This window comes from Schaalia turicensis (assembly GCF_019380255.1).
GTDB lineage: Bacteria > Actinomycetota > Actinomycetes > Actinomycetales > Actinomycetaceae > Pauljensenia > Pauljensenia turicensis_A.
The window spans coordinates 1,095,759-1,153,429 of sequence record NZ_CP048928.1; the positions used below are offsets into that span (position 1 = coordinate 1,095,759).

The 57,671-nt window shown below is 57.6% G+C and carries 50 protein-coding genes, 4 tRNA genes and 1 pseudogene (1 of these 55 only partly in view); 22 read left to right on the forward strand and 33 right to left on the reverse strand.

The genetic code is table 11. The annotated features are described in order from the left end of the window. On the reverse strand, positions 1-984 hold the 5' portion of the coding sequence (gene glf / locus G5S47_RS04720; protein ID WP_219585194.1) for a UDP-galactopyranose mutase. 159 nt of this gene lie to the left of the window's left edge; 984 of the gene's 1,143 nt are visible here — the first part of the coding sequence; it begins with the start codon at positions 982-984; the stop codon falls past the left edge of the window. 150 nt (positions 985-1,134) lie between these two features. After that, positions 1,135-2,151 (reverse strand): glycosyltransferase, encoded by a 1,017-nt coding sequence (locus tag G5S47_RS04725; RefSeq protein ID WP_219585195.1) that lies wholly within the window; start codon positions 2,149-2,151, stop codon positions 1,135-1,137. Positions 2,152-2,351: 200 nt separating this feature from the next. Here G5S47_RS04725 and G5S47_RS04730 point away from each other — a divergent pair, with 200 nt between their 5' ends. The 4 genes from G5S47_RS04730 (at position 2,352) to G5S47_RS04745 (ending at position 5,264) form a co-directional block, all read left to right on the forward strand. Then, entirely contained in the window at positions 2,352-3,296 is a 945-nt protein-coding gene (locus G5S47_RS04730; RefSeq protein ID WP_006681211.1) for a ketopantoate reductase family protein, read from the forward strand. A gap of 69 nt (positions 3,297-3,365) precedes the next feature. Continuing rightward, positions 3,366-4,196: an HAD family hydrolase gene (locus tag G5S47_RS04735; protein WP_219585196.1), complete on the forward strand. Its 831-nt coding sequence runs from the start codon at positions 3,366-3,368 to the stop codon at positions 4,194-4,196. 169 nt (positions 4,197-4,365) lie between these two features. Then, entirely contained in the window at positions 4,366-4,596 is a 231-nt protein-coding gene (locus G5S47_RS04740; RefSeq protein ID WP_006681213.1) for a PTS sugar transporter subunit IIB, read from the forward strand. Between the two features lie 137 nt (positions 4,597-4,733). After that, positions 4,734-5,264, forward strand: a complete 531-nt coding sequence (locus G5S47_RS04745) for a PTS sugar transporter subunit IIA (RefSeq protein WP_219585197.1) — start codon at positions 4,734-4,736, stop codon at positions 5,262-5,264. A 137-nt stretch (positions 5,265-5,401) separates the two neighbouring features. On the opposite strand, the gene malQ is transcribed toward G5S47_RS04745, so the two are convergent. Together malQ and G5S47_RS04755 are read right to left on the reverse strand one after the other, a co-directional pair. Further along, on the reverse strand, positions 5,402-7,558 hold the full coding sequence (malQ, locus tag G5S47_RS04750) for a 4-alpha-glucanotransferase (protein ID WP_219585198.1): 2,157 nt from the start codon (positions 7,556-7,558) through the stop codon (positions 5,402-5,404). A 92-nt stretch (positions 7,559-7,650) separates the two neighbouring features. Next, complete coding sequence (locus tag G5S47_RS04755; RefSeq protein ID WP_006681216.1) at positions 7,651-7,905, reverse strand: PTS sugar transporter subunit IIB; 255 nt, start codon at positions 7,903-7,905, stop codon at positions 7,651-7,653. A 220-nt stretch (positions 7,906-8,125) separates the two neighbouring features. Between G5S47_RS04755 and G5S47_RS04760 the strand changes: the two genes are divergently transcribed. From G5S47_RS04760 to G5S47_RS04775, 3 genes are all read left to right on the forward strand, one after another. After that, a complete protein-coding gene (locus G5S47_RS04760) occupies positions 8,126-9,085 on the forward strand; it encodes an acyl-CoA thioesterase (protein ID WP_219585199.1) in 960 nt (319 codons plus the stop codon). Positions 9,086-10,211: 1,126 nt separating this feature from the next. Continuing rightward, positions 10,212-10,712 (forward strand): integrase core domain-containing protein, encoded by a 501-nt coding sequence (locus tag G5S47_RS04770; protein ID WP_179369731.1) that lies wholly within the window; start codon positions 10,212-10,214, stop codon positions 10,710-10,712. 248 nt (positions 10,713-10,960) lie between these two features. Beyond that, positions 10,961-11,482, forward strand: a complete 522-nt coding sequence (locus G5S47_RS04775) for a methyltransferase family protein (RefSeq protein ID WP_006681220.1) — start codon at positions 10,961-10,963, stop codon at positions 11,480-11,482. Here G5S47_RS04775 and G5S47_RS04780 read toward each other — a convergent pair. The 5 genes and pseudogenes from G5S47_RS04780 to orn all read right to left on the reverse strand — a co-directional run. Then, positions 11,452-11,775, reverse strand: a pseudogene (locus tag G5S47_RS04780) (terminase TerL endonuclease subunit); the annotation flags it as partial. The gene G5S47_RS04775 and the pseudogene G5S47_RS04780 sit on opposite strands and share 31 nt — an antisense overlap. Then, on the reverse strand, positions 11,775-12,710 hold the full coding sequence (locus tag G5S47_RS04785) for a nucleoside hydrolase (RefSeq protein ID WP_006681222.1): 936 nt from the start codon (positions 12,708-12,710) through the stop codon (positions 11,775-11,777). The gene G5S47_RS04785 and the pseudogene G5S47_RS04780, both read right to left, overlap by 1 nt. A 111-nt stretch (positions 12,711-12,821) precedes the next feature. Then, entirely contained in the window at positions 12,822-14,504 is a 1,683-nt protein-coding gene (ettA, locus tag G5S47_RS04790; RefSeq protein ID WP_006681223.1) for an energy-dependent translational throttle protein EttA, read from the reverse strand. Positions 14,505-14,645: 141 nt separating this feature from the next. Further along, entirely contained in the window at positions 14,646-15,374 is a 729-nt protein-coding gene (locus tag G5S47_RS04795; protein WP_219585200.1) for a single-stranded DNA-binding protein, read from the reverse strand. A gap of 193 nt (positions 15,375-15,567) precedes the next feature. Further along, on the reverse strand, positions 15,568-16,194 hold the full coding sequence (gene orn / locus G5S47_RS04800; RefSeq protein WP_257878405.1) for an oligoribonuclease: 627 nt from the start codon (positions 16,192-16,194) through the stop codon (positions 15,568-15,570). A 299-nt stretch (positions 16,195-16,493) separates the two neighbouring features. Here orn and ilvA point away from each other — a divergent pair, with 299 nt between their 5' ends. Next, positions 16,494-17,795 (forward strand): threonine ammonia-lyase IlvA, encoded by a 1,302-nt coding sequence (gene ilvA, locus G5S47_RS04805; protein ID WP_006681226.1) that lies wholly within the window; start codon positions 16,494-16,496, stop codon positions 17,793-17,795. 97 nt (positions 17,796-17,892) lie between these two features. Here the strand turns inward: ilvA and G5S47_RS04810 are convergent, their stop codons facing one another. The 5 genes from G5S47_RS04810 to rpmF form a co-directional block, all read right to left on the reverse strand. Beyond that, positions 17,893-18,324 carry a winged helix-turn-helix domain-containing protein gene (locus G5S47_RS04810; protein ID WP_103631905.1) on the reverse strand — a complete coding sequence of 144 codons (432 nt, stop codon included), beginning with the start codon at positions 18,322-18,324 and terminating at the stop codon, positions 17,893-17,895. Positions 18,325-18,637: 313 nt separating this feature from the next. Beyond that, positions 18,638-18,710: transfer RNA gene (locus tag G5S47_RS04815), tRNA-Arg, on the reverse strand. A 240-nt stretch (positions 18,711-18,950) separates the two neighbouring features. Continuing rightward, positions 18,951-19,241 (reverse strand): putative quinol monooxygenase, encoded by a 291-nt coding sequence (locus G5S47_RS04820; RefSeq protein WP_006681228.1) that lies wholly within the window; start codon positions 19,239-19,241, stop codon positions 18,951-18,953. 84 nt (positions 19,242-19,325) lie between these two features. Continuing rightward, on the reverse strand, positions 19,326-20,534 hold the full coding sequence (locus G5S47_RS04825) for a cation:proton antiporter (RefSeq protein WP_006681229.1): 1,209 nt from the start codon (positions 20,532-20,534) through the stop codon (positions 19,326-19,328). A gap of 343 nt (positions 20,535-20,877) precedes the next feature. Further along, positions 20,878-21,048, reverse strand: coding sequence for a 50S ribosomal protein L32 (rpmF, locus tag G5S47_RS04830; RefSeq protein WP_006681230.1), 171 nt, complete (start codon positions 21,046-21,048; stop codon positions 20,878-20,880). 276 nt (positions 21,049-21,324) lie between these two features. Here rpmF and G5S47_RS04835 point away from each other — a divergent pair, with 276 nt between their 5' ends. From G5S47_RS04835 to G5S47_RS04850, 4 genes are all read left to right on the forward strand, one after another. Then, positions 21,325-21,966: an IMPACT family protein gene (locus G5S47_RS04835; protein WP_219585201.1), complete on the forward strand. Its 642-nt coding sequence runs from the start codon at positions 21,325-21,327 to the stop codon at positions 21,964-21,966. Positions 21,967-22,217: 251 nt separating this feature from the next. Beyond that, positions 22,218-23,150 (forward strand): cysteine synthase A, encoded by a 933-nt coding sequence (gene cysK, locus G5S47_RS04840; protein WP_006681232.1) that lies wholly within the window; start codon positions 22,218-22,220, stop codon positions 23,148-23,150. 181 nt (positions 23,151-23,331) lie between these two features. Beyond that, entirely contained in the window at positions 23,332-23,940 is a 609-nt protein-coding gene (gene cysE / locus G5S47_RS04845) for a serine O-acetyltransferase (RefSeq protein WP_006681233.1), read from the forward strand. A gap of 177 nt (positions 23,941-24,117) precedes the next feature. Beyond that, on the forward strand, positions 24,118-24,609 hold the full coding sequence (locus G5S47_RS04850) for a GNAT family N-acetyltransferase (protein ID WP_006681234.1): 492 nt from the start codon (positions 24,118-24,120) through the stop codon (positions 24,607-24,609). 122 nt (positions 24,610-24,731) lie between these two features. On the opposite strand, the gene G5S47_RS04855 is transcribed toward G5S47_RS04850, so the two are convergent. Together G5S47_RS04855 and G5S47_RS04860 are read right to left on the reverse strand one after the other, a co-directional pair. Continuing rightward, positions 24,732-25,694, reverse strand: coding sequence for an Fpg/Nei family DNA glycosylase (locus G5S47_RS04855; RefSeq protein ID WP_006681235.1), 963 nt, complete (start codon positions 25,692-25,694; stop codon positions 24,732-24,734). A gap of 224 nt (positions 25,695-25,918) precedes the next feature. Then, the gene (locus G5S47_RS04860) at positions 25,919-28,849 is read right to left on the reverse strand and encodes a leucine--tRNA ligase (protein ID WP_219585202.1); all 2,931 of its coding nucleotides are present in this window, start codon (positions 28,847-28,849) and stop codon (positions 25,919-25,921) included. 117 nt (positions 28,850-28,966) lie between these two features. Here G5S47_RS04860 and G5S47_RS04865 point away from each other — a divergent pair, with 117 nt between their 5' ends. After that, the gene (locus G5S47_RS04865) at positions 28,967-29,407 is read left to right on the forward strand and encodes an HIT family protein (protein ID WP_103631909.1); all 441 of its coding nucleotides are present in this window, start codon (positions 28,967-28,969) and stop codon (positions 29,405-29,407) included. Between the two features lie 30 nt (positions 29,408-29,437). On the opposite strand, the gene G5S47_RS04870 is transcribed toward G5S47_RS04865, so the two are convergent. Further along, positions 29,438-30,217: a metal-dependent transcriptional regulator gene (locus G5S47_RS04870; protein WP_006681238.1), complete on the reverse strand. Its 780-nt coding sequence runs from the start codon at positions 30,215-30,217 to the stop codon at positions 29,438-29,440. A gap of 97 nt (positions 30,218-30,314) precedes the next feature. On the opposite strand from G5S47_RS04870, the gene G5S47_RS04875 reads away from it, so the two are divergent. Continuing rightward, positions 30,315-30,387, forward strand: a tRNA-Lys gene (locus tag G5S47_RS04875). A gap of 35 nt (positions 30,388-30,422) precedes the next feature. Next, a tRNA-Lys gene (locus G5S47_RS04880) sits at positions 30,423-30,495 on the forward strand. Between the two features lie 187 nt (positions 30,496-30,682). Here G5S47_RS04880 and G5S47_RS04885 read toward each other — a convergent pair. Further along, complete coding sequence (locus G5S47_RS04885) at positions 30,683-31,159, reverse strand: peroxiredoxin (protein WP_006681240.1); 477 nt, start codon at positions 31,157-31,159, stop codon at positions 30,683-30,685. 149 nt (positions 31,160-31,308) lie between these two features. Here G5S47_RS04885 and G5S47_RS04890 point away from each other — a divergent pair, with 149 nt between their 5' ends. After that, the gene (locus G5S47_RS04890) at positions 31,309-32,877 is read left to right on the forward strand and encodes a Na+/H+ antiporter NhaC family protein (RefSeq protein WP_219585203.1); all 1,569 of its coding nucleotides are present in this window, start codon (positions 31,309-31,311) and stop codon (positions 32,875-32,877) included. Positions 32,878-32,987: 110 nt separating this feature from the next. Here G5S47_RS04890 and G5S47_RS04895 read toward each other — a convergent pair. From G5S47_RS04895 to G5S47_RS04915, 5 genes are all read right to left on the reverse strand, one after another. Beyond that, positions 32,988-33,068 (reverse strand) — tRNA-Leu (locus tag G5S47_RS04895). Between the two features lie 128 nt (positions 33,069-33,196). Further along, positions 33,197-34,327, reverse strand: a complete 1,131-nt coding sequence (mnmA, locus tag G5S47_RS04900; RefSeq protein ID WP_103631911.1) for a tRNA 2-thiouridine(34) synthase MnmA — start codon at positions 34,325-34,327, stop codon at positions 33,197-33,199. Between the two features lie 12 nt (positions 34,328-34,339). Next, a complete protein-coding gene (locus G5S47_RS04905; protein ID WP_219585204.1) occupies positions 34,340-35,548 on the reverse strand; it encodes a cysteine desulfurase family protein in 1,209 nt (402 codons plus the stop codon). Further along, positions 35,545-36,534, reverse strand: a complete 990-nt coding sequence (locus G5S47_RS04910; RefSeq protein ID WP_219585205.1) for an electron transfer flavoprotein subunit alpha/FixB family protein — start codon at positions 36,532-36,534, stop codon at positions 35,545-35,547. The genes G5S47_RS04905 and G5S47_RS04910 overlap by 4 nt, the downstream gene beginning before the upstream one ends. 1 nt (position 36,535) lies before the next feature. Continuing rightward, on the reverse strand, positions 36,536-37,327 hold the full coding sequence (locus G5S47_RS04915) for an electron transfer flavoprotein subunit beta/FixA family protein (protein ID WP_219585206.1): 792 nt from the start codon (positions 37,325-37,327) through the stop codon (positions 36,536-36,538). A gap of 237 nt (positions 37,328-37,564) precedes the next feature. Between G5S47_RS04915 and glgX the strand changes: the two genes are divergently transcribed. From glgX to G5S47_RS04945, 6 genes are all read left to right on the forward strand, one after another. Further along, a complete protein-coding gene (gene glgX / locus G5S47_RS04920) occupies positions 37,565-39,859 on the forward strand; it encodes a glycogen debranching protein GlgX (RefSeq protein WP_219585207.1) in 2,295 nt (764 codons plus the stop codon). Between the two features lie 53 nt (positions 39,860-39,912). Beyond that, on the forward strand, positions 39,913-41,013 hold the full coding sequence (gene trpS, locus G5S47_RS04925; protein ID WP_101627388.1) for a tryptophan--tRNA ligase: 1,101 nt from the start codon (positions 39,913-39,915) through the stop codon (positions 41,011-41,013). Between the two features lie 141 nt (positions 41,014-41,154). Next, complete coding sequence (locus G5S47_RS04930) at positions 41,155-41,916, forward strand: VIT1/CCC1 transporter family protein (RefSeq protein WP_103631916.1); 762 nt, start codon at positions 41,155-41,157, stop codon at positions 41,914-41,916. A 131-nt stretch (positions 41,917-42,047) separates the two neighbouring features. Further along, positions 42,048-44,096: an alpha-1,4-glucan--maltose-1-phosphate maltosyltransferase gene (locus G5S47_RS04935; RefSeq protein ID WP_103631917.1), complete on the forward strand. Its 2,049-nt coding sequence runs from the start codon at positions 42,048-42,050 to the stop codon at positions 44,094-44,096. Positions 44,097-44,187: 91 nt separating this feature from the next. Continuing rightward, positions 44,188-46,389, forward strand: coding sequence for a 1,4-alpha-glucan branching protein GlgB (gene glgB, locus G5S47_RS04940; RefSeq protein ID WP_103632059.1), 2,202 nt, complete (start codon positions 44,188-44,190; stop codon positions 46,387-46,389). A 137-nt stretch (positions 46,390-46,526) separates the two neighbouring features. Further along, the gene (locus G5S47_RS04945) at positions 46,527-47,984 is read left to right on the forward strand and encodes a phosphotransferase (RefSeq protein ID WP_103631918.1); all 1,458 of its coding nucleotides are present in this window, start codon (positions 46,527-46,529) and stop codon (positions 47,982-47,984) included. A 90-nt stretch (positions 47,985-48,074) separates the two neighbouring features. Here G5S47_RS04945 and G5S47_RS04950 read toward each other — a convergent pair whose 3' ends face one another. The 10 genes from G5S47_RS04950 to atpA form a co-directional block, all read right to left on the reverse strand. Next, positions 48,075-48,962: a tetratricopeptide repeat protein gene (locus G5S47_RS04950; RefSeq protein ID WP_006681252.1), complete on the reverse strand. Its 888-nt coding sequence runs from the start codon at positions 48,960-48,962 to the stop codon at positions 48,075-48,077. A gap of 71 nt (positions 48,963-49,033) precedes the next feature. Then, positions 49,034-50,089 carry a hypothetical protein gene (locus G5S47_RS04955; protein ID WP_257878406.1) on the reverse strand — a complete coding sequence of 352 codons (1,056 nt, stop codon included), beginning with the start codon at positions 50,087-50,089 and terminating at the stop codon, positions 49,034-49,036. Next, on the reverse strand, positions 50,050-51,567 hold the full coding sequence (locus G5S47_RS04960) for a hypothetical protein (RefSeq protein ID WP_219585208.1): 1,518 nt from the start codon (positions 51,565-51,567) through the stop codon (positions 50,050-50,052). Before G5S47_RS04960 ends, G5S47_RS04955 begins: the two co-directional genes overlap by 40 nt. A gap of 139 nt (positions 51,568-51,706) precedes the next feature. Next, positions 51,707-52,003 (reverse strand): Rv1322 family protein, encoded by a 297-nt coding sequence (locus G5S47_RS08515; protein WP_502929451.1) that lies wholly within the window; start codon positions 52,001-52,003, stop codon positions 51,707-51,709. 62 nt (positions 52,004-52,065) lie between these two features. Continuing rightward, the gene (gene nucS / locus G5S47_RS04970; RefSeq protein WP_103631921.1) at positions 52,066-52,764 is read right to left on the reverse strand and encodes an endonuclease NucS; all 699 of its coding nucleotides are present in this window, start codon (positions 52,762-52,764) and stop codon (positions 52,066-52,068) included. A gap of 126 nt (positions 52,765-52,890) precedes the next feature. Then, complete coding sequence (locus G5S47_RS04975; RefSeq protein ID WP_103631922.1) at positions 52,891-53,295, reverse strand: DUF2550 family protein; 405 nt, start codon at positions 53,293-53,295, stop codon at positions 52,891-52,893. A 65-nt stretch (positions 53,296-53,360) separates the two neighbouring features. Next, positions 53,361-53,624 carry a F0F1 ATP synthase subunit delta/epsilon gene (locus G5S47_RS04980; protein WP_103631923.1) on the reverse strand — a complete coding sequence of 88 codons (264 nt, stop codon included), beginning with the start codon at positions 53,622-53,624 and terminating at the stop codon, positions 53,361-53,363. After that, positions 53,624-55,072, reverse strand: coding sequence for a F0F1 ATP synthase subunit beta (atpD, locus tag G5S47_RS04985; RefSeq protein WP_103631924.1), 1,449 nt, complete (start codon positions 55,070-55,072; stop codon positions 53,624-53,626). Before atpD ends, G5S47_RS04980 begins: the two co-directional genes overlap by 1 nt. A gap of 23 nt (positions 55,073-55,095) precedes the next feature. After that, positions 55,096-56,025, reverse strand: a complete 930-nt coding sequence (locus tag G5S47_RS04990; protein ID WP_103631925.1) for a F0F1 ATP synthase subunit gamma — start codon at positions 56,023-56,025, stop codon at positions 55,096-55,098. A gap of 3 nt (positions 56,026-56,028) precedes the next feature. Then, positions 56,029-57,669, reverse strand: a complete 1,641-nt coding sequence (gene atpA / locus G5S47_RS04995; protein WP_103631926.1) for a F0F1 ATP synthase subunit alpha — start codon at positions 57,667-57,669, stop codon at positions 56,029-56,031. Positions 57,670-57,671: the final 2 nt, after the last annotated feature.

Here is a 57,671-nt window from a genome sequence, read left to right on the forward strand (position 1 = left end):
CGCTGAAACCGGGTAGTACGGCTCGTCATCAATAGTGGCGAAGCGCGAGAACTCGCGCATAATCACTGTATTCGTCGCACCCGTCCGGTCACGTTCAGGATGCAGGTGAGCAAACTCGTGGATGCGCGTGTAGGCAACGGTTTCATCGGCGTAATTCATCACCGAACACCCCTGGTAGTCAGCGGTATTGACGACTTCGGTCTCAAAATCCAGGGTTCGCCACTTCAGCTCGCCTGCCTGGTAATTGAAGTAGCGATCAATTGCACCCGTGTACACAACACCGGTTTGACCAACCGTGCGATCTTTGGAGAATTCGTGTGAATCATCGAAGAAATCGGTGTTTGTCTTCACTGTGATGCGTGGATGATCAGCCAGCCGGGCCAGCCATGCTCCGTAGCCGTCGACGGGAAGTCCCTCGTAGGTGTCGCGGAAATAGTGGTTGTCGTAGGTAAAACGAACGGGAAGACGCGAAATGATTGCAGGATCCAGATCCTTCGGATCCATCTGCCACTGCTTCGCGGTGTATCCCTTAATAAAGGCCTCGTAGAGCGGGCGACCGATCAGGCTGATCGCCTTTTCTTCCAGATTCTCAGGAGTTTTACCACCGAGCTCTGACGCCTGCTCTTCCACAAGCGCTCGAGCAGCGTCTGGCCCGTAGGCCGCATTGAAGAACTGATTGATCGTCCCTAGGTTGATCGGCATCGGGTAAACAACGCCCTGATGGTTTGTGTAGACGCGATGCTGGTAATCGTTGAACGCCGTAAAGCGATTGACGTAGTCCCAGACGCGTTCATTTGACGTGTGAAACAGGTGCGTCCCGTATCGGTGCACTTCAACACCTGTTTCAGGATCAACTGATGACCATGCGTTGCCACCGATGTGCTCACGGCGTTCGATGACAGTCACGTTCATACCGCGAAGTTCGGCTGCCTGACGCGCAAGCGTGAGTCCGAAGAACCCGGAGCCAACAACGACAAGATCCATACAACCGGTCCTTTCACACAGGCAAGAGCACGTGTGTCAACCGCGCACGCCCACAATGCAGATTCCCCCCAGTTTAGTGGCAAGAACGCAGTCTTCCGGCCAACAGCACGTTGTCAGAGCACAAAGAACGACCAGAACGGGTAAGCCCGGTCAGTTAAAGCCAATGAGCGCTCGGACAATCCCATAGCCTTTTCGCAGAACCCATTCATTCTTCATGCGAATCACTCGCCCCAGAAGATCGGACTCAACACGTTTGGCCGCGACGGGATTTACTTCTTCAAGGTCCTTCCACAGCTGGTCTTTCATCGCCAGGTGCTCGTCAGTTCCCGACAGAACAGCCATGATTGTGCAGACCACGCAGTTAATGCGCAGGTAGTGGATCATGTAGTTATAGAGGTTGGCCGGAACCGTGTCCGGGTCCGGAATAGCCTTCACCATCTCACGATTGACGCGCATCAGTTGATCCAAGCGCGAAATCATCACGGGCTCGTTGACCGACTGGTCGTCGCGACCAATGAAGTAGCGGTACAGGTCGACGTCAAGGTAGCGGATCGTGCGAATCAGCGGGAACGGTGTGTGGGAGTAAATGAAGTCAACGTAAAACGTGTGCTCGGGCATGACCAGACCGGACTGACGGACAAGTTCGGTGCGCATGGTCAGCGAGTGCATCATCAGGTACTGCGTGTAACGGCACTTGCGAACCTCTTCCCAGCCGATTGTGCGTCCCTGTGGCAGGACGTTGCGGTAGCGGACAACCAGCTTGTGCGCTTTGCCCTGCTTTTCGTAGACGTAGTTAGTGACCAGAAGATCCAGTTCACGCCCGTTCGCACGTTCTTCACGAAGAACGTCAAGCACCTTGTTCATTGCCGCGCGATCAACCCAGTCGTCAGAATCGACGACACGAACGTGTGTGCCCGTGGCAGCTTTCAAACCGGCATTGACTGCGCCACCATGGCCTTTATTTTCCTGGTGGATAGCCCGCACGCAGGTCGGATACTTTGAAGCCCACTGATCAGCAAGCGCACCGGTGTTGTCTTTTGAGCCGTCGTTGACGATCAATACTTCCACTTCATCGTTGTAGTCAACGAGGGTCGCAAGCGCCCGATCCAGATAGTCCTGCGAGTTGTACGAGGGAACGATGACAGACAGCAACGGCTGGGCGGACATGAGCTTTCCTTGATCGATGTCAGGCGGGTATGCATTAAGCATAGTCGTTGAAGCGTTACGCATATCGCGCCCCCTATCAGACGCAGGCGCCTGGGAAGAGATGCGTGGCCTCGTGCATAAATCACCATTGCCGAGTGTTAACAGTTGAGAATTTTTCGCAAACCGGTGACGCGCACCCGCAAACGTGCCACTATCGAAGCATGAAGATCGCAATTATTGGTTCCGGCGGCGTGGGCGGCTACCACGCAGGTGCTCTCATGGATGCGGGCGCCGAGGTTCATATCGTCACCACTCCCCGTCACGTCGCAGCAATCAGCGACAGGGGCTTGATCGTGCACACCGAATCCAGTTCGCGCACCTACCACCCCGCATCGGTGACCACCGACGGCACGGGCGTAGGCGTCTGCGACCTGGTGATGATCACCGTCAAGCTCACTCACTTCGAAGAACCGCTGGAAAACTGCCAGCAGATGATCGGCCCGGACACGCTGGTCCTGACCTTCCAGAACGGTGTCGTTGCGCCCGACATGGTGGCAAAACGCTTCGGAGCAGAGCACGCACTACCGTGCGTCACCTTCATCGTTGCCTTCATCGACGGCCCGGGCGAGGTCCGTCAGATCGGCGCCCGACCAAAGATGCTCATCGGCAGTGCACCAATTGGCTTGGACGGAACGTACCCGATCCTCGAAGAATTCAAGGACGCACTGCTTGCCAACGGCGTTGATGCGCACATGTCCCCCACGATCGCACACGACCTCTGGTACAAGTACGCGGTCATCTGCACCATGGGTGGCGTGAACGTTCTGGCAAACGCGACCGTCGGCGAAATACGCTCCTTCGACGAAACCCACGCTCTCTGGACAAAGTCCGTGAAAGAGGTCCAGTCGGTCGCGCGCGCCAGCGGCGTTGATTTGACCAACGAGGACTGCGAAAAGATCGTCGGCGAGCTGGATAGCTACCCGGAAGCCTCGACCTCGTCGATGCAACGCGACCTGATTGCAGGAAAACTGTCAGAACTGGAGTACCTGAACGGAGCTCTTGTGGCGAAAGCTGACGCTGCCGGAATTGATGTTCCGTTACAGCGCCTGATTGTGACCATCGCGCGCTTGCATGCCAAGCGTGGTCGCGTTGGTCTAGCTTCCTAGCCCTCCTGCACTCTTACTTCACACGGTCGTTCGAGCATCGCGTCTGAGCGACCGGATATCCTAAGGACCATGACGTCTGCTTCCTCTTCAGCCCAGTTAATCTTCCTTGACCTTGACGGAACCCTGATCGGCAAAGACCAAACGGTCCCCGAATCCGCCCGTCAAGCGTGCGAGCAAGCCGTCGAAGGCGGCCACACCCTGTTCATGTGCACGGGTCGTTCGATCCCGGAAATCTACCCCTACCTGTGGGATTTCGGTTTTTCAGGGTGCGTTGCGGGAGCGGGAAGCTACGTGCGCGTCGGCCAGGAAGTCCTGCTGGACGAACGCGTTGACCCCGCGCTGATCGAACCGATCACCGATGTGTGGCGTCAGCTTGACGGAATGTGGATCTGGCAGGGGTCGGACGCCATGCACCCCTCCGAGGGATTCATGGAGATGTTCCTTGAAACCGCCGGAATGAAGCCCCAGGATTGGGCTCCCTACGCCGAGTCCATCGCCCCCTATCTTGGCGAGGGTCTTCCGAAGTCATCAGCGAAGTGCACGGCGTACATCCCAGCAGGTAACACGACCTACCAGCAGGTTCGCTCCCTTATCCCCGACTCGATGGACGTCACCCCCGGCTCCGTTCCCGCAGGTAATACTCTGGTTTTTGAGGTGACTCCGAAGGGAATCTCGAAGGGCACTGGCATTCAGCTGGCTGCTCGCCATCTTGGTTTCGACATCGCTCACACCATCGCCATCGGCGATTCCATGAATGACCTTGAAGCACTGCAGGTGGCTGGAAGGTCAGTCGCAATGGGCGGAGCCGACCCCGTAATCGTCGCAGCCGCAACGTTCGAAACCGCCACCTTGGAAGAAGACGGTTTGGCCCGCGCCTTCGAAAAGTTGGCGCTGATCTAGTGGTCGCAGCCTCGTCCTTTCTGCATTTCACCCAAGGGACGAAGCCGCGCTCACCACGTGAGCATTTTCCCCACTTAATGCGCAATGAACAGAGCACATTCATCCAAAGCACGCTAAACTAAACTAAATGTGACATAGACCCTATTTGCGACGTTTTGAGGAGGCCCACATGAGTCAGGCAGCAGACATCCTTTCAGCCCTCGGTGGCTGGGACAACATTAAGACGATCGAAGCGTGCATCACTCGTATCCGCGCAGAGGTCACGGATGAAGACAAGATCGACGAAAAAGCCCTCTCTGACGCGGGCGCATTCGGTGTTGTCACCGTCGCAAACTCGGTGCAGGTCGTCATGGGCCCCGAAACCGAAACCATCGTCGAGGAAATCGAAAAGCTCAAGTGACCCACGCGATTATCGAAGCTGGCATCATCGCAACAATGATTGCGGTTCACTGCGCACAGTTCGTTCCTTCTTTGGCGCGAACCCGCACCACGCGGTGACCGCGCACCTCATTCGTTGAAGATCACGCATCTACTTCCATGACGTTCACGATCTACGCACCACTTTCCGGCACGGTCGAAGCTCTTTCCGCCGTGCCGGATCCTGTGTTTTCTCAAGAGATTATTGGGCCTGGTTTCGCTATTGTGCCCGAGAGCGAAGGCGCGGGTGCAACCATTGATGTTGCTGACGTGGGTGCGAGCACGAGCGATGCTGGCGCGAGTGCTGACTCGCTCTCTATCGCGAACGCTCCAATTTCGGGGACAGTTCATTCGCTTCACCCGCACGCTTTTGCGATCAAGCATCGGTCGGGCACAGGAATCTTGGTTCACCTTGGTATCGATACAGTGAACTTGAAGGGTGAAGGGTTCACCGTCCACGCTTCTAAGGGCGATGCGGTGAAAGCCGGCTCACCTTTAATCACGTGGGACCGTAGCATTGCGCGCCGTGCTGGCCTTGCCGTGATTGTTCCCGTCATCGCTCTGCGCCCCGATGTGTCCATGAAATTGCTGGTCAAGCCGGGGACTTTCGTTCGAGCCGGGGTTGCAATCGCCGACTGCTGGGAGCTCTAGCACTTTTCCGGTGGCACCACCTACACCTCACGCGACACAACCACGCCCTCAGACACTAAACCGTCGCATCAGGTGTAGCCCGTGCACGCAAACCGGTCACTCTCTCAAAACCAGCCAGCGAAAACCCAACCAGTCCCCTACTTTCGAGCGCGCACCGATGCCGTAAGAACGGTGAACAGGGAGTTCAAACGCTCATTGGCCGGAAGGTCGTCAATGTAAACCTCAACACCGTCAGCATCACAGAGCGGAACACGCCAGTTCGGATATTCCTTGTCAGTGCCGGGAAGATTCTGCGGGCGCCTGTCCCCCACCGCATCCACCAACGATGCCACGACCAGCTGAGATGAGGTCTGCGCAACATACGCATGCAAGGCTTCAACGATCTCACGCTCTGACGGGGATGCGGATTCAAGCAACCCGTATTCACGAAGTCGAGCCAACACCTGTTCACGTTCAAGACGATCAGCGGCTCGCACGGATTCGACATCCTCGACCAGCAGACCAAGCTCGTCACGCAAAGTGGTCTGCACACCAGCCAAGTATCCGGCAGTCGGTGGCAGGTCGTGCGTGTTCACTGCGGCAAGGCACGCGGTGCGATACGAGCCGGGGTGAAGTGGCCATCCGCCACCATCCTTCTCGAACCAGAGGATCGAGGTCCCTAGGATGCCTCGCGAACTCAGGTAGTCGCGGACCCACGGTTCAACGGTTCCGAGGTCTTCACCAATGACAACTGCTCCGGCGCGTTGCGCTTCTAGGAGCACGGTTCCGACCATGGCCTCGTGATCGTAGTACACGTAGGTGCCGTTTCCGGCACCCATGCCCGCTGGGATCCACCAGAGGCGGAAGAGGCCGAGGATGTGGTCGATACGGATGGCTCCCGCGTTGGCGAGGGCTGCGCGGACCATGTCGCGGATCGGCTTGTAGCCGGCCTGTGCCAGGGCTCGTGGCGACCATGGCGGTTCCGACCAGTCCTGTCCCTGCTGGGAGTACATGTCTGGCGGAGCACCAACAGTCATACCTTGGGCGAACACGTGGCGGTTGGACCAGGTTTCGGATCCGTGTGAGTGAACACCGACGGCAAGGTCAGCCATGATGCCGATGTCCATACCGACGTCGGTTGCGACGCGTTGCGCGTCTTGCATCTGCTGGGAGACGATCCACTGGCACCATTCCCAGAATTCGATGCGGTCTGCCAGTTCAAGGCGGGCGCGGTCAGCGGACGGTGATGTTGAGGATGCGATCTCGTCGGGCAGGATGCAGGATTCGTTTGCTTCTGTCAGGGCACTCCAGAGTGCGAAGTTCGCCAGATCGCGTCCACCTTCTTCGACGAAGTGGGTGAATTGCGAGGTTCGGTGGTACGAGCGTGGAATCTGGTAGATCAGTTCGAGAGCTTTACGTTTGGCTTCCCACGTGCGATCTCGGTCGACCAGCGCATCCGCGGTATCGGTAGCGTTCGTGGCTAGGCGGAGTTCTTCGATGGATCGACGAACGTCAGGTGATGCGTCGGCGAATTCGTCGATTGCTTCGGGGCGGATGTAGATGGGGTTCAGCCAACGGCGCGAAACCGGTAGGTACGGTGAGTTTTCCATCGGCGTGATCGGGCTGGACGCATGGATGGGGTTGATGAGCAGGAAGTCTGCTCCCCTGTCGGCGCATACTGACGCGAGATCGGCGAGGTCTTCAGCGTCACCCAATCCCCACGAGCGTGCCGAACGCGTTGAGTACAGCTGTGCAGATACGCCCCAGCGTCGCTTGGAGTCAGCGAGCGGGCCGTTGTCAATGTGGTTGGGCGCTACAAGCAAGGTTGCGGAGTGGACTTCTCCGCCTTCAAGCGTTGCGACGATCCGGTGCCAGCCCGGTGCCAGGTGGTCGGGTGTTTCAAAAGTTGCGCGGCCGATCAGCGCGTCACCGATTTGGCGCGGGGCGATGTAGCGGTCGAGTTGCGTGCAGTCGCCGGATGTTCCGTCTTCGCTGATCCAGGTGACGTGCACCCAGTTGCCGTGGGGGACGTGGACGGGGAAATCACGGTGTTGTCCTTGGCGTGCCACGATCGTTGGTGGCAGTGTGGCAAGCCAGAATCGGTCTTCTGTTTCCGTCAGCGCGTGGTGGATATCTCCGACCGTTGAGTCGGCGTCAACGTTGACGCCGAGTGCTTTGAGGACAGCGAGCAGAGAGTCAGCTGAAACGAATTTTTGTTGTCCGTACCAGTCCCAGAAGAAGGTTGCGACACCGTTTTTGTCGGCGAGGGCTCGTAGCGTGTCAATATCGGACGCTGCTGGCGCACTCCAGTCCACGTGTGACTCCTTTGGTTGCGGGCGTACAGCCAAGTCTATGCGTCAGTCTTGCCCTTGGAAACCGTTGGCCGGCAAAGTGGACGCGACTCTGGTTACGCTTCGTTGGCAGTGTCCCTTTTGACAACGGTTGCCATTTTTTCGGCGATGTCGTCAGATTCTGTGCCTGCGATGATTTGGACGATGTTACCGGATCGGACGACTGCTAGGACGAACGGCATGCGGAGTGCGTCTTCGTTGACGTTTGCTTGGTTGCCTACTTCGACTCGGATGCGGAGGGAGCATGGTTCGATGTCGATGATGTTGGAAGATCCGCCGAGGGCATCAACCAACGCGAGAGCCGATTCCATCCCGCTCCTTCCTTCCAAGGCATAGTCCTGTTGCGATCCGCGTCACATGGTAGCCCTTTAAACGTACGATCGCAATCACTCAACACGATCGGGCTAGTGTTTTTTGGCTGTTTTTTGCAGTTTTTCTACGTTGTCTAGTGTTGACAGTAGGCGGCTTTCTGCGCCTAGGGTGGGTGGATTGTGCGGTGGCGTGCGCGAGGTTTCAGGTGAAAATAGATACATGACTCGTCCCATTGATGTTCCGCTGATTTCTACTGAGCCTGTTGCTTCTGTATTAAGGATTTTGACTTTGGAGGAGTCTGGTCACGATCGTTTTGTTGGCCATTCGTTGCCTCAGGTGAGGCGTGTTTATGGTGGCCAGGTTGTGGCGCAGGCGTTGGTTGCTGCCGCTGCGACGATGGATGAGGGGCGTCTTCCTCATTCATTCCACACGTATTTCATGCGTGGTGGCGACCCGTCGATACCGTTTGAACTTGAGGTTCAACGTCTTCGCGATGGGCGTTCGTTTTCTTCGCGTCGGGTTGTGTGTCGCCAGGGTGAGAAAGAGATTCTGGCGTTGCAGGCGTCGTACGAAAAGAACGAGGCCGGCTTGGCTTTCACGTCTGACTCCCCTGCCGTGACGCCGCCGGAAGAGCTTTCGAGTGCTTTGGAGATTTTTCGGGCGATGGATCATCCGGTTGGGCGTTTTTTGGGGAAAACAACGGCATTTGATGTGCGCCATGTTCAGCAGTCGCTGTATACGAAGTCGGATGAGTCGTTGGCCAGTCGCCAGCAGTTATGGATGAAGCCTCGTGCCGAGGTACCTGCTGAGGCGAGCCAGCATGTTCATCGCGCTTTGTTGGCGTATGTGATTGATCAGGTGATGTTGGAGCCTGCGATGCGTGCGTTGGGGTTGTCTTGGATGACTCCTGGCATGTCGGCTGCGTCGTTGGATCATGCGATGTGGTTCCACCGCGATGTGGATATTAATGAATGGTTGTTGTTCGATGGGACGTGTTCAAATGTGAATTCGTCGCGTACGTTGGTTCGTTATCAGGTGTTTACGCGTAATGGGACGCTGGTCGCTGAGGCTGAACAGCAGGGGATGTTGCGCGTTCCTGGGAATGGGCAGGCTGGTTCTGGGCGCTGGGGTTTCGGTGTGGATCCAAAGACCGGTCAGTTGCGTGCTGGTATGGCGTAGTTGTGTTGGCGTAGGTGCGGGACGGTTTGGCGTTGTGGAACGCAAACAACCTCAGTTGCCGCAGCTATAGGTAGTGCGGAGTCACCGCTGGCAACTCTGCACTACCTATTGGGGATCGAGTGAGGCTCAGTCTTCGTAGCAACGCTTGCCTCCACGGGCGAGTACTTCATGCCCTCCTCCAACACGGCGATCTTGTTGCCGTTTCTCGAAACCCGAAGCTCGTCATCTCGGGGTTAGTTTCATCATGCAACAGCCGGTATAAGGGGTGTTCGAGAGCTTTTCCTTGTCGCCACCGTCCTTGTAACGGTATACGTGCAGTGGTAGTGGAGTGTCCTTGGTTTTTGGGTCCAGGTGACTTGAGTGTTGTCCATTGATGTCCCGCCACTAGGTGGGGAGAATGGAGCAATGGTGAAAAAGTTCAGTAAGCACACGCCCGAACAAATTGTTCGTAAGCTCAACAAATCACGGGAGTTGAGGGAATCAGGATTGGCGACGGCTCAGATCCTCACAGATCCCAGCACTCACTAAGAACTACTCGATTCAATTGTGCTGAGAGGGTGGTGAAAGACTCATCGAAGTGAGTGCGTCCGGCGTTGACCCGGATCTCGTTCTCGAACGAGTAGCCCCACAGAGTGCAGACTAGGGTATCAAGAGACCTCCGAGAAGAACTCTCGTGTCCGAACCCAAAGTTCATGCGTTGGGCGCCCTATCGTGACTACCGAATACTCACACAGACGGATCAACTAATTTGGCTGCCGCAGGTCTCTGGTTAGCGCGATCCTGGCCAAGCCCAGTCATCAGACATTCCTTGTAGACGAGTCGCAGTCTACGGTACCTAGAAGAAGAATCCCTGGCGCGCCGCCTTGCCACGATCAATATCTCGTTGAACTTTCATCAAAGCTTCACGCTCTTCGGGCGGAGCTTCATGCATTCTCTTGTCAATTCTCCTTCGCAGAGAGAAATGCCACCAAATGGCAAATCCAACTAGCACGAGAACCGCGAGCACAATCCATTCAGCGATAGTCATATTTTAGTATCTCACAAGGTTCCCCCTCCCCCGCACAGCAAGGATTCGGCGTTGAAGCATCCCGGGTTTTGTTCCGAGGTTTTTGTGAGAGGATTTCGCATGCCAAGGAACTATATAAAAGTTTTTGGGGAGCGGGATGTCAGGCTTGTTGAGGATCGTCTGCGGGATAATCTGGGAGTGTCTGAAACCCGCGAACACGTCGCTTTCATAGTTGCTAGGAAGCTTGATGCTGCTTCGGTGATTGAACTGCTCGACCTTGCCTGCCTCGAGCATGGTGGACGTCCCAGGGTGATCCGGATGGATAACGGCCCCGAATTCATCTCTCACGCACTGCAAGAGTGGGCAACTGAGGATGGGACATTCCAAGCGTTTATCCCGCCCGGTCAGCCATGGCATAACGGGTTCGTTGAATCGTTCCACAACCGGATGAGAGACGAGCTGTTAGAGGACAACAGTATCGAGAACCTGGAGCACGCTCGCCTGCTCGTAAATCTGTGGTCACGGCGTTACAATGACTTCCATCCGCATTCCTCGCTGGGCTACCTCAGCCCACGACAATATGCGGAACAATGGAGACAAGAAAACACGGTCAACGCTTAAACCACGTGGACCTAAGCCTTAGGCCACTCCAGTAGCCCGGCTATCGCCTCAGCCAAGATCCGTACGTAGCCATAGACAGCAGTCATCTGCATCGCGAAACGTTCTGTCACCAGACGCCCAGCAGATGTCGGCCCAAATAGAAACGAATAGAACGGCGTTATATGGTGGTTTTTAGCTTCGCACGCTTTGGGACGTAGCCAGTTTTTAGACCCATATAAGTTCCTTCCTGGATATGCGAAAATATCTCTATGAACACGGCCGGCACTTCGCATCTTCCCGTGCTAGGGGTAGGGCCTATCTATGTATCGGCTATTTTCGCGCTCACGGTCACGGCGAGCATTCTCAGCTATTTAGGTCTCGCATCAAACGGCGCTATCGCTAACGCGTGGATACGAATACTCATGATTGCAGCAGGCCTGCTCGTGATTGCGGAGGCCGTAATTGTGTGGTGTGCGGCGGTCTTTGGCTCTCACATGGTCCAAAGTGTCAAGACCGGCAAGCTCATGACCAGTGGGATTTACGCATGGGTGCGCCACCCCGTTTACGCAGCCTTTTTGCTGTTGAACTGCGGTCTCTTGCTCGTGCAAGCAAACTGGTGGCTGCTAGCCCTACCAGTGATTTATTGGGTAGGCCTGAGCGTCTTGATGAAACACACCGAAGAGCGCTGGCTAGAAAACAAATTCGGTGACGAATACACCCGCTATGCCACCCGCGTTAACCGCATCCTTCCCTGGCCACCTCATAGCACCAAAAGTCCCCGCAAATCATAAACTGAGCTCGCCTCTGGGGTGTTGCCGCATCTTATTGCCCGATTTAAGGCCATGATGGTAGCGACGACTCCATCGATCTTCTCGGCGGATTTTTGTTTGTCGGGTTTGATGTTTCCTGCTGGGTCAGTACGCACATGAATGTTATCGACCATCCAAGCCAGCACTGGGTGCCCGCCATGGGTTAGCTTGCCCTCTAAGGCAAGTTTCATGAGTTCCTTCGACGGTGGGGACATGTCTTTGAAGCCTTGCCCAAACGGCACCACCGTGAAACCAGCATCCTCAAGGCGGGCACTCAGTAAAACCTCACCAGCTGTTGAACCAAGCGCCCTGCAAGCTCGTCTTCAAGTTCGAATACGGCGCGGACGTTGCCCGACGGGTCGAGGCGTTCGATTGTTTGGCCTCGTCCTTCACCATCGGTGGTATCGACGCTGACTCGCATCTGTTCGCTCCGCTTGGCACTCGACATTCTGCTGGCGAGCGCCACTGTCATCGGATCGTGGAGCGCGCATGAACGCCGACCGAAGACGTCCGTGTAGAAGTCGAAGTACAGGTTGAGGATCTCGCCGAGCGCGCTGACGAAGGGGTGCGAGTGTTCCAGTAGCGCTCGTCGATGTTCTTCGAACATCGGGTATTGCATCGTCACATCAAGAGGAACCAAGGTAATCGGCCATTTGGCATCAAAGACCCGCTGCGCCGCTTCGGGATCGTTCGCGATATTGGCCTCTGCGACAGGCGAAACATTTCCGGGCACGCGTAGTGCGCCACCCATGATGACAAGCTCTTTCACGAGCTGTGGCAACGCCGGCTCCAATTCAATCGCGTGCGCAAGGTTCGTCAGCGGTCCGACAGCAATAACAACGAGGCTACCCGTATACTCGCTCGCGAGATCGATCAGAAGCTCGGCCGCACTCCTCGTATCAGCGGCTTGGGTCGACGCGGGAAGTTCGACGTTGCCAACGCCATTTTCCCCATGGATATGGGGCACTCCCCCGTCATAAGGGTGGGTAAGGAAGTCGTGTGCACCAGTCGCGACTGGTATCCCCGATCGTCCCGCTAAAGCAAGAAGATCAAGCGTGTTTCGCGTTGCCTGTTCGGCATCAGTATTCCCAGAAACGCACCCAACGCCGACAAGCTTCAGGCTGGGGTTGGCAAGACAGAGGGCCAATGCCAGCGCATCATCGATTCCCGTATCGCAGTCCAAGAACACTGGTGTTTGAGTTGGGATCATTTGTCTTTCCTTGCCTCTTACGTTCCCCTAACGGGCCCCTGATGTGACCACGATATAACGAAGTGGAGCGTAGCCAATCGGCTACGCTCCACTTCCTGGGCTCTACGATTCTCAGTCGCGCGTCAGCTTACGGTGCGTGACGCGATGCGGGTTCGCCGCATCCTGACCAAGGCGTTCGATCTTGTTCTTCTCATAGGACTCGAAGTTTCCCTCGTACCAGTACCACTGAGCCGGATCCTCTTCGGTACCTTCCCACGCAAGAATGTGAGTGGCCACGCGGTCGAGGAACCAACGGTCGTGGGTGACGACCACGGCGCAACCGGGGAACTGCAGAAGAGCATTTTCCAGTGAGCCGAGGGTTTCGACGTCCAAGTCGTTGGTCGGCTCGTCAAGGAGCAACAGGTTACCGCCCTGCTTGAGCGTCAGTGCCAGGTTCAGGCGGTTGCGCTCACCACCGGACAGAACACCAGCAGGCTTCTGCTGATCCGGCCCTTTGAAGCCAAACGCGGACACGTAGGCGCGTGACGGCATTTCAACGTTTCCGACCTGGATGTAGTCGAGTCCGTCAGAGACGACCTCCCAGAGGGTCTTATCCGGATCGATGCCTGCGCGAGTCTGGTCAACGTAAGAGATCTTGACGGTTTCACCGATATTCAGTTCGCCACCGTCAAGAGGCTCCAGGCCAACGATGGTCTTGAACAGGGTCGTCTTACCAACACCATTCGGGCCAATGACGCCGACAATGCCGTTACGCGGCAGGGAGAACGACAGTCCATCGATCAGCGTGCGATCGCCGAAGCCCTTTTGTAGGTTGGTTGCTTCGATGACGATTGAGCCCAAGCGCGGGCCTGGCGGAATCTGAATTTCTTCGAAGTCGAGCTTACGAGTGCGCTCCGCTTCGGCAGCCATTTCCTCGTAGCGTTCCAGACGAGCCTTCGACTTCGCCTGACGGCCCTTCGGGTTCGAACGAACCCATTCAAGTTCCTCCTTCAGGCGCTTGGCAAGCTTCGCGTCCTTCTGTCCTTGAACCTGCAGACGCTTTTCCTTCGTCTCCAGGTAGGTCGAGTAGTTGCCCTCGTACGGGTAGAGGTGCCCACGGTCAACTTCAGCGATCCAGCCTGCAACGTGGTCAAGGAAGTAACGGTCGTGGGTAACCGCGATAACGGCACCAGCGTAGGTGGACAGGTGCTTTTCCAGCCAGAGCACGGACTCGGCATCCAGGTGGTTCGTCGGTTCGTCAAGCAGTAGCAGATCGGGAGCCTCGATCAGCAGGCGACACAGTGCTACGCGACGACGCTCGCCACCGGACAGGACGTTGACGGGCTGGTCTGCCGGCGGGCAACGCAACGCGTCCATTGCCTGCTCAAGTTGGGAATCAATATCCCAAGCGTTCGTAGCATCGAGTGCGTCCTGGAGCTTGCCCATTTCTTCCATCAGAGCATCGAAATCCGCATCCGGATTCGCCATCTCTTCAGAAATCTTGTTGAAACGATCGAGCTTCGCAAACGTATCTGCCGCACCCATACGAACGTTCTCAATCACGGTCTTCGTATCATCAAGCTTCGGTTCCTGCTCAAGGATGCCGACGCTGTAACCCGGGGTCAGGCGAGCTTCGCCATTACTCGGTTCGTCAAGGCCTGCCATAATCTTCAAGATCGAGGACTTACCGGCACCGTTCGGACCGACCATACCGATCTTCGCGCCCGGGAAGAACGACATAGACACGTCATCGAGGATTACCTTATCCCCGTGCGCCTTACGCGCTTTAATCATCTGGTAGATGTACTCAGCCACTGGTCTCCATCCAACATGTGGGTGTGCATGACAGTAAAACTGTCCGTTTATCCCCTCCATGCTAAGCCACACCCACGCTGAACCCCACACGACTGCTGAGAATTACAGCGTGGGCGTGACCACGTCCACGACCTCGCGAGCTTATTTATCCTCTGGGCACTTGTCCTTGGGATAAGTGAAGTTCCCTTTCGTCTTCACCTTCGCCTGATCAACACGTCGATTCTTCCCCACCGTTGTCTTCAGAGTCGACGATTGCTCTTGTCCGCACGACCCATCGCAGGCTTCATCGCCACATTCTGGGCCTGTCAATGGTGCGGTATCACCTTCGCTTTCCTCACCAATAGCGTTCAACGCAGTTAAAGGAGAGTCTTCAAAACTTGCTCCCAAAGGGTCAGAGACCCCACCCCCGGAGCGCATCCTCACGTTGGCCCCAGAAACGTCAGACGTTGAAGTAAGCGTGGCCACGGCCTCGTCCCTCGAAGAAAGAACAGAACCGCCCTCTGAAGGCGAAGGCATATTCTTGGTCCATGTACTCCTTCCGCTGGTCAAGTCATGCCCGATCGCTTGAGCGTTAATGACCACTTCAGAGCGAATATTTCCGTCAGAATCCTTCCACGCATTCGCGCGAGGGCGCCCCGTCACAATCACGGGCTCGCCCTTCGCCAATGAATGCAGGGCATTATCGGCAAGCCGATCCCACGCATGAACCGAATACCACTGAGTACGCCCCTGCGTCAGAACCCCGTCAGCAGACGCGAACCAGTGTGTGACCGCCAAGCGGAAACGGATCGTCACGTGGTTGTTCGCAGTCTTCGATACACGCAAGTCTGTGCCAATACGGCCTCGCAAAGTAATCGTCGTGTCGCTCATCAGTGTCTCCTTCATCCTCGCTATTGAGCTGACACGATGAGCTTGAAACTCAATTGGCGAGGGCGCTCATACATCCCTCGCCAATTGTGGATAAGTGGCACATGAGCGAAATTGTGGATAACTCCTATCCGCAACCGTCCCTGCTTTGCAATAACGCGACCGCAATGCTGGCGCGAAACCGAGTTAACGCAGATCAGGCACCAATACGTGGAATCTCAAGAGCCAGAGTTTCCTTCAGCGCTTGAGCCGCAGCCTCGGAAGAAACACGGTGAGACGGGAACAAAACGCGACGGAAATACTCAAGTTCCTGGATAGATTCCAGAATGTCCGCGAGCGCACGGTGACCACCGTGCTTGGTCGGTGCGCCGTAGAACGCGTTCGGGTACCAGCGCTTCGCCAGTTCCTTCAGGGAAGAAACGTCGATGATGCGGTAGTGAAGGTGGTCGATAACACTGGGCATATATTCCTCGAGGAACATCTTGTCCGTGCCGACCGAGTTACCGGCAAGAAGAGCTTTTCCGGGGGTAGGAACGAACTGCTTGACGTACGACAGAACCTGGTCTGTTGCTTCTTGGAGCGTCAGCCCGTTTTCAAGTTCTTTAAGCAACCCGGAGGTCGTGTGCATGTTGCGCACGAAGTCGTTCATGTGCTCCAGTGCAGCTGCTGGGGGCTTGATCAGAACGTCGATGCCTGGGTCAACTATGTTCAGGTCGCCGTCAGTGATAACGACGGCGACCTCGACCAGCGCGTCGGCTTTCACGTTGAGGCCGGTCATTTCGCAGTCGATCCATACCAATGGATCCTTCAGTTTCTTCGTCACTCGCTTATTTTACCGCGGGGTTTTGAGCCCTCTTGCGTGGGACGTGCCACCTTCGTCGCGCCCGCGCGGGGGCTCCCTCTCCCCTTTCGCACACATTGACGAGGCTCCCCTGAAGATCATTCCAATTTCGCCGTCCTCACGGGGGAGCAGAATATATCCCCACTGATGTATTTTCTCTGACCGCCACGTGATCGCCATCGAACGCAGGTAGGCAAGCGGTTTTAGACTGTATCCGTTCGCCGTACGCACCCGCGCCGGCTTGCGACCGATTCCTGGTTCCCGATCGATTGAAGGACCTGATGCGCGACACAACCGCTTCCACGTTCCACACAAATGCGACTCCTGCGGATATTGAATCCGCATCAAAGGTGTTGCGTGGCGTTGTTCACCGCACTGCGTTGGCGCGTTCTGAACGGTTGACGGACGCGATTGGTGCCCCGGTGCTGCTCAAGCGTGAAGATACGCAGAAGTGCCGTTCCTTCAAGGTTCGAGGCGCCTACGCACGTATGTCGCTATTATCTGCAGCTGAACGCGAACGTGGCGTCGTCTGCGCCTCGGCAGGTAACCATGCGCAGGGCATCGCCTATTCGTGCGCTCACCTGAAGGTTCACGGCACGATTTATCTGCCGTCGAATACTCCTCGTCAGAAGCGCAATCGTATTGCTGCGATCGGTGGTGATTGGGTGGAGCAGGTCATCGTTGATGGCACCTTCGACAAGGCAAACGCACTGGCGCAGGAAGCTGCGCGCGCGACTGGGCGCACCTACGTTCACCCCTACGATGATCCGATGACGATCGCGGGCCAGGGCACGATCGGCGTTGAGTTGCTTGAACAGATGCCTGAAAACACGGCGGCAGTCCTCGTTCCCGTCGGTGGCGGTGGATTGCTTGCTGGCATCGCGACGTGGATCCGCGCTAAGCGCCCCGAAATCAAGATCATCGGCGTCGAGCCCGAAGGGGCGGCCTCGATGCACGCTGCCCTGCATGCTGGCGAGCCAATTACGTTGGCATCGGTTGACCCGTTCGTTGACGGCACCGCTGTTGGTCGTGCGGGAGCTCTCGCCTACGACGCTACCCGCCTGTACGTCGACGATGTATTCGTTGTTCCCGAGGGCGCAGTGTGCACGGAAATGCTCGACCTCTACCAGTCCGATGGCGTCATTGCTGAGCCGGCTGGCGCCCTGGCATCGACCGCGATCCGTTCCTACCTGTCAACCCCTGAAGAGCGCGAACGCTACCTGGGTGACTCTGATGGTGCAATCATCGCGATCGTGTCCGGTGGCAATAACGACCTGACACGTTACGCCGAGGTTATGGAGCGTTCGCTTCGTCACGAGGGCTTGCGCCACTACTTCCTGGTCACGTTCCCCCAGCAACCGGGGGCTCTGCGCCTCTTCCTGCAGGATGTCCTTGGCCCGCACGACGACATCGTTCACTTCGAGTACACAAAGAAGAACAATCGAGAATCTGGGCCCGCCGTTGTTGGCATCGACATTGCGGCGAAGGATGACATCGACGGGTTGCGCCGACGCATGGCAGATTCGCCCCTGCACGTCGAAGAGCTGCATGCGGATTCGGAGATTTTCCGCCTGATCATCTGAGGCGTCACGCTAGTTCCACTTGCGAGCGCTTTCGGTAAGCATGTGGCTTTCTCTTATTCACGAGGCTGGCCACGTGTTTGCCCGGCCTCGTGGCATGTTATGCGGCCAGAGTGTGCGTGAGCGTTGCTTGGACGCGCACGCCTTCACCCGTGTTGAAGCGGTAGCCCTGGCCTCGAACAGTCGAGATCAGTCCGGGGGCCTTAGCGAGCTTCTTACGCAGGCGACGAATGTGTGCGTCAACTGTACGCGAGTCGGAGCCAAGGCCAGCGCCGTTCCAGACGGTCGAAAAAAGTTCTTCGCGTGAAACTGCGCGATCAGCGTTCAAGGCAAGGTGAGTGAGTAGCTCGCGTTCCTTTGCACAGAGGGCAATGCGGGCGCCTCGGATGGTCAGTTCCCCGCGGTCAGCGTTGAACTCAATGCGAGCGGGAGCAAGGCGAAGGTGCGCGAGGATCTCAAGGAAATCGTCGAAAGACGTTTCGGGGGTTTCATCGACGACGGCAGAGTTTGCGGGGGTGTTGACCAGAGTCATGGTGTATCCAGGTTTCTTTGGTGCCGCTACCCAGCTTTGTTCACAAAGGGGCTTTTAAGTCACAGCGGCAGTGATTGACAGAGGTTCGAGGGCGTCAATCACATACACATTCGCTCACGCACAGTGGTGCCCTGAAGGCAGCACATTTCGTAAGCGAAGGTCGTCATGGTTGTAGTGTGCCGTATGAGTGTCGCACTTTTCCAGAAAGTGACCACATTGTGAGACTTTGTAACACGCGCTGATTCGCTCTTGACGGTGCGCCATGATAAACAAAACCGGCCTGATCGCAGAAAAACTACGATCAGGCCGGTTGCGCCCCTGACAGGACTCGAACCTGCAACCTCGGGATTAGAAGGCCCTTGCTCTATCCATTGAGCTACAGAGGCATTGCCGGGAGCGCCCACCTCGAGCGGGCTTCGACGCGAACCAAGTTTACCGGCACCGGGCGTCAACGCCCAAAGATGTCACCACCGTGCATTCTTCGACGCAGACACAACGCATGTGTGCCCGGCCTCGTTCATCATCCATCACCGAACGCGCACGATGCACCCAACCCCAAAAGTCACCAAAGAAGAGCGCCGGAGCGGCCACCCACCCCGGCACTTTCCTCACACTCCAGTGCGCGTTCACTCCACTGCGTCAAGGAACGTTAGCTGTGACTCCGGCTCCTCGATGATCTGGTTCAAGCGATCGTTGAAGACCTTGCCGTAAGGCATATTGATGTGTGCCTCGAACGCCGCGTCATCGGCGTACTTCTCAAAGACAACGAACTTGCGTGGATTGTCAACCTCACGATGAGGCTCAAACGTCACATTCCCCGGCTCCGTGTGCACGTTGCGCGCCAGGCCGGCGATCATTTCCGCAACCTCGTCTTCGAAGCCTTCCTTGGCAGTAAAGCGAGCAATCAGAATCTTCATCGTTTCTCCTTCGATCAAGTCCACTTGGCGACCACTTCTCCGCTGGGTTTCATCCAATCGACGAGGCCGCGCTCACCTGTCATTCTATTCCGCTTCTACTAGGGCGCGGGAAGGAAAAACCTTATTTTCAAGGGAGGCAAGCAAGGGGAAGAAGAGGACCGACGCGGCGCCGGAAGCCACCAGGATTGATCCGATATCTTCGGCCATCACGCCAGCATTCACAGCCACACCCGTCACGGCAACGATGATCGGCAGACCCGTCGCACCGTAGAGACCAATCCTCGTGGCATCGCGCCATGTAGTTTTCTCGACCGTGCCAACGAAGCGTTCAATCAGCACAATGGGCAGGCCTCGAACCACCAGGATGACAGTCACGAATGCCACCAGCAACCAAGGGCGCTCAATGACGGCGCTCAGCGAAATATTCATACCCGAGGTCACGAAGAAAACCGGGATCAGGAACGAGAAGCCAATCGTCCGCAGTTCCCCTTCAATCGCACTGAAGTTCACCGGAGACAGCGCGTGGACGACGACGCCGGCGGCGAACGCGCCGAGGACAATGTCGAGGTTCAAGACAGCGGAAAGCGCCATCAGACCGGTCAGGATTGCCATGACCACGCGCATCAGCGTCTTCGACGAAGTCTGTGCACCGCGCAAGATCACGCGACCAATTTCGGGGTGGCGCAGAATGAAACGCGTCGGAATCGCAACGGAGATCAACGTTGCAACGACGAAGAATACAAGGATGACAGCAGCCCAACCTGGCGAACGCGTGCCAAGCAGAAGCGACATGGCGATAACAGGAGCGAGTTCACCAATCGCACCGTGGATCAGCACCGCTTCACCAGCAGGCTTACCCATCATTCCCGCTTCCATCAGAATCGGAAGCAACGTGCCCAGAGCTGTGGACGTAAACGCAATGGCAAGTGCGATCGCGGAGCTGTAATCACCGTTACGCAATGTGACAACAGCCAGTGCAAATGCGGCGAGGAAACAGATCAGCCACGTAATCGCAGCAACGCGACCAGGCTTGGCACGCACTTGCGAAATATTGATTTCAGTACCTGCGATCAAGAACAGAATTCCCATACCGATCTCACGTAGCAGGTGTACGGAATCCGAGACCTGAGCGATCCCCAGAACTGAGGGTCCAATGATGACACCAAGAATCAACAGCCAGACTACATCCGGAACGCGCTTACGAGTCGCAGAAGACAAGAGCGGAGCCAAGAGAGCTGCCAAAGCAATAACAAAAAGGGACACGAAATCTTGGCTGAGGTTCTCCGAGCTCATCGGGTGAAGGCTCTGCCCCGAAAGAGCTGAAACTAACGCATTATTGTGCACGTGCTTACTCTAAAAACCCTTGTGCCTTTTCCACCACTAAAAAGGCGTATCCCACATTCTTTGCGGCATCTCACTCCCGACGGTCGGGCATGTCATGCGAGGCGACAAAACCCGCCACACAGCACCTCGTACATGCCCACCCACGTCATACGAGGCGACACTTCCCTCCTCCCAGAACCCAAAACGTCGCCTCAGACGACACAAACGACAATCACACTCAGTCAGGCTCGAGAAATCGGGTACGGAAAAGGCCCGGCGCATAAGCACCGGGCCTCAACTGCAGGATCGAGGGTCAGGCCTCGACGTCCAGCAGACCGTTCTTGTATGCCTTTGCCAAACGACGCGGGATACGAACCTCACGGCCAGCAACCTTGACGGTGTTGAGCTCGGTGAGATCTGCCTTCCACGCGGAGCGGCGCGTGCGGGTGTTCGCACGGGACATCTTTCGCTTCGGAACTGCCATTGAATCGTGCCTCCCCTCTCTTCTCGGTAGTCGTATGGTCGGTTGGTGGCTCAAAAACGAGCCGCCGTCCGACGCCAGAACGTCGCGAGAAGGACCCGACCGGCCCATTCCCACCGACGGCAACCCGAAAATCGTACCATGAACGCCCGTTTTGCCCCTAGTTCGATACTCTGCCTGAGATGCGATCCTCATTACATGTTCCGCACCTCTCATGTCATCAGCTAGGTTAGAGGGCGACATCGATGGTGTAGAGGTACATGAGGAAGAGGGGTGAAAATGGGAGTCATTCATACCGTGCGGTCGGGTACTCGGATTGAAAACGAGATCGAGATTAAGCGCTCCCGTTTCATTACGACTCTCGCTCGCACCGATTCCTCCGACGAGGCACGCGCCCTGATTAATGAGGTCAAGGCCGACAATCCGCAGGCTCGCCACAATTGCTCCGCATTCCTTATTCAGGTTGATGGACGCGATCCTCATCAGCATTCGAGTGATGACGGGGAGCCCTCGGGCACTGCCGGTACGCCGATGATTGATGCGCTCCGTCTGGCTGGAGTGTGGAATGTGACCGCCGTTGTCACCAGGTATTTCGGAGGAATCCTCTTGGGTGGGGGCGGCCTCGTGCGCGCGTATTCATCGTCTGTATCCAAAGCGCTCGCCCTGGCACCGAAGGCGAAACTAGTTTCGCTAGACGTGCTGGAAACTCGGGTTTCACTTGCCCAGGCTGGCAGGATTGAAGCTGAGTTAAGGAATGCGGGTGCGCAGATTCTTGGCATCGATTGGGAGAGCGAGGCCGCGATCCGAATCGGCACACTTCCTGATTCTCGCGCGTTTTTTGAGGCGCAGATCCTTGCTCTGACCTCGGGTGTTTCAAAGTTTCAGATGATGGGCACCACGAGAGTCGAAGTAGACGAATAACCCCCATTGTTTTAAGATTCAATTATGACATGCGCTGACATGACACTCACCCCGTGCGGAACTCACCGTCCGGTCACACCGCGTCACCTTCTTTCGTGTTAATTGGGCGAATGACTTTTCTGGCGCTCAGCGTCGTCATTCGCCCTGGCGCATGAACACATGCGTTGCATACCACGAAATTTTTTTCTGACTTCGCACGTTGTACTTACCGTGCACTGAATGATCAGTAGTCAAGCTTTTAGGAGACTCTCATGTCGAACATTGCTTCCAACGTTGCAGAACTCATTGGCAACACTCCCCTGGTTCGTATTAATAAGCTCGCCGGTAAAGGCGTGGACGTCGTCGCCAAAGTTGAAGCATTCAACCCTGCCTCCTCCGTCAAGGACCGCATCGCAGCATCAATCATCGACGCAGCAGAAGAATCTGGCGCCTTAAAGCCCGGTGGCACCATCATCGAAGCAACCTCCGGCAACACCGGCATAGCACTGTCAATGGTCGGCGCAGCCCGTGGCTACAAGGTCGTCATCGTCATGCCGGCCTCCATGTCCATTGAGCGCCGCATCATCGTCCGCGCATTCGGCGCAGAACTCGTTCTGACCGACCCAAAGGGCGGCGTTTCCGCAGCCGTCGCCGAAGCAGAGCGCATCCGCGACGAGCGCCCCGGCTCAATCATCGCCTCGCAGTTCACCAACCCCGCAAACCCGGCAATCCACGTTGCCACAACGGGCGAAGAAATCTGGGAAGACACCGACGGCGAAATTGACGTTTTCGTCGCAGGCGTCGGCACCGGAGGCACCATCTCCGGTGTCGCAAAGACCCTGAAGGCCAAGAACCCGAACATCAAGGTCATCGCAATTCAGCCCGCAGAATCTCCGCTTCTCACCGGTGGCTCTGCTGGCCCGCACGCAATCCAGGGTCTGATGCCGAACTTCATTCCGGACAACTACGACACTGAGATCATCGACGAGGTCATCTCTGTTGAGAGCGCCGAAGCACTGAAGTTTGCTCGCCTGGCAGCCGCTGAAGAAGGCCTGCTGGTTGGCATTTCCTCCGGCGCAGCCCTAGCCGGTGCAACCGCTGTTGCAGCTCGCCCTGAATTTGCTGGCAAGAAAATCGTGACCCTACTTCCTGACACCGGCGAGCGTTACCTCTCGACCGCTCTGTTCGAGGAATACAAGGACTGATGTGCTTCAAGCCGACAGGACGTCGACAAAGCGAGAAGCTGAAGAGAATGCGGGGCGCGGATCATCCCTCGCCCCGCATTTTCCTTAGCCCACATTGCGATTGAGCGCTGAACACGCGCGCTCAATCGTCCAACCTCGATAGGATCACTTCTGTTCACCGTTACCCCCCAAAGGAACACCCATGGCGATCAACCCGCGCCGCGCGTTCAAGCTTCTCAGGGAAGATTTACAGACAGCTCGTCATCGCGACCCAGCCGCCCAGTCAAGCGTTGAAGTTGCACTCACATATCCGGGCGTTCACGCACTGTGGGCACACCGCGTTTCGCATTCCTTGTGGATTCGAGGCGTCAAATTGCCCGCTCGCATGTTGCAGTCGGCAACGCGCGTCATGACAGGTGTTGACATTCACCCCGGCGCCCAGATTGGTCGTCGCGTCTTCATCGACCACGCGACGGGCGTTGTTATTGGCGAAACCGCCGAGGTCGGCGAAGATGTCGTCATCTTCCACGGCGTCACCCTGGGTGGCGTCGCCATGACGCCCGGTAAGCGCCACCCTACCGTCGGCAATCACGTGATGATCGGCGCCGGCGCGAAAGTTCTGGGTCCCATCGAGGTCCACGACGGCGCTAAGATCGGCGCGAACGCGGTCGTGGTCAAGGACGTTCCGTGCGGGAACGTTGCGATTGGCGTGCCCGCACGCCTTATCCCGAAGTCCTGCAACGACACGAAGGATGACGATCTGATCATCGATCCCGCTTACTTCTTAGAAGAGCCGGAACTCTACATCTGATCCCAGAGGGCGCCCTCCCGGCGTCTCATTCTGGTTCAGGGCACCGGCGCTACGCAGGTCCCCCGCCTTGTGTGTTTAGCCGGCCTCGTACCCTTATTTGCCCAGCTCAAGCACACAAGGGGCACGCCGCCCCCCAAAGTCCCACATAGTGTGACCCACACCACGTACACTTGGTTTATGGAACAGCGCACACTTCAAGCACCAGTTGATGCGTTGGCCGATGTCGAACGCCCCGAGGGTATCGAGATCGCAACGCTCACCCGTTACGACATTCCGATGCTCGCAGCCCTGACCCTGGACGCGTACGGCGAAGAAAACACACCCGAGGCCATGCTCGAGATTTCGGAAGAACTCCGCATGACCTTCGAAGGGGCATTCGGTGCGACGACCGAAGATTCTTTCGTTGGCGCATGGGATGGTGGCGCACTGATCGGCGCCATCGAAGTCGTCAGAGAATCCCCGTGGGATGACGCTCCCGACGGCCCGTTCGTCGTCGATCTTGTCGTCGCCCCGGAATACCGTCGTAAAGGCATCGCAACCGCCCTCATCGCAGAGGTCGCACGTCGTTGCCAGGATTGGGGATTCGACGGCCTGTCCTTGACGATCGATTCGCGCCACATGGGGGCCGCCAGCCTCTACGACGCGCTCGGCTTCACCGACGTCAAATAATAGGTTCGCCTACTGTGGCTTCCGCGACCGTTTCTGCCCGCCAGTTTCATGGCAGGCTGGGCGGTTATTTCACCTTGGTCATTTTCTCCGATTGACCAGGTTCAGCCCGCTTAACCAGCGCCTTATCGCTGACAGCTGGGGCACCAGAACAGACGACGGTTCTGCATGAGCGCTTCGCGGATCGGCGTGCCACAGCGCAGGCAGGGACGCCCGGTTCGGTGGTAGACATACCAGCGTGACGCTTCCTCGTCACCTTCGATCGGTGGGTTGGGTGCTTCGTCGGGATCCATCGTTTCGAGGCGCCCCGCAGCGAGCCCCCGATTCATGAGGTCGCAGATCAGAACCCAGAGGTCCTTCAGTCGCTTTTCGGAAATGTTCGCCCCCTTGCGATAGGGCGAAATTCCGGCGAGGAACAGGGCATCCGCACGGTAGATGTTGCCGACGCCGGCGATGATGGACTGGTCCATAACGATCTCGCCGATATTGCGCTTCTTGGAGTGAGCAACCGACGCGAATCGCTTCGCCGATTCCTTATCGTCGCGCGCTCCATCTTCCAGCGGGTCAGGACCGAGCTTGGCCTCGGCAACCTGACGTTCTTCGTCGTCGATCAGCTCGCAACGGTTCGGACCGACCAAATCGGCAACCGCGTGGTCGTTGAACATGCGGAAACGCACCTGACCAACAGGGGCCGGAGGCTCCCAACTTCCAGCTTCAGCCTGACCGTAGCCTTCGCCCCAGCGGGTTTCTGAGTGCCCGTCCCACTCCCCCTTCGGAACGGGAGCAACGCGATGCGCGACACCGTAGCCTTCATCAACGACAGTCTCATCACCATTGAAGCGCCACCATCCGTACAGGCCCAGGTGAATATGCATCCAATCCTGGGGCCACGCATCGGGCACTTCGGGCGAAACAAAACCGATAAACATGTGCTTGCCGTGGACACGCACGCACTGAATCAGCTTGCCGTCGAGTTGCTTAGCTGAAGCGCTGAAACGCCCCTGCGGGGATGAAGCAGACACAGTTCCCCCGACAAAGAGCTCATTGAGCGTCGAAGCAAGACGACGGATGGCATCACCTTCAGGCATGAATGACCTTTCATCTGGGATCAAACGATAACTAGGCGGTTGCGGCTGGTAGCAACCCGCTTCATGGTATTACGAAGAGGTAAAGCTCCAGACTTTTTCGCACGCTACCGTCGCAGGCTATCGGTTCTTGGTAAGCCTCACAGAAGATGCCACTGCTTGATAAAAAAACACCTGCGGCGCGAAGCTCACCGCTTCGCGCCGCAGGGTTGCCATCACAATCGTGATCAGCGCGGGAGCACCACGTTGACCAGGCTCGGCTTGCGCACGATCACCTTCAGAGGTTCACGGCCTTCAAGAGCCTTGACGATCGGTGCCTGAGCCAGAGCCTCGGAACGCAGATCCTCTTCACTGATCGACGGCGAGACCTCGAGGCGCGCACGAACCTTACCGTTCACCTGAACAATCGCGGTGACACTCTCTTCGACCAGTAGCGATTCGTCAGTGACAACCGGGAAGGGCTCGCGAGCCAGTGACTCACCGTGTCCCAGACGCATCCAGAGTTCTTCTGCGATGTGCGGAGCAACAGGGGAAATCATCAGAACCAGGGGTTCGATGGCTTCACGCGGAACCGACTTCAGGCCGGTCAGGTGGTTGTTGAGGACAATCAGCTTCGAGACCGCAGTGTTCACGCGCATGTTCTCGTATTCGGCGGTGACATCGGCAATCGTACGAGCAACCAGACGCTTCGTCTCAAGATCTGCTTCTTCGTCGGTAACGGTCACTTCACCGGTTTCCTCGTCCAGCGTGTTACGCCAGAGTCGCTGCAAGAAGCGCTGCGAGCCGACGACTGCACGGGTTTCCCACGGACGCGAGACATCCAGCGGCCCCATGGACATTTCGTACACGCGGAACACGTCGGCACCATAGGCGTCATACATTTCGTCCGGGGTGACGATGTTCTTCAGCGACTTGCCCATCTTGCCGTATTCGCGGGTCACCGGCTGGCCCTGATAGGTGAAACCTGTTGCCTCGTCGCCTTCGATTTCGTCGGCGGGCACATACTGTCCACGCTCGTCCTTGAAGGCGTAGGCCTGAACGTACCCCTGGTTGAACAGCGTGTGGTACGGCTCTGCGTCCGGCACGTGACCCAGGTCGAAGAGAACTTTCTGCCAGAAGCGCGAGTACAGCAGGTGAAGAACCGCGTGCTCAACGCCACCGACGTACAGGTCGGTGCCACCGGATTTTTTGCCTTCGCGCGGGCCCATCCAGTAGTCGAGGTTCTCAGCCGAAGCCAGCGCCTTGGAGTTCTTCGGATCGGTGTAGCGCATTTCGTACCAGCATGAACCTGCCCACTGTGGCATCGTGTTGGTTTCGCGACGGTAGTTCTTCGGGCCATCGCCGAGATCCATGGTGACGTTCACCCATTCTTCGCTTCGGCCAAGTGGCGCTTCCGGCGCGGTGTTCGCGTCGTCAGGGCCGAAAGTGCGCGGCGAGTAATCGGATACCTCGGGAAGCTCAACGGGAAGCTGATCTTCGGGCAGAGCATGTGGCAGGCCGTCCTCATCCCAGACGATCGGGAAAGGCTCACCCCAGTAGCGCTGGCGAGAGAACAGCCAGTCACGCAGGCGGTAGGTGACGGTTCCACGGCCGAGGCCCTTGGATTCCAGCCATTCGATCATCGCAGCCTTGGCTTCATCCTTTGCCAGGCCGTTCAGACTGATCTCGTCATTCGCCGAATCAACAGCAACGCCATCGCCGGTGTACGCCGACTCGGTCAAATCGTGGCCGTACGGATCATCAGCTGCGCCGATAGTGCGAACAATGTCGAGCTCGTACTTGTTCGCGAATTCCCAGTCACGATCGTCATGCGCGGGAACAGCCATGATCGCGCCGGTGCCGTAGCCCCAGAGGACGTAGTCGGCGACGAACACGGGCACCTTGTGGCCGTTGACGGGGTCAATGCCGTACAGGCCGGTGAAGACGCCTGTCTTCGTGCGTTCTTCGTCGGCACGTTCGGTTTCCGACTTGCCTGCAGCCTGGGCGCGGTAGCGGGCAACCGCCTCGCGCGGGGAAGCTGCGCCATCCGTCCATGCGTCCTTCGTGCCTTCAGGCCACAAGGCCGGAACCGTGAGCGCAGCTTCGTCATCGTCGTTGCCGGCAACCGTGCCACCAAGAATCGGGTGTTCGGGCGCAACAACCATGAAGGTGGCACCGAACAGAGTATCGGGGCGAGTCGTGTAGACCTCGAGGTTGTCGACGCTTGCGCCGACTTCGCTTGCAGCGGGAACGTCAAAGCGGACCGTCGCACCTTCGGAGCGACCGATCCAGTTGCGCTGCATCGTACGGACCTTGTCGGGCCAGTCGATCGTGTCAAGGTCGTCTGCCAGGCGCTTGCCGTAAGCGGTAATGCGCATCATCCACTGGCGCAGATTGCGCTTGAAAACCGGGTAGTTTCCTCGCTCGGAGCGACCTTCGGAGGTGACCTCTTCGTTCGCGAGAACGGTACCCAGGCCCGGGCACCAGTTCACGGGAGCCTCGGACACATACACCAAACGGAAGTCGTTGACGACCTTCGCCTTTTCGACGGCGTCAAGGTCTGCCCAATTGCGGCCGTCCGGAACTGCAACCTGGCCGTTGGCAAGCTTCTCTTCGAGCTCAGCGATCGGACGCGCGGCACCGATGGAGCCATCGGGAGCGGTTGCTTCCGGGTCGAACCAGGAGTTGAAGATCTGCAGGAAGATCCACTGGGTCCAGTGCACGTACTCGGTGTCGGTCGTGGCCAGCGAACGGCGACGATCGTGGGACAAGCCAAGACGACGAAGCTGGCGACGCATATTCGCGATGTTTTCCTCGGTCGTAATGCGCGGGTGCTGACCGGTCTGCACGGCGTACTGTTCTGCCGGCAGGCCGAAGGCGTCGTAGCCCATTGTGTAGAGGACGTTTTCGCCCTGCATACGGCGGAAACGAGCGACCGTGTCGGTGGCGATGTAGCCCAGCGGGTGACCAACATGCAGACCCTTGCCTGACGGGTAGGGGAACATGTCAAGAAGGAAGAAGGGCTTCTTTTCCGCTAGAGGCCCTGCGAACTCACCCACCGGGTTGTCTGCGTTAAAGGTTCCTCGTTCGTCCCACCGATCCTGCCATGCGGTTTCAATCTGACCGGCAAGTTCAGCGGTATAGCGCTGTGCGGGTTCCATGTTGGAAGCCTGGCTCATCAGGGCCCTCCCCTTGATATTTCGACATTCTTCGCCGTATCAAGGGTAGACCATTCGCGCGAAAACTCGCCTCCTCATCTCTAGCCACGAGGGCCCTTCTGGGGTGAGAATGGCCTCATGGCTACAGTCTTTGAAAACATCATTTCCGGTGTCTGGGCAGGTCGCTTCGTGTGGACCGACGACGAATGCGTTGCATTCGCGACCATCGAGCCCACCTCTCCCGGCCATGTTCTAGTCGTACCACGTACCCCGTATGAGAAATGGACGGATGCGCCCAGTAACGTCGCCACGCACCTTATGAAAGTCGCGCGAATCATCGGAATCGCCCAGGAAAAAGCATTTGGAGTCCCCCGCGCCGGCTTGGTCATCGCAGGTTTCGAGGTCCCTCACACGCACCTTCACGTGATCCCGCTACGCACAGAAGCTGATGTCCTTCTGTCGCACGCAGTGAAGGCAACGGATGAGGAACTGGACCAGGCAATGACAAAACTCCGCGACGCCCTCTTGTCGCAGGGGCACGGCTCTCACGTTCCTGAAAGCATGACTTCGCTGGGTTGATCTCCCAGCTCAAACAACGCTCGATCGTGTTTAGTCCTCGAGCGGCGACACCATCACGATCGACGCAACATCGCCAGCCAAGCGGACGCTTCGACCAGCACCCACGGTGGGAGCGGTCGCTTGGCGTATTTCAAGCGAAACCTGACCGGCCTGGTCAATATCGACGATACGGACCAACGCGTCTAGGCCGATGCCCTCACTATCGAGAATACGCAAGAATGCAGAGTCTTCGTCGGACAGGCGGGTGACGCGATACCACTTCCCCACCTCAGCGCCAGCAGTTTTCTTCGATGTCGCAATCAACGGGTAAATCACGCGTTCAACCACCGACCCATCCTCGCGCGGGATCAGGTCACCGTGCGGATCACGCTCAGGCTTGCCCAGCGCTTCATCGATATGCGCAAGAAGACGATCTGAGATCGCATGTTCCAGAATCTCAGCTTCCTCGTGGACCTCGTCCCACTCGAAGTTCAGGCGATCATGCAGGTAGGTTTCCAGCAGACGGTGACGACGCACCATTGAGATAGCAAGCGCGCGCCCCGCATCCGTGAAGTGGACTTTCCGATAGGGCTCATGCGTGACCAAACCATTCGCCACCAGACGCGATACATTCTCTGACGCGGTCGACGCAACGACTCCCATCGCGCTAGCCAGGTCATTCACGCTCATGCCGTGCTTTCCGGATTCTTCGCCACCCCACAAAGTCTTCAGATAGTCCTGCGCCATTCGCGACGACGACGCCCATATTGAATCCACCGGCTCTAAGGTCGAGGAGGTCGAATCAACTGATTTCGGCGTTTTTCCGGTCATATCGAACTCCCCGAGTGTGGTGTGGTGGTCTTCTCACCTGCTATTTTTGCATTGATCTGCCCGAAGCGGTAAAGTTTCATATCGGTCGCACGACCCCGCGTCATTAGCTCAATTGGCAGAGCAGCTGACTCTTAATCAGCGGGTTGAGGGTTCAAGTCCCCCATGACGCACAACTCTAAAACAGAATACTCTGTGGCAGAGTCCCGCGTCATTAGCTCAATTGGCAGAGCAGCTGACTCTTAATCAGCGGGTTGAGGGTTCAAGTCCCCCATGACGCACAAACGAAAACGGAGCAACCAATCGGTTGCTCCGTTTTGTCGTTGCCTGCCCTGTATGAGTGTTTCTGTCCCTGCGTCGAGAAGCGATGATGAGACACGGCGATCAAGGAAAGACGTATAGGGCGACAATTCCAGCACTAAAAACCGATTCATCGCCTCAGACGACAAGGCTAGCCACACGCACGTATCAGTCGTCCAGACCGAGGTCGCGACGCAGGCGCGCCACATGACCCGTTGCCTTCACGTTGTACTGAGCAAGCGCAACCGTTCCATCCTTGCCAACAACAACGGTCGAACGAATGATGCCCGTGAAGATACGGCCGTAGTTCTTCTTTTCACCCCACGCGCCCCACGGTTCAAGGATTGCATGCTCAGGATCGGAGATCAGCGGGAAGTTAAGTCCCTGCTTCTGAGTGAACTTCTCCAAGGCGGGCATTGTGTCAGCGCTTACGCCCACAACCGTGTACCCAGCTGCCTTCATTGTGTTCAGGTTGTCACGGAAATCGCAGGCCTGCGTCGTGCACCCAGGGGTCGAGGCCTTCGGATAAAAGTAGACGATAACGCCCTTTTCACTGCCCGCAAGCAACTCGGTCAGTGAGATCAGTCCCTGCGTAGATTCAGCGGTAAATTCTGGAGCCTTCGCTCCAATTTCAAGTTGAGTCATGTTGAAAGCATATCGACGCCGATAGCGCTGTGCTCGCCGAATCCTGCACTACCCGCGCAATTAAAATGTCCAGAGTAAGAACACCGAGGGCGCGGCCTCGTGCGCCTTGCCTAGCCTGAATTCATCCCAACTGTATTGAGGAGACCCCCGTGACCGAGGCATACCCCGTTCTCACACTCATCCCACCGATTCTTGCGATTGCTCTTGTCATCACGACCAAGAAGGTCATCATGTCGCTCGCAGCCGGCGCTATCTCCGCTGCATTCCTTATCGAAAACGGCGGGATCGTCGCAACAGTCGTCAAAATCTGGGGTGCTTTCTCTCAGATTTTCTGGACCGAAGGCGCAATCAACGCCTATTATGTGCTGATTCTCTTGTTCCTTATCACGTTGGGCATCATCACCTCGCTTGTCCTGATGGCTGGTGGCACCGCAGCGTTTGCAGAATGGACGATGACGAAGATCAAAGGTCGGCGAGGCGCCCACATTCTCGCCGCTGCACTCGGTACCGCGATTTTCATTGACGACTATTTCAACGCGCTTGCCGTAGGCCAGGTGGCGCGCCCCGTTAGCGACCGCCACAAGGTGTCTCGCGCGAAGCTCGCCTACCTCATCGACTCATCGTCGGCACCGGTCGCTGTTCTTGCACCGTTTTCTTCGTGGGGCGCCTCGATCATCGGCATCATGGCACCGATCGTTGCAGCAACCTCAATTCAGGTGACCGACGCGGGCGCATTCCTGCGTAGCGCGGGCATGAACTATTACGCCATCGGCGCAGTCGTCCTGTTGTGGCTGACCGTCATCTTCGAAGTCGACTTCGGCCCGATGCGACGTGAAGAACGTCGCGCGGTCGAGCACGGTCACGTCTACGATCCGGGAGAGCAGATTCCCGGCCAGTTGACCGACAACCTACCACGTCACGAACCTGGCGCCATGCGCGCACTGATCGTCCCCTTCGTCATCCTGATCCTGGGTGTTCTTGCTGGCATTGCGTGGACCGGCCACTCTACTTCTGAGTCGTGGAATGCCCTGGATATCTTGGCAAACACCGACGTCGCCGTGTCATTGAATGTCGGTGGTGTTCTTGGCCTGATATCCGCGGCGTACTACTACTTCCACTACACGCACAAGGATCCTGCTTTCGAGCTGAAGACTGCCGGCAAGGGTGTCGTCGAGGGCGCTCGTTCAATGCTTCCGGCTATCGAGATCCTGCTGTTCGCATGGATGCTGGGCTCGCTCATTTCTGAGCTCGGTACCGGCGCCTACCTTGGCGCGCTGGTTGAATCCTCAAGCCTGCCTGCCCAGTGGCTGGTGCCACTGATGTTTGTCATCGCAGGCGCTATGGCGTTCGCGACGGGCACATCGTGGGGTTCCTTCGGAATCCTGCTCCCGATTGCCGGCGAAGTCATGGCAGCTGTTCCCAACGGTTCCGACCTGCTGATTCCCGCGTTCGGCGCTGTTCTTGCTGGAGCCGTCTGGGGCGACCACTGCTCCCCGATCTCCGATACGACGATTCTGTCGTCGACCGGCGCTGGCTGTAACCACATCACGCATGTCAACACTCAGCTTCCCTATGCGCTTGCCGGTGCGGGAGCTGCGTTGCTTGGCTACATCACGTTCTCCCTCACTGGTTCAGGCCTCATCGGCCTGGGGATTGTGCTCGCAGTGCTCATTGGGCTGACCGTGTTCGTGCGTACTCGCCTGCCACTCATCGCCTGATCCCTACGATTCACGGTTTTGCCTCCGAGACTTTCCTCTTGGAGGCAAAACTGTATTCGGCCTATTCGACGAAAGAAGGACACCAGCATTCAACTGGTGTCCTTCCGTTGTGCGCGAGATGGGACTCGAACCCACACGTCAAAGACACTGGAACCTAAATCCAGCGCGTCTGCCAATTCCGCCACTCGCGCGCGAACCTGTTTTCGAGGGCGACGAGGTTCCGCATGGAACCTATGCCCACAAACAGTGCTCGTTTAGTGTACAAGGTCAGTGACAACCTCGGCGAACTGAGCTTATCCGTGGACCTCGTAAGAAAACATCAGGCTACGAACGACGAGGCTCGGCTTGCCCGCATGATCGTTGCTTCCCCCAAGACACGGGTGTCACGGTACATGACCAGCGACTGGCCGGCAGCAACGCCACGGATCGATTCGGAAAGGGACACGACCAACCGGCGTTCTGCTCCTTCACGCGCCTCGTCTTCGGAGTCGTGCTCGACTAGGGAAACGGGGACGGGCGTACCGTGGGCGCGAACCTGAACGAACAGGTCATCCGTTGAGGCCCCCAGATCATCGGGAGCTAACCAGACGACGTCCTCGCATTCAATTCGATCCACGCTGAGCAGAGTCGATGCTCCAACGACGACCTGGTTCGATTCCGGACGAGTTTCCAGAACATAGCGAGGCTTGCCATCTTCGGCGGGACGATCAATATGCAGACCTCGTCGCTGACCAACCGTGAAGTTCCAGTAGCCCTGGTGGGTGCCGAGGACCTCGCCGTCGGGGCTCACGATCTCACCTTCATCGCTACCCAATCGAGTGCGCAAGAAGCCCTGCGTATCTCCGTCGGGAATGAAGCAAATGTCGTAGGAATCCGGCTTGTTGGACACACCCAGGCCAAGACGCTGCGCTTCGGAACGCACCCACGCCTTGGTGGGGGCATCACCAAGGGGCAGTAGAACGCGTGACAGTTCATCACGCCCCATGATTGCCAGAACATACGACTGGTCTTTCAGAGAATCTGCGCCACGGTGCAATTCCGGGCCGGATGGACCATCAACGATTGCAGCGTAGTGGCCGGTGCAGACAGCATCGAAACCCAGTGCCTTCGCGCGCGTTGCAAGTTCACGGAATTTCACGAACTCGTTGCAACGCACACACGGGTTCGGCGTATGCCCCAGCTTGTACTGTTCAACGAAGTCTTCGATGACGGTTTCTTCGAATTCTTGGGCGAGGTCCCACACGTAGAACGGGATCCCCATGATTTCGGCTGCTCGCGCAGCATCGCCTGCGTCTTCAACGGAGCAACACCCTCGCGAGCCGATACGGCATTCCTGCGGTTGACTCGACAAAGCCATGTGGACGCCGACAACATCATGGCCGGCCTCGACCGCTTTCGCTGCAGCGACAGCCGAATCCACGCCTCCGGAAAGTGCGGCAAGAACACGCATTCAATTGTCCTTTCAGTGGGTTCGACCGTGCATGCGGTCTCGATCGTGAGAGTCTAACGCCTGCCCTGCAAGGACGGCGCGTTCAAGAGCATCCACGAATGCATCAATATCCGCTTCGGTCGTGTCATGTCCGGTGGAAATGCGCAGGACTCCCAGCGCTTCAGCTTCGGTGGCTCCCAGGGCCAGGACGACGTCGGACGGACGCGTCACCCCCGCGTGGCACGCAGAACCAGCAGAGACGTGGACATCTGCCATGTCCATCGCCATCAGTACCGCTTCAGGGTGCGACGTCGGAATCGACAGATGAATGATCGAGGCCAACGCGTCATCCGGAGAGACAGTGAGTCGCGCATAGTCCGGCAGAGCGCGGGCCAAACGATCACGCAGAAGCGCCGCGCGGACCTGCCACTCTTGGCGCTGAGCAACCGTTTCTTCAAGCGCTAGCGCGAACGCGCACGCGCCGGCAACGTCGGGGGTTCCTGAACGAATGCCACGCTCGTGTCCTCCACCGGGACGATCGGTGGGGATCTTCAGTCCACGGCGAGCAACCAGCACGCCAGTCCCTGCCGGCGCACCAATCTTGTGGCCACCCACGGTCATCAAGTCAACGCCGAGTTCCGCATAGGACACGTCCATCAGAGACATTGCCTGCGCGGCATCGGTGTGGGTCAGTGGACGCTGAGCGATCGGCATGGAGCGACCATCAAGTGCCTCGACCATCTGCGATACCGGCTGAATTGTCCCGATTTCTGAGCTGACCAGGGTGAGCGAAGCAAGAGAACACTGGTCTTTCACCTGCGCCAACGCGTCAGTATTGATAACGCACACGCCGTTGGACGCCACAGGGAAAAGCTCAACAGCAAACCCGCGCGATTCTAAATACTCGCGCTGATTGCCTACAGCATCGTGCTCCACCGGGGACAGAAGAACCGTGTTCCGATCAGCGTTAAATGCCCGCCCAGCGAGCGCTCCCCCGTGTACGCCGATGGCATCTGATTCGGTGGCACCCGACGTAAAGATCACTTCGGGCTTCTCGCAGCCCAAGGCAATAGCGACACGTTCGCGGGCGTCCTCCAACATCCTCTTTGCGCGTCTACCGCCACCGTGCAACGAGGCCGGGTTCCCGGGATGAGCGCTGAGCTCACGCTGAGCCTCGATCCATGCCTCCAACGCTGAAGGACGGATCGGGGTTGTTGCAGCGTGATCCAGGTAGTGCGTCACTCGGCGTCGCGCGCCTTCTTGATTTCTTCCAGTGCAGCAGGAATAACCTCGAACATGTCGCCAACAACGCCGAAATCTGCGATCTCAAAGATCGGAGCATCAGGGTCATCGCAGACAGCGACGATGTGGGCGCTGGACTGCATACCAACCGTGTGATGGATAGCTCCGGAAACACCTAGACCAATGTAGAGATTCGGCGACACTGACAGACCGGTCTGGCCGATCTGCATGGTACGCGGTGCCCAGCCTTCATCGCAGACAACGCGAGTAGCGCCGACCGCCGCGCCGAGTTCATCTGCCAATTCATTGACGATGTTCATATCGCCGTTTGTTCCGCGACCGGCGACAACAACGGTGGAAGCTTCGGTCAGCGATACGCCCGTTGTCTCCAGTGCAGACGAGCAGACGACCGTCACCGCACGGGCCTCATCGCTGAGCTCAACGTCGATGGATTCGGCGACCGGAGTGACCGGCGCGAACTCGAGGACGTCAAAGGATCCGGGTCGAAGCGCCACAACCGGAAGCGAACCCGAGACCTTCAGGCGATTCGACCACGAGCCCGCGAGCGCGGTGGTCGTGACAACCAGGGAGTCGTTGTCAACCTCAACGCCGATGGCGTCGCAGACAACTCCGGAGTTGGTCAGGGTGGCGATACGCGACGCGACTTCACGGCCTCGGTAGGTCGAGACAACGAAGAGGGCTCCAAAATCCTGTGTCGTGACTGCGGATGCGACGGCGTCTGCGACGACTGCGCTGACGCGTGCGCCGGAGTGGTCGATACCGGGGACGAGGACTTTTTCCACGCCGAGGGTGCCCAGCGTGGTCATATCCGGGTTCGTGGTCAGGGAAAGTGCGACAACTCCAGCGTCACTCAACGTGGACGCGAGAGAAATGATCTGCGCCGATACTGGGGTGAGGTGCCAGCCGTCGGTGTCGCTGCCCTGGTGGTCAGCAAGGACGAGTATTGGTTGAGAAAGAGTTGCCATGTCACTTCACCACTTCGAGGAGGTACTGGGCCAGTCGGAGGCCTGCATCACCGGAGTCAGGGATGATCGTTCCGGCGTTGTCGCGGGTGATCTCGTTGGATTCGAGGACCTCGGTAACCTGGCCACGCTGGGCGATAGCTGAGCCTGCATCGCTTTCTTCGATGTCGGCCAGTTCCCAGGTGTCCATTGGCTTCTTGCGCGCGGCCTTCATGGCCGCGAATGCCGGATAGCGGGGTTCGTTGATCTGGTCGGTGACCGAGACAACTGCCGGCATGGGTGCGGAAAGGACGTCCTCGTACCCGTCGGCGTTGCGCTTGATTTCAATGCTCGAGGCGCCGGTATCGACGGAGATTTCGTGGGCCAGACCGAGCAACGGGAAGTGTAAGCGGGTCGCAAGCGCCGCGGGAAGCATTGAGGTCATCGAGTCGAGCGATGCCATACCCGTAATAACAAGGTCAATGGGTTTTTCGTCGGCGAGCGTCTGAATGGCTCCAGCCAATGCGAGCGCGGTCAGACCGGCATCAGCTCCAGCCAGTGCCGCGTCGCTGATAAGAACACCGCGGTCGGCCCCCATCTGGAGGGCGCGCATCAGGGCGTCTTCAGCGTCCTCGGGCCCCATGGTCAGGGCGATGACTTCACCGCCGTTATCTTCGACCAGTTGAACGGCTGCTTCAATGGCGTTTTCATCCAGTTCGTTGAGGATGTCATCTTCGCCACGAACAATGCGACCATCTTCGAATCGGCGTTCCGACTGCATGTCTGGAACGTGTTTCACGCATACGACAATTCTCATAGCTTCTAGCGTGCCACAAAGGGCGAGTAAGCCCGAAGAGCAAGGGGTGTGAGATGGGTTTTCCCACACGCTTTGACTACGTTGCGTCAGAAACCTTGCCGGCTTGCAATAATAGTGCGGGTGGTCGCGCACACTTTTTGAGTATGTGCGCGATACGTTGACAAGAAGACGCAGTTCCCATCAACAGTTTCTTGAACCGTTAGCGTTCAAGCACGTTCTGGCTAGAGAGAGGACATCATGGGCCACGACCATTCGCACGATCACTCGGTGGCGCTCGTGAATGTTACTCAGCCGAACCCTGTTCCTCCTCGCTTCGGTGTCCACGTTGCAAACGGTGGTCTTGACGTTTCCGTCGTGGCACGCCTGGCGACGCACGTTGATTTCTGTGTTCTGGACTTAGACGACTCTGAAACGCGGTATGCGCTGATTCCTAGCAACGAGGGCATTTGGCACGGTCATATCAATGGCTTGGGTGTGGGCACGCGTTATGGTTTCCGCGCTGATGGCCCGTGGGATCCCGATCGTGGCTTCTTCTATAATCCGGCGAAGTTCCTGTTGGATCCCTACGGACGAGGTCTCGAGGGAAGCGTTGACATGAGTGCCGCAGTCTACGGGCATATCGTTGACGAGAACCTATATCCGACTTCTTATCCGTTTGCGCGTTCGCCTCTTGATTCGCGTGGGCATGTCCCCTGCTCCGTTGTCGTTGATTCCCGCTTCCCCGTGGCACCAAAGCCACGCGTCCCGTGGGAAAAGACGATTGTGTACGAGGTCCATGTCAAGGGCTTTACGAAGAACATGCCGGGTATTCCTGGCGAATTACAGGGAACATACGCGGGCTTGGCACATCCTGTGTCAGTGGATTACCTGAAGAACCTGGGAATTACTTCCATTGAACTTCTCCCCGTTCACGCGAAGTGTGAGGAACCGTTCCTATCGGAACGTGGTCTGACTAATTACTGGGGTTATTCGACCCTGAACTTCTTCACTCCCGAGCCTTCTTACGCAACTCATTCAGCGCAAGACCGTGGCGCCCAAGCGGTCGTCGACGAGTTCCGCGGAATGGTGTCGATCCTGCACGAGGCAGGGATCGAAGTCATCCTTGACGTCGTCTACAACCACACGTGTGAAGGTGGCGACTCCGGCCCGTCACTCTCGTGGCGTGGACTCGATTCTGACCTGTATTACCGCCACACGAACACGCTTCCCGTCGCCTGTACTGACGACACGGGCACCGGAAATACCATGAACGTCGACAATCCCAAGACAATGTCGATGATCCTCGATTCCCTGCGCTACTGGGCAGACACAATGGGCGTCGACGGTTTCCGCTTCGACTTGGCCGCAACCCTTGGACGCTTCGCCACGGGATTCGACCCGAAGCACCCGTTGCTGATGGCAATGGCAACCGACCGAACACTGTCAACGGCAAAGCTCATTGCTGAACCCTGGGATATCGGCCCCGGAGGCTGGCAGACCGGCAATTTCCCACTCCCCTTCTCAGAGTGGAATGACCACTACCGCGGGGCACTGCGCGCCTTCTGGCTCTCCGACGTTCGTTCCCTAGTCGAAGGTCACGGCGCGTCTGGCCCGAATAACCTAGCGACCCGGTTGGCCGGTTCCCGCCCCGTTTTCGATCATGGCACCGGAATCGGACGCGGGCCTCGTGCTTCAATTAACTTCATCACCGCGCACGACGGCTTCACCCTCGCTGACCTAACGGCGTTCGATACCAAACATAATTGGGCGAACTTGGAAGGCAACCGCGACGGATCGAACGACAATCGTTCATGGAACCACGGAATTGAAGGCTGGGTCGCATCAATCGCGAACATGACCGACGATGAAGGTGACCCGGTTGAGGCAAAAGAAGCAATCGAAACGACCTCTCGTCGTCGCTACCAGACCCAGCGCAACATGCTGACCTCCCTGCTCATTTCTGCGGGCACCCCAATGATTCTCGGCGGCGATGAATTTAGTCGCACTCAGCAGGGCAATAACAATGCGTACTGTCAGGATTCCCCGATCTCGTGGTTCGACTGGAATTTGACACCCGAGCAACTGGCACACAAGGACTTCGTTCGTTGGTTGATCGGCCTGCGTCAAGCTCACCCCGTATTGCGCCCCGATATCTACGAATCAGGTGCACCCGTACCCGGCGATTCAATCCCGGATGTGGCGTGGCTGGATAAGACCGGTGCTCCCATGCCGACAGAAGGCTGGGCTCTTTCCGACAATCGCGTGTTCCAAATGTTGCGTTCGGGCGTACGTTGGAACGACCGCGACGCTCTGGTCATTGTGAACGGCACTTTGGACGAGCAGGATGTGAGCCTTCCGACCGGCCACGGCGTCGATTGGCTCGTATGTGTGAATACAGCGTGGATTCGCCTTGACGAGGGTGTTCAACCGGGGACCGATCCTCTCGCATTGAGCCTGAGCCTGGGACAGGTCGCCAATGAATCCATCGTGACTCTTCGACCGAACTCGATGCAGGTCTTGCTTTCCGATATTGCGGTACCGCCCAAACGCTAACTGCGGGCGGACGCGAAATAGCGTTAGGCGCGTCTTTCGATAGAATCACACCCATGACTTCCAGTGAAGACGCACTTGCACACTCGACATCCGACGCATCGCTTGCTCGTTCGAAGGCTCGTTCAGCCGAAATCGACCTGGCCATCGATGAAGATCCCACTCGCTTCCGTATCCTGACCGGTGACCGACCGACCGGGCATCTGCACCTCGGTCATTACTTCGGTACGCTCCGTAACCGTGTTCTGTTGCAGAACCGTGGCGTTGAAACGTGGGTTCTGGTTGCCGACTATCAGGTGATCACGGACCGTGACGGCGTTGGCCCAATTCGTGAACGCGTCCTTGGTCTGATTGCCGACTACATTGCTGCCGGTATTGATCCGGAGCGTTCGACGATCTTCAATCATTCTGCCGTTCCGGCGCTCAACCAGCTGATGCTCCCCTTCCTGTCTCTGGTCACCGAGTCTGAGTTGCACCGAAACCCTACGGTGAAGGCAGAACTCGAAGCCACCGACGGTCGCGCTATGACTGGCCTGATGCTGACTTACCCAGTTCACCAGGCTGCTGACATTCTGTTCTGCAAGGCGAATCTTGTTCCCGTTGGTCAGGATCAGTTGCCACACTTGGAGCAGGCTCGCCTGATCGCCCAGCGTTTCGATAAGCGCTATGGTCGCGCCAATCCTGAGGTTCCCGTCTTCCGTCGTCCCGAGGCCCTTTTGTCCGAGGTCCCGCTGCTACTCGGCACCGACGGCATGAAGATGTCCAAGTCGCGTGGCAACACGATAGAACTTGGCATGACCGCTGACGAAACGGCGAAGATCCTGAAGAAGGCGAAGACTGACGCTGAGCGCACGATCACCTACGATCCCGCGAATCGTCCTGAGGTCGCGAACCTTTTGATGCTGGGCTGCCTGGCGTCCGGTCAGGCTCCCGAGGCAATTGCCGAGCAGATCGGCGATAAGGGTGCCGGCACACTCAAGATGTTCGTCACCGAGGCCCTCAATGAGATGCTTGCTCCACTGCGCGAAAAACGTAGCGAACTGATCAACAACGAGGACTACTTGCTCCAAGTGTTACAACTTGGTAACGAAAAGGCGAATGAGCAGGCGAACGAGACCCTCCACGAGGTACGTACCGCCATGAAGATGAACTACTGAGCCACCATTTTCGCTGGTCAGACCGGCTAGCTATGGGTGCCCTCAGAGCATTGAGGGCACCCACTTTTAGGTAGTACAAAGGTCCTAGAGGCGCGCTTTTCCTTGCTAGCGGAGCAGTCTTTTTCTCCCTAGCTTGAGAGAATGACAACTCTTATTCCGTTCACTTTTTCCGACTCTGTCAAGTGCTCACCCGTCGTTTCAGTTGCGCCTGTAGCCCAGAAGAAAGAGTCTCTTGCTGCTCGCCTCAACTGGTTGCGTGCAGGCGTTCTTGGCGCCAATGACGGAATCGTGTCGATTTCGGGTCTTCTTGTTGGCGTCGCAGCTGTGAACCCGGCAAACACGAAGGCCATCGCTATTGCGGGTGTAGCCGGGATCGTTTCTGCAGCCCTATCAATGTCCGTCGGCGAATACGTCTCCGTTTCCACCCAACGTGACACGGAACGAAAGATTGTCGCCGACCAGAAGGCTGCCCTGGTGGCTGATCCAGCTGGTCAAGAAAAGCGCCTTGCGTCCTTGTGGGAAGAACGAGGCCTGCCGAAAGACACCGCGACGTTGGTAGCACGGACGTTAAGCGAAAGTGACGCACTGGATGCTCACCTGTCGCTTGAGCACAACATTGACCATGACGATCTGACGAACCCGTGGGTGGCAGCGGGATCTTCCTTCCTTGCCTTCCTCTTTGGATCGCTCCTCCCTCTGCTCACGATGCTGTTGTTCCCACCCAGCATGCGTATCCCCGCAACATTCGTCGCCGTCCTTGTTGCGCTCGGTTTGACTGGGTGGATCTCAGCGATTCTTGGTCGTGCACCTCGCCTTCCCGCAATTGCACGTCTGCTCGTTGGCGGCAGCGTCGCAATGACACTGACCTTCGCCGTCGGCCACATATTCGGCGTCGCAGTCTGAAAAACGCGGCCGGCCTCGTCAATTCGGCGACGAGGCCGGTTTGGTTTATCTGAAACTGACCGCATACGCAAACACGAACCAGCAGCCCCGCGCTGACCACGCGAGCGCCCCAACTGACGTAGGCTGGTGACGTGAGCGACATTCTTCTTCCTCGAATCCCAGTCACTGAAGTTTTCCCTGTCGTTGAAGACGGCACGTTGGCCGCAAAGGCAACAGAAAACGAGCCTCTTCCCATTCGCGCGACGGTTTTCCGTGAAGGACACGACGCATTTGCGGCCGAAGCGGTCTTGATCGACCCCGATGGTGTCGAGCACATGCGCGCTCCAATGGCGGACATCGCACCCGGCCTTGACCGATACGAAGCGTGGGTCAAACCCGATCGCCCCGGCACGTGGTCTTTCCGCGTCGATTCATGGTCGGACCCCTATGCCACGTGGCGTCACGACGCAACCATCAAAGTTGACGCAGGTGTCGACGTCGAATTGATGCTGGAAGAAGGCGCACTCCTGATGGAACGCGCCATCGACGGAAAAGCCCTGAACAACCCCCTGCAACAGCCCCTCGATGCCAAGGATGCCGAGGTTCTGCGTGACGCCGCAGCCCACCTGCGCGATACGTCACGTTCGGTTCAGCAACGCCTGTCCGCGGGCGTGTCGTCACATGTGCGCGCCGTGTTCCGCGCCCACCCCGTACGTGACCTTCTTGGGTCTTCACGCGAATACCCTCTGGCCGTTGCCCGTGAGCGCGCCCTGACCGGTGCTTGGTATGAGATCTTCCCGCGTTCAGCCGGCGCGTTCCAGCGTGAAGATGGATCGTGGGTGTCGGGAACTCTAAAGCAGGCTTCCTACGAGCTCGACCGCATTGCTGAAATGGGCTTCGATGTCGTCTATCTGACACCTATTCACCCGATCGGCACGACAAATCGTAAGGGTAAGAACAATACACTGGTCGCCTACGAGGGCGATCCGGGTTCCCCCTACGGCATTGGGTCTCCCGATGGTGGACACGATGCGATTCACCCCGAGCTGGGCGATTTCAATGATTTCGACGATTTCGTTGAGCGCGCGTTAGAGCTTGGACTTGAAGTCGCCCTCGACTTCGCGTTGCAGTGCTCCCCCGATCACCCGTGGGTCACCGAACACCCCGAATGGTTCACAACCCGCGCCGACGGTTCGATTGCATTCGCGGAGAATCCGCCGAAGAAGTACCAGGACATCTATCCGCTGAACTTCGACAACGACTATGACGGCATCTACGAGGCCATTCGTGATGTCCTCGAAGTGTGGATTGAGCACGGCGTGACGATCTTCCGCGTTGATAACCCGCACACGAAGCCGGTGCGTTTCTGGCAGGAAATCATCGCTGACGTTCACGATACGCACCCGGAGATTGTTTTCCTCGCTGAGGCATTTACTCGCCCCGCGATGATGCGCACTTTGGGCGCAGTCGGATTCGATCAGTCCTACACGTACTTTGCCTGGCGTACTGAAAAGCAGGAGATCGAAGAGTATCTGACCGAGGTTTCGACGCAAACCGCTCACCTGATGCGTCCGAGCTTCTGGCCGACCACTCACGATATTTTGACCCCGCAGATGACGACGGGCGGTACCGCGATCTTTGCGATTCGTGCAATGCTCGCCGCTCTTGGCGCTCCGAACTGGGGGATTTACTCGGGCTACGAGTTCGTTGAGAATGTTCAGCGTCCCGGCTTTGAAGAGCAGAACGATAACGAGAAGTATGAGTTCCGCCCGCGTAACTGGGAAGATGCTGAGCCTCTTGGCATTACGCGCTTGTTCACCCTGTTGAATGCTGCTCGCGCGAAGCACCCTGCCCTGCGTCAGCTTCACCAGCTTCGGATTCACCCGACCTCTCACCCAGAGATCATTTGTTTCTCCAAGCAGGTTTCCGGAGTATTCACCGAGTCCGGGAACACGGACACGGTGATCTGCATCGTGTCGCTCAATCCTCATGAAGGTGTGTCAGGCACCGTGCACATTGATCTGAACGACCTGGGAATACAAACCGCCGGTGGTCATTTCCGCGTTGTCGACGAGCTTGATGGCACCACCTACACCTGGGGATCCGAAGGCTGGGTTGATCTTTCCCCCGTTACTCGTCTTGGTCATGTGTTCTCTGTTGAGCCCACAACTGACCTCGAACCTTGGACCAACCGACACTGACATCGAGAAAGGACGGCTCTCACGGTGTCTTATGGCGAATTTTAGTGTCGCCCATCTCACAAAGATGCCGATGGCGTGCGAGAATGTGGACATGACTAATGACTTGACCCCCATCCCCGTGGATCTAGCGACGCTCGATGCCGTTGGCAACGGCGCTCACTACAATCCTCACTCTGTCCTCGGCGCACATATTGGTGATTCATCAGTCACCATCCGCTCCGTTCATCACCTTGCTGATGCAGTCGACATTGTCACCGCAACCGCAGCGTACCCCGCGACCCATGAACACGCCGGCGTGTGGGTTGGCGTCCTTCCCGGTGAAGAAGTCCCCGACTATCGCGTTCGCGTCACCTACGGTGATCAGATCACGACTCTCGACGACCCCTACCACTACCTGCCAACGCTCGGCGAGATGGACACCTACCTCATCTCCGAAGGCCGTCATGAGCAGCTCTGGAAGGTTCTTGGCGCGCACGTTAAGCACTACAGCGGCGACATGGGCGACGTCGACGGTGTTGCCTTCGCCGTGTGGGCACCGAACGCACGCGCTGTCCGCGTTGTCGGCGACTTCAACTTCTGGGACGGCACCGCAACCGCGATGCGTTCCCTTGGCTCGTCCGGCGTCTGGGAAATCTTCGTCCCCGGCGTCAAGGTAGGCGCACGCTACAAGTTCGAAATCCAAGGTCCCGGTGGCAACTGGTTCCAGAAGGCTGACCCCCTGGCACGCGCCACCGAAATACCGCCGGCAACCGCCTCCGTCGTCACCGACTACTACCACGAGTGGACCGACGAAAAGTGGATGACTGACCGCGCCGAGCGCAACGTCCATGAAGGCCCGATGTCGATTTACGAGGTCCATGCTGGATCGTGGAAGCAGGGTCTGGGCTACCGCGGACTGGCTGACGAGCTTGTCCCCTACGTCAAGGAAATGGGCTTCACGCACGTTGAGTTCATGCCTCTGGCGGAGCACCCCTTCGGCGGGTCGTGGGGCTACCAGGTGACCTCGTACTACGCACCCACCTCGCGTTTCGGCACACCCGACGATTTCCGCTACCTTGTCGACGAATTCCACAAGGCCGGAATTGGCGTCATTCTCGACTGGGTTCCCGCCCACTTCCCAAAGGACGACTGGGCGCTTGCTCGTTTCGACGGCACTCCCCTGTATGAGGATCCGGATCCGTTGCGTGGCGAGCATCCTGACTGGGGAACCTACGTCTTCAACTTCGGTCGTCGCGAGGTCCGCAACTTCCTGGTTGCGAACGCCCTATACTGGCTCGAAGACTTCCACATTGACGGTCTGCGCGTCGACGCTGTCGCCTCGATGCTCTACCTCGACTACTCGCGTAAGGACGGCCAGTGGCGTCCAAACCAGTACGGTGGCCGCGAGAACCTTGAAGCGATTGAATTCCTGCAGGAAGCCAACGCGACTGCCTACCGCACACATCCCGGCATTGTCATGGTCGCAGAAGAATCAACCGCATGGCCGGGCGTGACCGCACCGACCAGTGGTGGTGGCCTGGGCTTTGGCATGAAGTGGAACATGGGCTGGATGAACGACACCCTCCACTACATGGCAGAAGACCCGGTGAACAGGCGCTGGCACCACGGCGAACTCACATTCTCGCTGGTCTACGCATTCTCTGAGAACTACGTGCTACCGATCTCCCACGATGAAGTTGTTCACGGCAAGGGCACCGTCGTCGAGAAGATGCCCGGTGACGACTGGCAGCGTTTCGCTGGCACCAAGGCACTATACGCCTACCAGTGGTCGCACCCCGGCAAGCAACTCCTGTTCATGGGTCAAGAGATCGCCCAGCGCCAGGAATGGAACGAGTCCTACTCGCTCGACTGGTGGATCACCGACTTCGAAGGCCACGCTGGCGTTCAAGCGCTGGTCTCCCGACTCAACCACCTGTACGCCCACAATCCTGCTTTCTGGGATGACGACTACACGGGCTTCGAGTGGATCGATGCGTCCGACGGGGATCACAACCTCATCACCTACCTGCGTAAGGGCAAGCGCGAAGGCACCGAACAGCCGGTCGTCGTCTGCGCAGCAAACTTCGCTGGTAACCCGCATGAGGGCTACCGAGTGGGACTGCCCTTCGGCGGTGAATGGACTGAAATCCTCAACACCGACTCCGAAGAATTCGCAGGCTCCGGCGTGACCAACCCAGGTGTGATCATCGCAGAACCGATCCCGTGGAACGGCCGCCCGTTCTCAGTCGAGCTGCGTATTCCGCCGCTCGGTGGACTCTGGCTGGCACCCGTCAAGCCTGACACAAAGCACTGACACCTTCAGGGCGGACTCATTCATCGAACGAATGTCGATAGAATGAGTCCGCGTTTTGTGTTGCCCCCGCAAGGGCAGACACACATGCACCGCGCGCCATCAACCGATGCTCCCCATCCGTCAAAGGAGACTACACAGTGAACACCTCGACCTCGCACCTGTCGTGGCCCGCAGATGAGGACCTCCTTGCCGGGCTCCACGCATGGATGCAGGACCGCCGTTGGTTTCCACTGAAAGGTGACGCAGCACCGACACTTGATGAACTCAGCATCCACGCCGATGTTGCATTGGGCGACACGATTCGTGATCTGTTGATCAGCGCGAAACGCCCCGACGCTCTCGACGAGGCCCCCGTTCTGATCCACGTCCCCTTGGCCCTAGCACCCGCTTCAGACCTTGATTCCTTTGCTGTCGCCGGCGAAATCCCCGGATCGCATGGTTTCGTCATGGAAAGTACCCCCGAGGTCGCATTCATTGACGGTCCGCACCATCCAGATTTCTGGCGGGCGTGGGCGAGGCTTGCCCACACCCAGGGATCGTTCCTTGACGATGAGGGCATCGCTGCGATCGAAAGACGCGCCAATAGCGGACGAGTCATGACCGGTGAGCAGTCGAATACGAACGTCGTCATGCGTAGCGGTGAAGGTGATCCTTATGCTGATGACATCGTCATCAAGCTTTTCCGCGTCCTCGCCGCAGGTCGCAACCCCGATGTCGAGGTGTCTGTTGCATTGGCAAAGGACGGGTGGGATCGCGTCCGCACACCCGTCGCATGGTCCACACTCACTTGGAACGACGCTCTAACGGGCGAAACCATCCTGACCGACTCCGCGGTAGCCTGCACCTTCATTCCAGCCGCTGACGACGGTTTTGAACTCTTCTGCGACTATGCCACCCGTGACAACCCAGCGAATGGAACAGTTCGTAGCTCCGCAAGAGCACTAGCATTCACTCTCGGTCAAACGACCGCCCAGATGCACTCCCATATGGCCGCCTCCCTGGGTACATCCGCCCCTGTTCCCCCATCAGAGCTTGCCCACTCCCTGCGATCGCGCGCCTCGTGGGCGCTGGCAGAAGTCGCCTTCCTTGCAGAACGCATCCAGAATTTCGAAGAGAAAGTCGACCGCGTCTACGCGCGCCTCGAGGCTCTCGATCGCCTCGATGAAGCAACACGCATCCACGGCGACTACCACCTGGGGCAGGTCCTCCACGAAAAGGATCTTCCCACAGGCGTAGAACCACGCTGGTTTGTTCTCGACTTCGAAGGCGAGCCCCTGCGTCCGCTTGCCGAACGCTCAATGCCTGACCAACCCATGCGCGATGTTGCCGGCATGCTCCGTTCCTTCGACTACGCGGCAGCCGTCGGAAAAGCCACCGACGAAACATGGCGAACCGACATGCGCACCGCTTTCATCGATGGATACCGCGATTCATTCGGTGACATGAACGAGGCAGACAAAGAACGTAAGCGTGCACTGATCGTGGCCCTCGAACTCGACAAGGCTCTCTACGAAGCCGTGTACGAAGCACGAAACCGCCCCGACTGGATTGACATTCCAGTACGAGCCATCGAAGCTCTCATCACTGAAGACTAAAAGCGCCATCCCTGCGTCAACCTCTGCGGGGCGGGCATCACCACGATGCCCGCCCCGCAGAGTCTAAGAAAATCTTACTTTCTACGTCGCTCACACAAGCACGAGCGTCGACAAAATCATGCGCGCTTTCATGACATCGGGAGAGTTACCGGCGACGCGGAACAGATCCAGCAAGCGCAACCGCGCTGCATCCTTTGCTTCCGTGTCATCGGCCGTCGCAATGATCTTCAGCAACAGGTCAAACGCACCTTCGTGATCACCGGACGCAAAGAGAGCATCAGCATGGGCCGCCGGATCAGACGCATCAGCTGACGCACTCCGCGCAGCAACACGCACACGCGCCAAGTGAGCCTTCGCGGCCTCGTCCTTCGGATTCAGATCCAGGACCTTCTCCCACAAAGCGATCGCTTCATCCAGCTGTCCTGCTTCTTCGGCGCTAAGAGGAGCCTCGTGTGCAGGCGGAATCGGAGCAGCCGTATCCTCTTCGGACACCGCAATACGACCGTTAATCCCCATCTGAGCGCCAGCATCCAACACCTGATCAATGATCGGGCGCACCTGATCCTTCGGCGCAATTCCCTGGAACAACGGAAGCGGACGCTGATTCATCAACGCCACAACGGCGGGTACACCCTGAATCTGGAACGCCTGCGCAATGTGAGGCGACGCATCAACATCGCCAGTCGCCAACTGGAAACGACCCGCATAGTCGCGAGCAAGATCCTCCATCGAAGCAACAAACGGCTTCGACTCCAATTGTGACGACGAATACATGACAATGATCACCGGAACGGTCGCTGAATTCGCCATCAGATCTTGGAAGTTCTCTTCACTGACCTGCACAACCAGTGGCACATTCAACCCCACCTGAGCCTCAGGTGAGCCCGTTTCCTGGCCAGAAACCTGAGCGGAAGCTAAAGCCCCCAGCTCCACTGCCCCATGGGAGTCAGCAGGCATCATGCTCGATTCATTCGGCATTGTTCCTCCAATGCATTTCATACATACGTCGGCGGTAGTACCAATCAAGCGCCCCTCGAAGTGTGAGAACTCTAGTTACCGGGGTTCGTTGATTCGTCCATCGTCACGGATTCAAGAACACGTTCAGCGCCGATAATACGCGCGACACCGCCTTGTTCGCTCGACGGAATGTTCATCATCACGGTCGCCACGTAGGTTGCAACCGCAGTGCCCTTGACCGAATCATCATCTCCTGCGTTCATGGTTGCCGTCTGGCCCCCCAGTCGCATCGTCGAGCCGGCAACCGTACGAGAGTACGTCAACGTGTAGGAGAATGTCGTAGCGACAAGAGCCGAACCATCTTCCAGTACAACGCCCGTCACCGGGTTCTCCGTCAGTCTTGCCGACGCAGTCACATTACCGGCAGCTGCCAGCGAGGAATTCAACGACGATGCCGCATCAAGGTACTTGGACGTGAACTCGTCCGAAGCGAAGTTTGCATTCGAAGACAAAGATGCGTTCAGCATGTCCACATACGCTTGCGCAGCGTCACCGGGTGTCATGACAAACCCCTCGGTGTCATTCGTTACGTATGCCGACCCCTTCGTCACCGCAGGGGTGGTCAGCGAAGTTCCCCCGAGCATACGCGCCCACGCAACCAGCGAGTATTTGCTACGAGCATCGTTCTGCACGAGCATCTCGATGACGGGCAACTGCGACGTGTCGGCTTGGCGGATATTCACGATGGCACGAGGCCACTGCAACGAGTTTGTCACTGCTGTCGTCTGAGGAGTCAGGTCAAGCTGGGTAACAGCCTCACCGGACGCAACAGAGTAAGCGTATTGGGCTTTACGCATACGAGCTGCGCCACCGGAAATACGGCCGTCAAAGACGTCACCATTGAGCGCTTCATCAGCACTGTTCAACGTTTCTTGAACCTCTGCCAGCGCTGACGAAATCCGCTCTTGATCAAGGTTCGGCGAAACGGAGGCCGACTGGTTGGTGTCAGAAACAGTCAGTTCTCCCCCGCCACATCCAGCCAGGCCAAGCGTCGCTACAAGAGCAGTCGAAAAGACGAGAGTGCGTCGTTTCATTGCAATCTCCTTCGTCAATTCTTCTTCAACCAGCGAGACATGAGCTTCGTCCACGAGTCACTTCCGCTACGGGAAGCAGACGAGGATTCTTCAGACTCTGATCCCGCAGACTCATCAGAATCCGTCTGGTGCACAATCGGAATCAGGCCGGTGTGGAACTCGCGTCCATCAATCACGATCTTCTCTTCGCCCTTCTCACGGGCTTCGCGCAGTGCGCGACGGCTTGGAAGTGTGACGCCGGGGCGGATGCTCGACAGATCGATGATGCCGGTATCGGTTGAGACCTTCTCGGGCGGATCCTGGTCTTCGGTGCCCGCCCATTCACCGTGGCGACCAGCCACCGGCTTCACAGTCTCTTCTGCTTCGGGGACTTCTTCTGAGGTGTTGTCTTCGCCCCCAGCTGAATCTTCAGATTCAGCTTGAGCAACCTGCTCACTGTCGCCGGAAACAGGGTCACCATCGATGGTCACATCATCGAAAGTGGTTGCGTCACTGGTTTCTTCAGTGGTTTCGCCGCCGTTTAGTCGGTCATCCGTCGCCCATTCGTCGATTGCCTGAGCTACTGCCTCTTCAGAATCGCTGACCTTGTCTGTAGCTTCAGTATCTGCGACTTGGAGGGCGTCATCAGAAGTGTCCTGTTGCGCAGACTCTTCGTTTTCCTCGGTGGAAGCGTCCTGAATAGAAGCTTCTTCGGCCTTCTTTGCATCGGCTAGGGCGCTCACCGCATTAACGTCAATTGCTTGAGTCTCGGTCGAGTCAGCGCTACGACGCTCTTCCAGCGCCTTCGCGCGCTCAGCACGATGACGAAGAAGCTGGTAACGGCTCAGGAATGCCACACCTGCGATCAACGCAAACAAGATCGCAAGAATAAAGGAAACAATCGCAAGAGTATTCACACTACGGGTTGCCCACGTCAGTGTCAGGGTCGTATCAGAAGCACCCGACGTAGAGACTGCCAGCACCGAAAGACCAGCGGAAACATCATCTAAAGACACGGATACCGTGCCCTCACCCGTCACGGAGTGCAACCACATATCAGACTTGGATGCGTCGGCAACCAACTGAGCAGGCTCAGTCCCCACCTGAGATTGAGTAGCACCAGACTGTGCACCTGACTGAGCACCGGAGTGCGCCGTATCCGAGCCAGACTGAGCACCAGACTGTGCACTCGACTGACCGGTATCACCAGCAACGCCTTCGTGCTGATTCACCTTCAGGACACTACGATCCGAGGTCAGACCAACAACTTCGGTGTAGGGATCGTTCCCGATCCAACCGAGGACGTCACCGGGAGTGCCGACACCCAGTGTCAGCTCAGCGCCCGATTTTGACGTCGCCGTCACGACAACGTTCTTGTCAAGCAACGGCAGAACGCGGTCACGCGTCATGATGATCGCCGTTGGCGACTCAATAGACGACGACAGTTCCTTTGGTGGCTGAAAAATGGTCAGAGCAAGGACACCAATGATCACAAAAACCAGTGCGATCGCGCCAGCGGTGGTAGCAGCGGCGTACTCCTTGATTCGGTTCACGCGTTGCCTCCTCGGTTATGAAGTAAAGACTCTAACCGTTCAACGATACGAGGAAACGCACGAACAGGCACATGAAATTCACTATCTCGTGACAAATAACATGAGATTAAAGGGCACTTCCCTACTCCTATGCCACTTCCTAGTTCGGACGCAGTCCCCTGTTCCAACAATCCGTGTGCCAATGACGCCTACCATCGAGTCCCTGTGGCAGACCATAGGGAGCTTCTTCTGGCCATGCAACAACGTGTGCTGCCCCAACACGCACCGGGCGCAAACACCCCGGGCATGTATATTCCTTCGAAGATGACGAGACGCGACGAACCTGATAATCACTACCATCAGGCCCAGTTTCCGTATGAGGCATCGACGAAAGCCGTGTCATATCAAGCTCACGGTGAGGCTCACTCCATCGCCGTTTCATTGAACGCCGTGCCATGGCCCTACTTCTCCATTCGCTTCGTCATCATGGCGATAGATGTCAGCGCGCGTTCGACGACATCAGAACAGACGTGACTCAGGATCATCGAAGCCACGCATAGCGTCATAATCGAGCACAACACAGCGGATGCCACGATCCTCGGCCAGAGTACGAGCCTGCTTCGAAATCTCCTGGGCGGCAAAAATGCCCGACACATTCTTCAGCAACGGATCGCGCGACAAAAGCGAAAGGTAGCGAGTCAACTGCTCAACACCATCGATACCGCCACGACGTTTCACTTCAATAGCAACGTGCTCACCCTGCGGATTCTTCACCATCAAATCAACGGGGCCGATCGGAGTTTCAAACTCACGGCGAACGAAAGTCCAGCCTTCACCCAAGACTTCAGGAACCTGCTCTGCCAGCAACTCCTGAAGATGTGTCTCAACACCGTCCTTCACAAGACCGGGGTCTTCGCCCAAATCAACATTCACATCCGAGACGATGTCGTGAATCGAGATGACAAGACGGTCATCTTTCTTATCTGCTTGGACAGTCCACACTTCAGTAACGCCGTCGACTTCCTCATCACTTTCAGGCACTTCCACAGTGACCGTGCACGGGGCATTCATCCAATTCAGAGGCTTATATGATCCACCATCCGAGTGGATCAAAATTGAACCATCCGCTTTGAGCATGATGACGCGCGTGGCGGGGTCAAGGTGGGCTGACAGACGACCGGAATAATCAACGGTGCACGTTGCAATGAGGACTCGCACGCCCCAGAGCCTAACAGGTGAAGGCACTCGATCTTTACTATCAACGCCTCAGACGTGGCAAGATGCTCAAATTTCAAAGCTGAGAAGCAGGAAGCAGACAACCGAGTAGCAGTGTATGAAAGGAACTCAGACCTGAGGCGGACCGGATTCAACCCACGAGACAAGCGCATTGTATGTTTCCTTTGACAATGCGATCTCATAGCGCTTCTCGTTGGAGAGCAGGCGAATCTCAACAAGTTCGCCATCTTTAGAATGCGGGTTCGCCGCAGAGATCTGAAGTCCTCGACGCTTCACGGAATACACGGGCTTATTCGTCAAGCCAACCAAGCGATACCACGACAGCGATTCAACGTCGTAGAGTCCCAGTCCCGCGGTCCATCCCGAGTGCTGATCGGGACGTGAGAATGACCGGAATGCGCCAAGCTTGTTTTCCAAGTGACGCGCACGCACGTTAATGATCAGCAAGACAGGCAGACCAATAACCACAACACATACCACGAGCCACAGCACAATGGCGAAAAGCGAAGTCATAAAGCACCTCCGATCAAAAGTATGAAAGTGCCCCCGCTCGGATTCGCCCGAACGGGGGCTCCTTATCAGGAAATCGTACCGTGATCAGCGACCACGGTCACAAAATCAGAGTCAATGGACGCAAATCCGCTGTCAACGGTGAACGTCTGGACACCTTCCTTGGTCGTCACCAGCACAGTGCCTGCATTCAGCATGGCAAGCATGGGCTGACGACCCGGAAGAATACCCAGCTGTCCATCAACCACGGGGATCTGGACGGACGTACCAACGCCGTGCCAGAGACGTCCCTCGTGGGAGACAATTTCGACTTGGAGTACCTTGTCGGCCATCAGGCGTCCTCGCCGAGCTCGCGCCAGCGGCGCTCGAGGTCCTCGATGCCGCCGATGTTGAAGAACGCCTGCTCCGGAACCTTGTCGTAGTAGCCCTCGGCGATGCGCTTGAAGGCCTCGATGGTCTCCGACAGCGGGACCGTCGAACCGGGGACGCCCGTGAACTTCTCCGCCATATAGGTGTTCTGGGAGAGGAACTGCTCGATGCGCCGGGCGCGCGAGACCGTGACCTTGTCCTCCTCGGAGAGCTCGTCGACGCCGAGGATCGCGATGATGTCCTGGAGCTCCTTGTTCTTCTGGAGGATCGCCTTGACGTGCGTCGCCGTGTCGTAGTGCTCACGACCCACGAGGGCCGGATCGAGGATTCGCGAGGTCGAGGCGAGCGGATCCACGGCCGGGTAGATGCCCTTCGAGGCGATCTCTCGGGAGAGCTCCGTCGTCGCGTCGAGGTGCGCGAAGGTCGTGGCCGGGGCCGGGTCGGTGTAGTCGTCGGCAGGCACGTAAATGGCCTGCAACGACGTAATCGAGTGACCGCCCGCCGAGGTGATGCGCTCCTGCAACTGGCCCATCTCATCCGCGAGGTTCGGCTGGTAGCCGACCGCCGAGGGCATGCGCCCGAGGAGGGTGGAGACCTCGGAGCCCGCCTGGGTGAAGCGGAAGATGTTGTCGATGAACAGAAGCACGTCCTGGTGCTGCACGTCGCGGAAGTACTCAGCCATCGTCAGACCGGTGAGTGCGATACGCAGACGCGTCCCCGGCGGCTCGTCCATCTGGCCGAACACGAGGGCGGTCTTGTCGAAGACGCCGGCCTCGCCCATCTCGCGGATGAGGTCGTTGCCCTCTCGGGTGCGCTCGCCGACGCCCGCGAAGACGGACACGCCGCCGTGGTCCTGCGCGACTCGCTGGATCATCTCCTGGATGAGGACGGTCTTGCCGACGCCCGCGCCGCCGAACAGGCCGATCTTGCCACCCTGGACGTAGGGGGTCAGAAGGTCGATAACCTTGATGCCCGTTTCGAACATCTTGGTTCGGGCTTCAAGCTGATCGAATGCCGGAGGCTGGCGGTGAATTGGCCAACGCTCAGTGATTTCGAGTTGCTCGCCTTCCTTCAGATTCAGCGGTTCGCCGGTCACGTTGAACACGTGGCCCTTGGTGATATCGCCGACGGGAACCGAGATCGGTGCACCCGTGTCAGTGACAACAGCACCACGAACTAGGCCATCGGTCGGCTTCAGCGCGATGGTACGAACAAGGTTGTCACCGAGGTGCTGCGCGACCTCGAGGGTCATGGTGAAGGATCCTTCACCCTCGCCCTGTCCGGCAAGGTCAACATCAACCTTCAGTGCGTTGTACAGCGGAGGAATGCTGTCTGGCGGGAACTCGACGTCAACGACGGGGCCGACGACGCGAGCGACGCGACCTTCCGCTTTGTGTTCTTCCTGGCTCATAGTTCTTCTCCGTGTTCTGGGGCTCAGCCCGCGACCAATGCGTCGGCCCCGCCCACGATCTCACTGATCTCCTGGGTGATGTCCGCCTGACGGGCCGAGTTGGCCAGGCGCGTGTACTTGGTGATGAGCTCTTCAGCGTTATCGGTTGCGGTGTGCATTGCGCGCTGACGCGACGCAAGCTCAGAGGCAGCCGACTGCAGGAGCACATTATGAATACGACCTTCCACATACAGCGGAAGGATCGCATCGAGTACGGCTTCCGGAGATGGGATAAATTCGTATTCGGGGAACGTCGATGATGGATCGTCGTAGTAACCGCGTTCTTCCCCGCGTTCTTGGTCCGATTCGGGAGCATCAACAACAGAAAGCGGAAGCATCTGTCGGACCTCGGGAACCTGACTCATCACGGACACGAAACGCGTGTATACCAGGTGAACTTCTGAAACACCCGTCATCAGAGTACCGTCCAAGAAACGGGAGAGAAGTTCGGTTGCGATCTCACGAGTTGTTTCAAGAGTCGGCGAATCAGATTCGCCTTCCCATGAACGTTCGATGGCGACTCCACGGAATCGGAAATACGAGCGTGCACGACGACCGAAGGTATAGATGATGGGTTCTTTGCCCTCGTCCTTCAGGCGAGTAATCAGACGTTCCGATTCACGAAGAATCGTCGCCGCATAGGCACCCGCCATGCCACGGTCGGAAGCAATGACAAGAACAGCCACGCGAGGAGTATTGTGACGTTCACGCGTCAGTGCGTGATCCAAATCCGTGTGGATCGCGACTGCTGCAACTGCCTGCGTCAATGCCTTTTCGTACGGGCCAAGGCCCGAAGCCGCGCGACGCGCAGCACCAATCCTTGACGCTGCGATCATTTCCATCGCGCGGAAGACCTTCGCCAGCGTTTGCGTTGAGGCAATCCGCTGCTTGTAGATCCTCTGCTGACCACCCATGGATCAGGCCTTCTCGTTCGAGGGACGCTGACGGGTGATTTCTTCGCGAGTCTGAGCTGCTTCCACCTCGGAGTCATCCAGATTGGCAACGCCTCGACCGGCGCTGACCCACTGATCATGGAATGCCTTCACCTGGGATTCCAGTTCAGCTTCTGTTTCGCTTTCCAACAGACCGGTTGATTCGATCGTGCCCAGAACTGAAGAGTTCACGCGCAGGTGATCCAGCAGGGAGCGCTCGAAGGAAAGAACCGCGTCGACCTCAAGATCATCCAAGTAGCCATGCGTACCAGTCCAGATCGAAGCGACCTGCTCTGCAGTCGAATACGGCGATGCTTGCGGTTGCTTCAGAAGCTCCATCAGACGCTCACCGCGAGTCAGCTGCTGGCGGGTTGCCGGATCAAGGTCGGAAGCGAACATGGCGAATGCAGCCATCGAACGATACTGAGCGAGTGTCAGCTTCAGCGTGCCAGCAACCTTCTTCATTGCCTTCACCTGCGCGTCGCCACCAACTCGAGAAACCGAGATACCGACGTCAACGGCCGGGCGCTGATTCGAGTTGAACAGATCGGACTGCAGGAAGATCTGACCATCGGTAATCGAAATGACGTTGGTCGGAATGTAGGCAGACACGTCGTTTGCCTTGGTTTCAATGATCGGAAGCCCCGTCATTGAACCCGCACCGAGCTCATCGGAGAGCTTCGCACAACGTTCAAGGAGACGAGAGTGCAAGTAGAAAACGTCACCGGGGTATGCCTCACGCCCTGGCGGACGACGCAGAAGAAGGGAAACCGCTCGGTAGGCTTCAGCCTGCTTGGAGAGGTCATCGAAGATGATCAGAACGTGCTTGCCCTGATACATCCAGTGCTGGCCAAGTGCAGAACCCGTGTAGGGGGCCATGTACTTGTAGCCTGCGGGGTCGGAAGCCGGGGAGGCAACGATGGTCGTGTATTCGAGTGCACCGGCATCTTCCAGAGTTGAACGCACAGAAGCGATCGTCGAGCCCTTCTGACCGATAGCAACGTAGATGCATCGCACCTGCTTGTTCGGATCGCCGGATTTCCAGTTTTCGCGCTGGTTCAGGATCGTGTCCAGAGCAATCGCGGTCTTACCGGTCTTGCGGTCACCGATGATCAGCTGTCGCTGTCCGCGACCAATCGGGATCATTGAGTCGATTGCCTTCAGGCCGGTCTGCAACGGTTCGTGAACCGACTTACGCATCATGACACCGGGGGCCTGCAGTTCGAGTGCGCGTCGGCCATCAACATCGGTGATCTCGCCCAAGCCATCGATCGGGCGACCCAGCGGGTCAACCGTACGCCCAAGGTAGCCATCACCAACCGGGACAGAAAGAACTTCACCCGTTCGGTGAACAACTTGGCCTTCTTCGATGCCACCGAAGTCACCGAGGATAACGGCACCGATTTCGCGTTGTTCAAGGTTCATTGCCAGGCCAAGTGTGCCATCGGAGAAGCGGAGAAGCTCATTGGCCATTGTGCCCGGCAAGCCTTCGATGTGAGCGATACCGTCGGCGGTCTCGGTGACGTGGCCAACCTCTTCGGTGGCTACTTCACTGGGACGGTAGGACTGCATGAAGGAGTCCAATGCGCCACGGATCTCCTCGGGACTGATAGACAGGTCAGTCATGA

Bases quoted from the DNA above. Each gene is read 5' to 3' on its own strand.
- G5S47_RS04760 (WP_219585199.1), top strand. From the start codon at position 8,126: ATGACTCGTCCCATTGATGTTCCGCTGATTTCTACTGAGCCTGTTGCT.
- G5S47_RS04930 (WP_103631916.1), top strand. From the start codon at position 41,155: ATGACAACTCTTATTCCGTTCACTTTTTCCGACTCTGTCAAGTGCTCA.
- G5S47_RS04775 (WP_006681220.1), top strand. From the start codon at position 10,961: ATGAACACGGCCGGCACTTCGCATCTTCCCGTGCTAGGGGTAGGGCCT.
- G5S47_RS04745 (WP_219585197.1), top strand. From the start codon at position 4,734: ATGACGTTCACGATCTACGCACCACTTTCCGGCACGGTCGAAGCTCTT.
- G5S47_RS08515 (WP_502929451.1), bottom strand. From the start codon at position 52,003: ATGGCACGGCGTTCAATGAAACGGCGATGGAGTGAGCCTCACCGTGAG.
- G5S47_RS04725 (WP_219585195.1), bottom strand. From the start codon at position 2,151: ATGTCCGCCCAGCCGTTGCTGTCTGTCATCGTTCCCTCGTACAACTCG.
- G5S47_RS04980 (WP_103631923.1), bottom strand. From the start codon at position 53,624: ATGGCCGACAAGGTACTCCAAGTCGAAATTGTCTCCCACGAGGGACGT.
- G5S47_RS04910 (WP_219585205.1), bottom strand. From the start codon at position 36,534: ATGGCAACTCTTTCTCAACCAATACTCGTCCTTGCTGACCACCAGGGC.
- cysK (WP_006681232.1), top strand. From the start codon at position 22,218: ATGTCGAACATTGCTTCCAACGTTGCAGAACTCATTGGCAACACTCCC.
- rpmF (WP_006681230.1), bottom strand. From the start codon at position 21,048: ATGGCAGTTCCGAAGCGAAAGATGTCCCGTGCGAACACCCGCACGCGC.
- G5S47_RS04975 (WP_103631922.1), bottom strand. From the start codon at position 53,295: ATGACTTCGCTTTTCGCCATTGTGCTGTGGCTCGTGGTATGTGTTGTG.
- glgX (WP_219585207.1), top strand. From the start codon at position 37,565: ATGGGCCACGACCATTCGCACGATCACTCGGTGGCGCTCGTGAATGTT.
- glgB (WP_103632059.1), top strand. From the start codon at position 44,188: ATGACTAATGACTTGACCCCCATCCCCGTGGATCTAGCGACGCTCGAT.
- G5S47_RS04950 (WP_006681252.1), bottom strand. From the start codon at position 48,962: ATGCCGAATGAATCGAGCATGATGCCTGCTGACTCCCATGGGGCAGTG.
- G5S47_RS04730 (WP_006681211.1), top strand. From the start codon at position 2,352: ATGAAGATCGCAATTATTGGTTCCGGCGGCGTGGGCGGCTACCACGCA.
- G5S47_RS04915 (WP_219585206.1), bottom strand. From the start codon at position 37,327: ATGAGAATTGTCGTATGCGTGAAACACGTTCCAGACATGCAGTCGGAA.
- G5S47_RS04825 (WP_006681229.1), bottom strand. From the start codon at position 20,534: ATGAGCTCGGAGAACCTCAGCCAAGATTTCGTGTCCCTTTTTGTTATT.
- G5S47_RS04735 (WP_219585196.1), top strand. From the start codon at position 3,366: ATGACGTCTGCTTCCTCTTCAGCCCAGTTAATCTTCCTTGACCTTGAC.
- G5S47_RS04795 (WP_219585200.1), bottom strand. From the start codon at position 15,374: ATGAGCGACACGACGATTACTTTGCGAGGCCGTATTGGCACAGACTTG.
- G5S47_RS04785 (WP_006681222.1), bottom strand. From the start codon at position 12,710: ATGATCCCAACTCAAACACCAGTGTTCTTGGACTGCGATACGGGAATC.
- trpS (WP_101627388.1), top strand. From the start codon at position 39,913: ATGACTTCCAGTGAAGACGCACTTGCACACTCGACATCCGACGCATCG.
- G5S47_RS04770 (WP_179369731.1), top strand. From the start codon at position 10,212: ATGCCAAGGAACTATATAAAAGTTTTTGGGGAGCGGGATGTCAGGCTT.
- G5S47_RS04865 (WP_103631909.1), top strand. From the start codon at position 28,967: ATGGCTACAGTCTTTGAAAACATCATTTCCGGTGTCTGGGCAGGTCGC.
- G5S47_RS04885 (WP_006681240.1), bottom strand. From the start codon at position 31,159: ATGACTCAACTTGAAATTGGAGCGAAGGCTCCAGAATTTACCGCTGAA.
- mnmA (WP_103631911.1), bottom strand. From the start codon at position 34,327: ATGCGTGTTCTTGCCGCACTTTCCGGAGGCGTGGATTCGGCTGTCGCT.
- G5S47_RS04870 (WP_006681238.1), bottom strand. From the start codon at position 30,217: ATGACCGGAAAAACGCCGAAATCAGTTGATTCGACCTCCTCGACCTTA.
- atpD (WP_103631924.1), bottom strand. From the start codon at position 55,072: ATGAGCCAGGAAGAACACAAAGCGGAAGGTCGCGTCGCTCGCGTCGTC.
- G5S47_RS04810 (WP_103631905.1), bottom strand. From the start codon at position 18,324: ATGACTCTGGTCAACACCCCCGCAAACTCTGCCGTCGTCGATGAAACC.
- G5S47_RS04755 (WP_006681216.1), bottom strand. From the start codon at position 7,905: ATGGAATCGGCTCTCGCGTTGGTTGATGCCCTCGGCGGATCTTCCAAC.
- G5S47_RS04835 (WP_219585201.1), top strand. From the start codon at position 21,325: ATGGGAGTCATTCATACCGTGCGGTCGGGTACTCGGATTGAAAACGAG.
- G5S47_RS04850 (WP_006681234.1), top strand. From the start codon at position 24,118: ATGGAACAGCGCACACTTCAAGCACCAGTTGATGCGTTGGCCGATGTC.
- cysE (WP_006681233.1), top strand. From the start codon at position 23,332: ATGGCGATCAACCCGCGCCGCGCGTTCAAGCTTCTCAGGGAAGATTTA.
- G5S47_RS04740 (WP_006681213.1), top strand. From the start codon at position 4,366: ATGAGTCAGGCAGCAGACATCCTTTCAGCCCTCGGTGGCTGGGACAAC.
- atpA (WP_103631926.1), bottom strand. From the start codon at position 57,669: ATGACTGACCTGTCTATCAGTCCCGAGGAGATCCGTGGCGCATTGGAC.
- G5S47_RS04990 (WP_103631925.1), bottom strand. From the start codon at position 56,025: ATGGGTGGTCAGCAGAGGATCTACAAGCAGCGGATTGCCTCAACGCAA.
- G5S47_RS04855 (WP_006681235.1), bottom strand. From the start codon at position 25,694: ATGCCTGAAGGTGATGCCATCCGTCGTCTTGCTTCGACGCTCAATGAG.
- ilvA (WP_006681226.1), top strand. From the start codon at position 16,494: ATGCGCGACACAACCGCTTCCACGTTCCACACAAATGCGACTCCTGCG.
- G5S47_RS04860 (WP_219585202.1), bottom strand. From the start codon at position 28,849: ATGAGCCAGGCTTCCAACATGGAACCCGCACAGCGCTATACCGCTGAA.
- G5S47_RS04820 (WP_006681228.1), bottom strand. From the start codon at position 19,241: ATGAAGATTCTGATTGCTCGCTTTACTGCCAAGGAAGGCTTCGAAGAC.